This is a genomic window from uncultured Aquimarina sp., from assembly GCF_947496855.1.
GTDB lineage: Bacteria > Bacteroidota > Bacteroidia > Flavobacteriales > Flavobacteriaceae > Aquimarina.
The window spans coordinates 57,672-115,342 of the sequence record NZ_CANMED010000006.1; the positions used below are offsets into that span (position 1 = coordinate 57,672).

Sequence of the window (57,671 nt, forward strand, 5' to 3'; positions counted from 1 at the left end):
CGTTATAAGGATCTTCTATATAATTAGAGTATAGATTAAGAATGTTTTCCATGGTGATATTTTTTATTACCTGAAACTTGACATATGCAGATAAGGATCCACCAAATTCAAATCGAGAGCTCCTGCCTTCATCTACTCCAAAATAGTCACCATCCTCGTAATCAGGAACGCTTGTAAACTGATTATCAACAAAAATCATACGAGAAGTAACGGGAGCAATATTGACATTAAAATCATCACTTTTTTTCCATAAAATACCGGGACCAATTTGTAGAAAGGCAGGAGAAAAGAAATCAGTTTCTTCTGTCCGTATTGTTTCATCAGTATTTGGATCTTTACTAAAGCTATACCCTTTGGCAAACTGAGATCTAAAGTTAACAAATAACGAATAGTTCCAGAAACCCTCACCAATTCGTTGTCCTAATCGAGAATTTAATTCAATCCTGTCATTGGTTTTGCGGGCAAAGTTCTCTCCTTTTAAAAACGTAAGACCATAGTCTGCTAAGACTTTATTATCCCACGTTAGGCTATTTTTTTTGTAATTGAATTCATAATTAAGCGTAGCATTACCCGCAATGTTAGAGGTTCCTCCACCTTGCCAATCATAATTAAAAGCGGATTGATTAAAGAAAAAAGAAAACTTTCCGAAAGATTTCCACCCTATATGTGGCTTTTTAACAGGTTTAGGGGTTAATTTTTTTAAAAGATCTTTTAATACAATGACGTTAAGCTCCTTTGGAGTATCTTTTAGTAAACTATCTAAAGACCTTGCTAAACGAACCTGAATAGAGTCTAGTTGTTTTATTTCTTTCTTTTCTTGACCAATTAATTCAGACATAGAAATGAATAAAAAAATAAACAAAACAATCTTTCGCATAGTATAAATAATGAATTTGTGCACAAATATACTTTATGTGCGCAGCTTTTTCAAATATGGCCAAATTGAGCCGAAATAGTTATTTAATGAAGAGTGCTTGCTATATTAAAAAGAACTTTTATTTTTTAAAAATAGTATATAATAGTCACAAAATTATTCTAAGAAAAGGAGATGAACATAAAACTGATCAAGGCAGAAGAGATAGATATGGTTTTTTTAGTAAAGCTAAGAAAGTTAACCATGGTCGAATATCTAGAAAAAGCAGGACTATATTTAACGGATGATCAGCACTTATCTAGAGTAAAAATACATTTTGATGCAGCATATATAGTAAAACAACTGGACGAAACAGTAGGTTTGTTAAAATATATTGAAAACAAAAACACCATAGAAATACTTCAGTTTCAGATACTACCAAAATATCAAGGAAAGGGAATTGGCAATTATCTTCTTAACTATATGATACAGCTATCAGTCTCTCTTCATAAAAATATACTACTGAAAGTGCTAAAAAAAAACCCAGCGAGACATTTATATGAAAGAAATGGCTTTTGTATTATTGGAGAAGATCAATATGAGTTTCATATGGAGTTTAAGAAATGATTGAAATAGCGAGAGGCGTCTAGATATCTAAACGCCTCTTGTTATAAGAAAATATTTTCTACTTAGAAAGAGTAACTCAATCCAAGGTTCCAAAAAGATTGTAACTCATTATCTGTGTTTTCTAAAGTAGGAGTCACAGTCGGAGGAGGAACAGCTAAAGCAGCTTGCCCTAAAGCATAATTAAATGCTTCTTGTTTGTTTCCTCTAAGACCAAAATCAAACCCTACTCCAATCGCTTTCCAAAAAGTATAAGAAAAAGAATTAGTCCAAGTCCAGTTAGAATAATCACCATCTTCATAGCTTAAGAAAGCAGAAAGATTAGTTTTAAAGTTTATGGCTCCGATTTTACGCGTATAATCTGCAACGATTTTTGCTCCCAAAGAAGACTCGTATTGTGCCGCTCCTTCACTAAATACAAAATTGTAGTTAAGAGGATGTACAACCACTATTAAGTTACTAATAGGAGTCCAGGTAACACCCACACCAAGATCTAAGTATCCTGGGTCGTTGAAATTACTTAATACAGAAGTTCTATATTCTCCTAATGTTGATACAGCAAGTGTTTCGGTAAGCTTGTAACCGAATAACGAAGTTATATTAAATACATCCGTCGATTCTCTGAAGCTATCATCATCTGTTGGATCATCTTTATCATCCAATTTTACCCAAGCAAGGTTAACATTAGCACTATTTCTCCAAAAGTATTTTTCTTGTAATAAATTAGCATATGCATTTACTGTAACACCTATTGTTCCAGCATCGTTATTTGGAATCCCTTGAGAAAACCAGTTATTAAATCCAGAAATGCTTCCTCCAATAGTACCAAAAGCACCTATTTTCCATCCCGGTAATGCATCTAGCTGAGATTGGATAGCATTCGCTCTTCCTTGTATTGCTGCAATAGAATCCTTTTTTGCAGATAAATTTGTTTTCAATTCTTCTTCTGTTTGTGCAAATCCAGTGTGGACACCAGCCAATAAAAGAATAAGTGAGAATACGATTTTTTTCATAATTAATAGTTTTAAGTAGTTAGTTTTTACATCTAAAAAATCCTTTGTTAAGAAAGATTTTGTAAAAACAAGTTCAAGATTTACGTAAAATTTTGCGTTGGCAAATATACTTGAAGTAACGTTTTTCAATGTAAAAGAAAGTAATTGTTAAAACGATTTTCGATAAAAAACAGTTTTACGGGATGAAATGAACTATTTTCTCTTAAATAGAGGGACTGACGAGCAGGCTTCTCCATACATGATGCTTTTGGCAATAGGTTGTAGTTTTTGAATAAGCTCTATATAAGCGCTCTCAGGAACAGGTTTATTAGAACACCCTTTTATAATCAGAAGTTTGTCTTGATATTCCGAAACATCAAGTGCATTTATAATACTGGTATATAGAATGGTTTCTAGGTTTTCCAATGATCCAACAGCTATCTTTTTAGCAAAAGGTATTAATGAGCTTGTTAACAATAGGTATGCCCAACCTGGAATAATAGCGTCTGTCGAGCAACTTAGAGCAACATATTTATTCTGATACTGACTCCAATCATGATCAGAAACGTGTTTTCTAAAATCTTTTTCGCGAAGCATAAAACCCTCAAAAAGCCAGCCTGTTATATCAAACAAAACACGCTCTCCATTAGGATAGTGCTCTTCTAGATCAAAAGTGATTAGATTTTTATTATTAGCGACTCTATTGATAATTTCTTCTGCCATTCGTTGATAGGTATATGTTTTCCTTAAAGCATGCCTAATTCTAACTTCGCTTCTTCACTCATTAGATCTTGTGTCCAAGTTGGCTCAAAAGTAAGCTCTAGTTCTACATCATTTACAGCATCTAGAGATTTTACTTTTTCCTTAACCTCTTCTGGTAGTGATTCTGCAACAGGACAATTAGGAGATGTAAGGGTCATAAGAATTTTCACATCATAGTCCTCATTTACAAAAACGTCATATATTAATCCTAGTTCATATATATCAACCGGAATTTCTGGATCATAAATTGTTTTTAGTACTCGTACAATTTTTTCTCCAAGCTCTGTTGTATCTATAGTTTCGCTCATAGTATATTATTAGTCGATTTCGACAAGCTTAGCCTGACATTGAAAAACGAATTAATTTAGTTGTGTTTGGTATGCAATTGCATACATTTTTAATTGTTTGATCATACTTACCAATCCGTTTGCTCTGGTTGGTGATAAATGCTCTTTTAAACCAATTTCATCAATAAAAGCAGTATCTGCATCCATAATATCTTTTGGGTGTTGACCAGAAAATACTCTGATCAGAATAGCAATAATACCTTTTGTTATGATAGCATCGCTATCTGCAGTAAATTCGATTTTGTCGTCTATCATTTCTGCGTGAACCCAAACTTTACTCTGGCAACCTTTTATGATATTCTCATCGATTTTATATTTCTCTTCAATTAAGGGAAGTGATTTACCAAGATCTATCATGTATTCATAGCGCTGCATCCAATCATCAAACATGCTAAACTCATCAACAATCTCTTCCTGAAGTTCTTGTATAGACATATACTTACAATTTTTTACAAAAATACAACAAGAATAGTTGCCATTCAATACTTTCTGTCAATGATAAGATAGTATTAACTAATGACTTTATTTTTTTAACCTAGCATCATTTTTGCCTTTTTTACAGCTTCTACCAGAATATCAATTTCTTCTTTGGTATTATAAAAAGAAAAAGAAGCGCGAATGGTCCCTGGGATTTTATAAAAATCCATTATTGGCTGAGCGCAATGGTGGCCAGTACGAACAGCAACTCCCAATTTGTCAACAATAGAACCTATGTCATATGGATGGATAGTATCTATATTAAAGGAGATAACTGAGGTTTTGTTTTTAGAAGTTCCATAGATTTTTAATCCTTCTATTTCCAATAGTTTTTTAGTTCCGTAGTCTAATAGTTCATTTTCATAATCAGCAATAGTATCAAAACCAATGTTGTTCATATAATCTAAAGCCACTCCAAAAGCAATTCCTCCACAGATATTAGGTGTTCCAGCTTCAAACTTATGCGGAAGACCAGCATATGTTGTTTTTTCAAAAGTTACTTGATCAATCATTTCTCCACCACCTTGATATGGTGGTAGTTTATTTAACCACTCTTCTTTTCCGTATAATAAACCAACACCAGTAGGCCCACAAAGTTTATGTGCAGAAGCAACGTAAAAGTCTACACCTAATTCCTGAACATCGGGTTTAATATGAGGACAAGATTGCGCACCATCAATTAATACAGCAGCGCCGACATTATGAGCTTTTTGTATAATTTCTTCGATCGGATTAATAGTTCCTAAAGCATTAGAAATATGATTGGTAAAAACCAATTTTGTTTTATCAGAAAGTAATTGATCATAGACATCCATTAACAGCTCTCCTTCTTCATTCATAGGGATCACTTTAAGAATAGCTCCCGTTCTTTCGCAAAGCATTTGCCAAGGAACAATATTAGAATGATGCTCTAAAGCCGAAACGATAATCTCATCACCTTTAGCGAGCAAATTAGTGAAACCTGTAGCTACAATATTGATGCTGTGTGTTGTTCCAGAGGTTAGGATAATTTCGTGTGTGTGTTTTGCATTAAAATGATTTTGAACCTTTTTACGTGCAATTTCATAAGCATCAGTAGCTTCTTGTGATAGTGTATGTACACCACGATGAATATTAGCATTGTAATTGCTGTAATAATCTACAATTGCATCTATCACTACTTGAGGAGTTTGTGATGTGGCTGCATTATCAAAATATACCAAAGGTTTTCCGTTTACTTCTCTTTTCAGAATAGGAAAATCTTCTCGTATTTTCTGTACATCTAGCATATCAATTTCTTTCTGCAAAAATAGGAACTATTTCTAAGTGATATTGTTTATTTTTAAAAGGATTTAACACCTTATACAATGAAGCGATTTAAAAAGATTTTAGGATATGGATTCATAGCGATAGTGGGACTCATAGTTATTAGTGCTTTTTGGAACTATCCTAAACTTACGATACTTTCAGGGTATTCTGCCAAAAACATGGCTTCATCTGTTTTTATCGGGAATCGTAGCGTAGAATTTACGGATATTAATGACAATAATTTTGCTCCGGTAAATCTAGCAGATGATGAGGTAGATATGACCAAAAAGTCTGTAATAGCTTCTGTTTTTGGACTAAAAGAAAGAAAAGCAATTTATAGAGAAGGGCTCGGAAGTGTGCTAATTGATGATGATTTTGATGAAAAAGCTCCTTATTTAAAACCTAATCGTAATAAAGTAAAAACGAATTTACCTTTTCCATATGGAGATTTGTCTCAAAAAGATACAGTGTTTACGACTATTGATTATGATAAAATAAATGGTGTTGTTAATTCTATTTTTGATAAAGAAGGAGAGGATATAAAGAAAACAAGAGCAGTTTTAGTCATCCATAAAGATCAAATAATAGCGGAAAAATATGCAGATGGACTAGACCAAAATTCTATTTTGTTAGGATGGTCTATGACCAAAAGCATATTGGCGACAAACTATGGAATATTGCAGAAACAGGGTAAAATTGATATTAATTCTAAAGCACCGGTGAGTTGGTGGCAAAGTGATGGAAGGAGAAATATCACAATTAGCAACCTATTGCAAATGAACTGCGGTTTGGCTTGGGATGAAGATTATGGTTCTATTTCTGATGCTACTAAGATGCTTTATATAGATGAAGATATGACGAAGCCTCAGATCTATAAAGAAGCAATTCATAAGCCAAATGAATATTGGTATTATTCATCTGGTGTTACTAATTTATTATCCGGTATTTTGAGAGGACATTTTGAGAGTTACCAAGAGTATCTTGATTTTCCGTATCGAGAATTTATTGATAAAATAGGAATGAACTCTATGCTCATAGAAACAGATATGGCGGGTAATTATGTGGGTTCTTCTTATGCCTGGGCAACGGTTCGGGATTGGGCAAAATTTGGTTTGCTATATCTACACAGAGGCAATTGGAATGGAGAACAAATTTTTAATACAGATTGGGTAGATTATGTAACCACTCCAAGCCGAACATCAGAAGGTGATTATGGTGGTCATTTTTGGCTCAATGCAGGAGGTTTTTATCCTGATGCTCCCAGAGATATGTATTCTGCTAATGGATTTCAGGGACAACGTGTATTTATTATCCCTTCTAAGGATCTGGTAATTGTACGTTTTGGATTAATTGGAGATGCTGGTGTGGATTTTAATACATTTCTAAAAGAGATTGTTGGTGCAATAAAATAATAATAGACCTGTCAGGTTTTTTAAAACCTGACAGGTCTAAATGAAATAGGTTAAATTATCTGCCGAAATAATCATAATAGCGTTCCGCATGTTGCTCATAGCGTTTGATCAAATCAATGTTTTTCTTTTCAAGATCAGTTAATTGACTTCTAACATCTGTAGAGATCGGAATATACCAATCTATATGATTATCAAAAAAGTAGCGCATTTTACGGTTTTTAAAAGAATACCCGTGTCTGGCGTAAATTAGATTTCTAAGTACTTCTAACTCTCCTTTATTTAAATTTTCTATACCTTGATTGGTTAATTCTTCAGTGGAGGCATTAAGTTTTCCAATAACTTTTGCACTAATCGCTTCCATTTCTCCACCTTCTTCATCTTGAGAATCATAAAGAGCTAAATTATAATCATAGTCAACATCAAAATTTAAATTTAATTTTGGATCATATTTAAACTCTTTCTTTTTTAGGTTGTAATCTCTTTTAGGAACTGCCAAATTTTTATCATTAGCAATCCAGATTCCTTTAACTCTTGTCTTTTCAGGATAAAAAGTAAACTCGAAACCCCCATCATATCTATCATCTCCAGGTTCTAAAACCTTTGCGAATAAAGCTTTTGAATCAAACAGCCCTTTAAATAATCTAGCATTACCAGCAACCACTGAATGGCCGAATAGAGAGTCTCTTTTTATGTGATCTATAGAGATATTGATTTTATTAGAATATGAGCCGTTTTTTTCTGAAACACTTTGGTAATCAATAGTATTAAAACTTCCAACATAATAACCCAATAAATCTTTATGATCAGAATCTTCGTTAAAAACCTTTTTTTCAAAAGTGATCATTGGATTTTCTTCTTGACTAGTGGTTTTGGAAACTTTTTCAACTACCTCATTATTTTCTAGCGTAGTAATCTTGCTTTCTTTGGTAGTAGTTTCATTTTCAATTACTGTAGTTATTTCTGTCTTTTCTTTCTGTACTTCTTTTTTACAAGAGATAAAGAGAAGAACGAATACTAAGAAGATGGCGTTTTTCATTTTTTAATATATTTTATAATAATAATTTCGGCGATAAGTAGGTTTAATACCCAACCTAGCCATGCTACAACTTGATATACATCCATAGGTCTTGGCTGAAAAACCAGAACAATCAGGTATTTCCATAATCGTAAAGTTATAGCAGATAACGTCAATGCAAAACTTCTGATCATAAAAATTTGATGTTTTTGATAATCACCTTGTTTAATTGATAAAAATGCTTTCAAAGTAAACCAAAACCAACCAATAGCTAATAAACAGAAAGCTAGTTGTGACCAGAATCCACCATTTGCATAATACCCAATAATCAGTCCGGATGGAGCTGCAAATAGGAGTACAGAGGCTATATACACCCAACCAATAACTTTATGAACTTTGGTATACTCTGTTCCTATCTTTTTAGAAAACTGTGTAAAGCCCGCAAATAAAGAGAAAACAGAGAATGTTACATGAACATAAAAGGCAATTTTGTAATGTGTGAAATGAACATATTGTTGTTTGATTCGTAAAAATGCTACATCAAAGTCAATAGGAAAATACTGAAGTGTAATCTGAAACATCAATACACAGAAAAATGTATAAAGAACTAGGATAACTATTTGATATACTATTGTTTTCCGCATAGAAATAAAAAACCTCAACAAAGATATGAAGAGGTTTAGTATATATGTTAGGATTATTCGTTTCTACAAATCAAAACCAATATCTACGCCAAGCTTGTTAGCGATCAATTTATTGATTCGTTGTTTAAGTTGAGGTATTTTTACACTTTCTAATACATTATTGGCAAAAGCATACATCAATAGAGCTCTGGCTTCTTTCTCACCAATTCCTCTGGATTTCATATAAAACAAAGCTTGTTCATCCAACTGACCAATTGTACAACCGTGAGAACATTTTACATCGTCTGCAAAAATCTCTAGTTGAGGTTTAGAATTAATAGTTGCCTTATCACTTAATAAAATATTGTTATTCGACTGAAAAGCATTGGTTTTCTGAGCCTCTTTGTTTACAATGATTTTACCATTAAACACACCTGTAGCTTTTTCATCAAAAATACCTTTGTAGTCCTGATGGCTTTCGCAATTAGGTTCAGTATGGTGAACTAATGTATTGTGATCTACGTGTTGCTTACCTTCTATAATTGTAACTCCATTAAGGATAGAATCAATTCCTTCTCCTTTTTGATAGAAATTTAAATTATTTCTGGTCACATTTCCTCCAAAAGCAAAAGTATGAACTGATGCTACGCTTTGCGCTTGTTGTTCAATATATGTATTGTCAACTAACGAAGCATTTTCATTGTCATTCTGGATTTTATAATAATCTACAAAAGCTCGCTTATCTACAAAAATTTCTGTAACGGAATTAGTTAAAACAGGATTTTCAGTTAAGCTTTGGTGACGCTCAATAATCTGTACGTGAGAATTTTCTTCGACTACGATAAGGTTACGAGGCTGTAAAAGCTGAGTTGATTCTTTTCCTGTAGAGAAATGAATAATTTGTATCGGCTTATCTGCTTGCTTGTTCTTTGATATGTAAATATAGGCTCCTTCATTAGAGAAAGCTGTATTTAGTGATGTAAGACCGTCTTCTGGAGCAATTTTATTAAAATAATTGTCAATAATAGGCTTATACTTTTCATGACTTAGAGCAGAAGACATTAAACAAACGTCAATTTTATCATGAGTAGTTTCTGATAAATGAGAAGAATATTTGCCATCGATAAACACAATTTTATACGTGTCTAGATCATAAAGAAAGTATTTTTTTACATCTTTAAATTCTAGCGCATTTTCTTCTTTTGGAAAAATACTATAATCATGTTTCAGAATAGCATTTAATGAAGTATACTTCCAGGCTTCTTCCTTTTTAGTAGGAAACCCCTTTTCTTCAAAGACTTTTATAGCTTGACTTCTGATATCATGAACAGGAGCATCTACGTCTACTGTATTTTCAAAAGCAAGAAAAGAAGATATTAATTTTTCTTTCAGCTCCATAACTATGCGTTTATCTCTTCTTTAATCCAATCGTATCCTTTTTCTTCTAATTCTAAAGCTAATGCTTTAGTTCCAGACTTCACTATTTTACCATCATATAAAACGTGTACAAAATCAGGTACGATATGATCTAATAAGCGCTGATAATGAGTGATAACAATAACAGCATTGTCCTTACTTTTTAATTTATTTACACCATTAGCTACAATACGTAAAGCATCAATATCTAATCCAGAATCAGTTTCATCCAAAATAGCTAGTTTAGGCTCCATCATCGCCATCTGGAATATTTCATTTCGTTTTTTCTCACCACCAGAAAACCCTTGGTTAAGAGAACGAGATAAAAATTTACGATCAATATCTAGTAATTCAGATTTCTCTCGAATTTTCTTTAGCATATCCTTGGCTGGCATTTCTTCCAGACCTTGTGCTTTTCTAGTCTCATTAATTGCGGTTTTCATGAAATTGGTAACCGTAACACCTGGAATTTCTACCGGATATTGGAACGAAAGAAAAACACCTTTATGAGCACGTTCTTCTGCTGCTAATTCCTCGATGTCTTCACCGTTTAATAGGATGCTGCCTTCAGTTACTTCATATTCTTCTTTTCCTGCTACAATACTGGCTAACGTACTTTTACCGGCACCGTTAGGACCCATTATCGCATGAACTTCTCCTGCTTTTACATGTAAGTTAAGACCTTTTAAGATTTCTTTATCTTCAACGCTAGCGTGCAAATCCTTAATTTCTAACATCTTCTGTTTTTATATCTTTTTAAATAAATTTTTAGTGATTATGACCTTCATGTCCTGTATCACTTGACTCTTGTATTGAATCTGAGGATTTTATCTTTGTTGGCAATTCTTCTGTTGGCTCACTCACACCAACAATTTCTTTTATTTCTACAACTTGTGGCCAACCATCTTCTGTATTGGGCTTTATAATACCTTTAATTACTACGGGTACCATATCATATTCTTCTCTTTGTAATGGTTTTACTTTTTTAGCCAATTCATATGCCATTTCATCAATGATTACTCCATAAATAAAATCCTTACCTTTTAGAACACCCGCGTCATCAATTAATATGTATTCTCCGCGAATCAGGCTTGATTCAATATCAGAATCCGATGATGAATTGGATTTTTCGTTTTTACAAGAAAAAATTAATAGGCTTACAATGATGAGTAGAAATGGTTTTTTCATTTATGTGAATTTGTTAGTTATACACTTTATCCTACAGAACCCTCTAGAGAAATTTCCAAAAGTTTTTGGGCTTCTACTGCAAACTCCATTGGTAGTTTGTTCAATACCTCTTTACTAAAACCATTAACGATCAATGCAATTGCTTTTTCTGTATCAATACCTCTTTGGTTACAGTAAAAGATTTGATCTTCTCCAATTTTACTGGTAGTAGCTTCGTGTTCTATTTGAGCAGTTTTATTCTTTGCTTCAATATAGGGAAACGTATGAGCACCACATTCATTGCCCATAAGTAAAGAATCGCATTGAGAAAAATTACGGGCATTGGTTGCTCTGCTATTAATCTGTACTAATCCTCGGTAGCTATTTTGAGACTTTCCTGCAGAAATTCCTTTAGAGATAATTGTACTTTTCGTATTCTTACCTAAATGGATCATTTTAGTTCCCGTATCAGCCTGCTGATAATTATTAGTTACCGCTATGGAGTAAAATTCACCCACAGAATTATCTCCTTTAAGTATACAAGAAGGATATTTCCAGGTTACTGCTGATCCAGTTTCTACTTGTGTCCAAGAGATTTTAGCATTTTTTTCGCAAATACCACGCTTTGTTACAAAATTAAAAACACCACCTTTTCCTTCAGCATTACCAGGGTACCAGTTTTGTACGGTAGAGTATTTAATTTCTGAATCATCTAGTGCTATAAGTTCTACCACCGCTGCGTGTAATTGATTTTCATCTCTTGAAGGAGCTGTACAACCTTCCAGATAACTTACGTAGCTTCCTTCATCGGCAATAACCAATGTACGCTCGAATTGACCCGTACCAGCTTGATTAATCCTAAAATAGGTTGATAATTCCATCGGACATCTTACACCTTTAGGAATGTAGCAAAAAGAACCATCGCTAAATACAGCAGAGTTTAAAGCTGCGTAAAAATTATCTTTTTGTGGAACAACAGAACCTATATACTTTTTTACAAGTTCAGGATGTTCTTGTATTGCTTCAGAAATAGGACAAAAAATAATACCTTTTTCTCCAAGAGTTTCTTTAAAAGTAGTGGCTACAGAGACTGAATCCATTACAATATCTACAGCAACTCCCGCTAGTTTTTTTTGTTCATCCAGTGATATACCAAGTCTTTTGAAGGTATCCAATAATTCTGGATCTACTTCATCAAGGCTGTCGTACTTAGGCTTTTTATTAGGTGCCGAGTAATAAGAAATATCTTGGAAGTTAGGTTTTTCGTAATTTACATTAGCCCATTCCGGCTCTTCCATTTGTTCCCACACTTTAAATGCCTCTAGTCTCCAGTCGGTCATCCATTGAGGTTCATTTTTTTTCTTTGAAATCGCACGAACAATATCTTCATTTAGACCAACAGGAAAAGTTTCAGATTCTATATCAGTATAAAATCCGTACTCGTATTCTTTTGTTTCTAATTCTTTTTTTAAGTCGTCTTCAGTATATGCCATCTTGCTAAGTCTTAAGGGGTAGCTTAAGATCTTTTTTTAAATTTTTAAAGGGAAAAACTTTCTCCGCAACCGCAGGTTCTATTAGCGTTGGGATTGTTAAAAACGAAACCAGTTCCATTAAGTCCGCCAGAATATTCCAAGGTAGTACCAATTAAGTATAAAAAACTTTTCTTATCGACAATTATTTTTACACCATTGTCTTCAAAAACCTTATCTCCGTCGTCTTGAGTTTTATCAAATTTTAAGTCATACGACAAACCGGAACAACCTCCACTTTTAACACCTACACGAACGTAGTCTAAAGAAGCGTCATAGCCGTCATCGCTCATCAATTCTACGACCTTCTTTTTAGCTGTATCTGATACTTTAATCATACTATTATAAAATAGATTAATTCTAAATTGAATGCAAATATACTACATATGTAGGTTTTATTAACAAGTCCTAACATTTATCTAACATATATTGCAATAGGTATAATCTATAAACAATATACTTGATATGTATGTTTTATATTTATTTGTAAAATTTACGAGGCCATAAATAATAAATAAGGTTTGATTTTCTCACACTTATGTAAGTAACTATTTGGACGCTTTCACAAAACTATAATATTATAATAACATTTTTTTATGATGTTCGGCAACAATTTTAACGTTCCTTAGGTTAAGGAAATCAGTGCAGGGAATTACTTTTTTGGAATCGTAAACTTTTTAGAAATGAATTCAATTAAGTCAATTTTAATCGACGATGAAGAAGATGCTATCCAATCATTGCAATGGAAAATTTGTCGATACTGTCCTTATATTGAAATTGTTGAGACAATTTCGAACCCACTAGAGGCAATAAAAATTATTGAAAACACAAATCTGGATTGTGTTTTTATAGATATAAAGATGCCAAATCTCAATGGCTTTGACATTTTAGAAGCGTTACACCAAAGAAACTTTTCTGTTGTGATTACATCAGCTTTTGAGAACTATGCGCTAAAAGCCATACAGTTTTCTGTGTTTGACTATTTATTAAAACCCATTGACAAGGATGATCTTATCCGGGTTTATAAAAAACTTTGTCAAGATATTAATATAAGTAACTCTTCTGAAGCCGCTATTATAAAACTTTGTGTAAATGGAGTAATTCATTTTTTAAAAAAGGATGAGATTATTATGTTAAAAGCTGAAGGGAATTATACCAAAGTATTTTTAATTAATAACCGCAAGCTATTTTTATCAAAAACATTAAAAGAGGTTACAGAGGTATTACCTGACAGCTGTTTTTTTAGAGTTCATAACTCCTATTGTATCAATCTTAGTCATGTACAAGAATATAGAAAGAATCAAGGAGGTGTTATAATTATGAGTAATGGACAACATGCTAGTATTAGTAGAAATCGAAAAAATGAATTTCTAGTAAAAATGTATTAATTCTTTTTTCTTTGAAATCACAAGACTTCAATATATGGTTACAAGGCGTACTGTTTGTTATTTCTTTATATCCTTTGTTGATATATTTTAGAAGTAAAAACAGAATATTTCTTTTTTATAGCCTGTATGTAATTTGCCTTCTTTTTTATTTTTCGTATTACGGATCGATTGTTTTTTATGAAGCTTTTTTTTCTTCTCGAAAACCTATTATTTTTTATGGAGTGCAGTTTTTGGCATATTCTTTTTACATCTCGTTTATGCGGGAGTTGTTAGAGACTAAAAGATATATACCTACATGGGATTTTGTATTAAATGTTACCAAGTGGGTTTTTATAAGTTTTATTTTCCTAATAGGAATATTAGATGTTTTTGTATCACCAAAAGAACTTTTTGTATTTGTTACTATCGTATTAATCTTAATGACAGTTTTCGCTTTTGTAAGTTATTTTGTGGTATATAAAATAGAAGCTTCACAAGTTAAATTGCTTATTGTAGGGTCGTTTATTTATGTAATTATGGCTAACATAAGTCTTTATTTTTCTTCTGTTAGTAATGACCTATTATATGATTCTATAATTTTTATGGAAATAGGAGCAATTCTAGAAATTTTGATTTTTGCTCTGGCGATTGGCAATAAAATCAAGAAGATTTCTGATGATAAAAAAGAAACTCAATTGAGGTTAATGAGAAGTTCACTAGAGGCTTCTGAACTTAAACTAATTGCGCTTAAAACACAAATGAATCCTCATTTTATCTTTAATGTTCTTAATTCAATAAACAATTATATTCTTAAAAATGATATTGAAAAGGCATCAGATTATTTAACTAAATTTTCTAAACTTATCAGAAGGGTATTAAAAAACTCGACAGAAAGAACAATTTCATTATCACAGGAATTAGAAATTGTTAAAAGCTATATAGAACTGGAAAAGTTAAGGATGAAGAATGATTTTTCCTTTTATTTTGAAAAACCCGCAGACTTATCTAAAATACAGATTCCTCCGCTCTGTTTACAACCATTTATAGAAAATGCTATATGGCACGGCCTTCATCATAAAAAAGGAGAAAAACTATTAAAAATTAAAATTTGCCAACCTGATAAGCATAGTGTGAAAATAATAATTATAGATAATGGTATAGGGATAAAAAAAGCGGCTGAATTACGAAACACTTTGGATAACTGTTCATTTGGGTCTAAGGTCACAAGAGAAAGAATTGTTGCTATGCATCCTAAAAATAGCTTGTTTATAGAGAACTTTGAAAAAGAAAATACATTAGATCCTGGAACCAAAGTAACCATTCATTTACATAAATGACAAGCTATCATTCATTTGTAACCATCTGCTAAGTATTTTAAACCATCTACTAATATTCAGAACTCAGTAGTAATTAACTTCTATAACTTTGATAGTGTGTCTATTTTGAATATGTACGTATATAAACACAAAATTGATTTTGCGCAAGTCAAAAAACCTTAGAACTATATTGTTCACTAACTCTTAAAACCATTTTTATGAAAACCGTAAACAAAATTATCATTAAAACGATGCAAATTGCATTGGTTTTGATGTTCGTATTTTCTTGTACAAAAGATGAAACAACAGAGGTATATCAAGAACCAGATGCACTTTTAGAATCAGAATATGGATTAGAAGCTATTTCAGACAAAGAAATTCCTCAAGAAGTGCTAGATCAATTAGAAGCAACAAAAGAGAATTTAGCAAAGTACATGGGAAGTGTATTACAAATTGTTGATTATAAAATCATAGGAAAAGTTCCTAACACGAAAAGTTTAAACAAGACTTTTGAAGCAATATCAAAATCGTCTTCGACTGTAGCTTATGGGAATATTATGGATCCCGAAACAGTAGTTGTTGGAGATTTAAACAAGTTGCTTCCCAGTAAAACTCAGGAAGGAAGCGATCTTTTAAAAGATTACGCATCAGATCAGATTAAAGTGGGAGATAAAGCAATCGAATTGACCTGGAGTTATAAAGGAGAAACTTTCAAAACAACAACATTTTATAATGATCAAGGTATTACCTGGGATAACCTTATGATAGGGCTTATTATGATGAATCCAGTATCTGAAACCGAACTTAAGAATAATGCTAATGAAAAAGCTGGAGTAAGATGGAATTCATATAAAAGAAGCTGGTATGGAAATTGGCTTTGGGGTTCTAGAAGAGGAACTATTTATTATGAAATTACAGTGTATCATACTAATGGCACAGTCAGTAATACTGATATTACTGATTATGGGCATATGAATATTGGATCTGCTAAATCAGAAAGTAGAGTATTAAAAGAAACAGGAAGTTACGGAAGAGGTCAGTATGCTTTAGGACTTTGTACACCAATTGCTTCACTAAAATTTAATGATGATAAGTTCGAAGTTTCTGTGAGTGGAGTAGGAAGTAATATTATTTCTAACGGGACTAAGTCTCTTTATCCAAATTAATTAGGATAAAGCATGAGAATAAAGTTATAAAAAGTAATCTGTGAATGAAGGTTCAACCTTTATTCACAGATTATTTTAGAATTCAGAAAAACGATTATCATTTACAAAATTATCATCCGTTAATGTCTTCAAAAAGGAGATAATCTGATTTTTTTCTTCTTCAGTCATAGGAATTCCCATAACTGTTCCATCAATATTTTTAAAAATAGGATCTATTGTTTCTGAGTCCACCATACCATCACTATAATGATCTAATACATCTTTTAAAGTTTTTAACCTACCATCGTGCATATAAGGAAAGGTTAGCTCAATATTTCTAAGTGTAGGTACCTTAAATTTATGTAGATCAGCAGCAAGACCAGTAACACGGTTTCTGCCTATATCATTATATTCTGGATCTACTGATAATCCGTTATTACGATATGACTGATCTGTTAATAGCGTTCCAGTATGACAAGAAGCACATTTAGAGGTGAATAATTCAAAACCAGCAGCTTCATCAGCAGTAAAAACAGACCCTTCGTTTCTTTCGATTTTATCATATTTAGAGTTTGACGAAATCATCATAATCATGAATTGTGATAAAGCTTTGAGTAAATTTTCCGAGTTGATTTTTTGATCTTCAAAAGCTTCAGCAAACAACTTCACATATTCGGGGCGTTCTTCGAGTTTTTTAATAATACTTGAAAAAGACTCATTCATTTCTACTTCTGCTGTAATAGGTATAATGGGTTGCAGGTCTAAATGTATGGCAGCACCATCCCATGTAAACTCTTTCATAAACGCTAGATTATGCAATGATTGTGCATTACGTGTGCCAAGCGCTCCATTTACACCATGACTTACGATATGCGTATGATGCGTAAAAGCAAAATCCTGAATATGGCAGAATCCACAGGAAATAACACCATCGGAAGACAAGCGACCATCATAAAATAGTTTTTTACCTAATTCGAACCCTTTTTCTGTGGGAGGATTAAGTGTTACATTATAAGTTGGTTCTGGAAAATTGGACGGAATTGTAAATTCCAGAGCTGGATTGTTATTAATAGGAACATAGTCTTCCTTATCGGAACCACATGCGACTCCAAAAAGAATTAATACTATGTAACCTATGTTTTTTATCATTTAATTAGAAGTACTTATAGTAAACATTGTGCTTATATTTTCTGCTAATATAGGAGCATTTACTGGATCTACTTGAACATCACTTTTTTGTTGAAGAGAATGAGTATTTGTGCTGTCAAAAATTTTAGCGACATCTGTATCAATTGTTAAGTTTGAAGTAAGCTCATTTTCAATGGTAATAGCATTGGATAAATCTAATGTAATTTCTTTATAATTATCTAAAACTTCTCCGTGGCTTCCTATGTGTAACAAAAAATCACTAGCAGTTCCTCCTTGAGGAGTAAAAGAACCTTCAAATTTAACAAATTTGTAACCCGCGGACCAAGACCACAACATTCCTTGTTCTTCTGCTGTTGGAATAAAATTGGCAACTCCGTTTAGCGGGTAGTTTGACTGATCAACTCCAATTCCAAATTTGATTTTAGTATACATACCAGTATCAATATTACTAAGTGAAATTTGCTTGCTAGATGACACTTCTTCATTTATTAAGAAATAGCTGTCTGCAACTGGATATATAAATTCATCTCCGTTTTCTTTTATTAAAACAATATTACTAATGATATATTTTAGTTCAGAAACTGTGTAATTTTCATTACTCTGGTTATCGTAAGATTCAGTATTTAGTATTAAAAGATCAGAACCCACCTTATTAGTAAAATCTATGTCTAATGCACCAAACTGAGGAGTGTTGTTCTCTTCTACTATATTTGGATCATCATCTTTACAAGATATTATAGTAATTAAAGCCAGTACTATTAGTGTGAGTTTTTTCATTTTGTGTGGTTTTTGTTATTTATATTTTACAATTAAGAGGTCTTTAGATCCTTTGTTATTTGGGATGTCAAAATCATTACTTTCTGAGTTTCCTACTACTACTATTTTTTTATCTGAAGTTTGGATACAACTAAAACCAATATCATTTGCGCTGCCTCCTGTTGTCTGGTTCCATAGTATATCGCCATTGGTATTTATCATTATATTCCAGAGGTCAGCCTGACCTTTATTATCTGAAACATCTAGATCATTACTTCTAGTGTTTCCTGTGAGTATAAAATTGCCGTTATCCATTCTATGAATTCCTCTGCCAGTGTCAAATTCTGTTCCACCAATTGATTTTTGCCAGATAAGATTACCAGCGGTATCAACTTGTATAATCCACAAGTCTGCAACCCCTTTTGCATTAGTTATGTAACCGTCATTACTTCTGGTATCTCCTACAATAATATACTTTCCATCACCAGTAGCTTCTATCGTATAGCTAGTATCAATTTGTGAACCTCCAAAAGATTTTTGCCATACCATAGTTCCTTCAGAATTAATTTTTACAATCCAAAAATCGTAACTACCATTGTTGTTGGTGATATCTAGATCTATACTCTCAGATGAACCAATCATGATATAGCCTTGATCTTCTGTTTGTATGACATCAGAACCCCTGTCATTGCCAGTTCCTCCAAAATAATGATTCCATTCCTGATTTCCATCAGCATCCAGTTTAATTCCCCAGTAAGAACTACCTCCGTGCAATGTGGTAATATTTTTATTAGCCTTGTTGCTTTTATCATCAATGTCTGCAGCCTCAATAAAACCAGTAATAAAATATCCGTCATCTGCGGTTTGTATGATAGAAAAAGCTTGATCAATGCCACCAAAACCAAAACTCTTTTCCCAAGAAATTTCTCCTGTCATATTTGTTTTTATCATCCATAGATCCTGAAGTCCTGCATTAGCACTTACATCTTCATCATTACTTCTACTATACCCGACGATTGCAAACCCACCGTCTGTAGCTTGTATTAGTTTTGCTGCACTATCCTCATTCGTACCACCATAAGTTTTACTCCATAATACATCGCCATTTTGGTTTAATTTAAGCAACCAATAATCGCTGTCTGTCGCTGTTTTATCAATGATATCACCATCTAGACTTTGTGTAAATCCAGCAATTGCATACCCTCCATCTAGTGTTTCTACTACAGATACCGCACTGTCTTCATTGCTTCCGCCAAAAGTTTTGCTCCATTCTATCTCACCCTGAAATTCACTATTTGGGGTAACTACGGGTTCATCGTTATTGGTGTTATTTTCACTACAACTGATCAAATTGATAAGTATAATACAGATTGATGAAGTTTTAAAGAAATTCATTATTTTTTCATAGTTTAAAGTATGCCTTACAAAATTGCTGTTGTAAGTGGTAGAATAAATATTTATTCTATTTAAAAAAACATAATTTTCTTTAGTAACGAATGCAACGTCTTATTTATTATTTATATTTCACAATTATAATATCCTTATTTCCTTGGTTATCTGGTATATCTATGTCATCACTATCTGAACTGCCAGCAATAACAATATTTTTATCCATAGTTTCCATACAACCTACAGCAAATTCTGATTGACTTCCACCTAAAGTGGATTTCCATATGACATCTCCATTACTATCAATTAAAACATTCCAGATATCGCTTTGACCTTGATTTGCATCAACATCCCCGTTGTTACTTCTAGAATTACCGGTGATAATAAAACCACCTTCTTGTGTAGTATGAATCCCTCTGGCTGTATCAAATTCTGCTCCTCCTAATGATTTTTCCCAGATTAAATTTCCGTTGTTATCAATTTGAATCATCCATAGATCTCCATTTCCTTTTGGATTAGAAATATCACCATCAGTACTTCTAGAATCTCCTACAATAATATATTTCCCATCACCAGATGTCGCAATTGCGTATCCAACATCAGTTTCGGAACCTCCGTATGATTTTTCCCAAACTTTAGTTCCTTCAGTACTAATTTTAACGACCCAAAAGTCATAACTACCTTTGCTAGCGGTAACATCAAAATCGTCGCTTTCTGAGGATCCTATCATTAAAAAACCACCATCTTCCGTCTGTACAGTATCATAGCTCCTATCATTATTTGTTCCTCCAAAATAACGTCTCCATTCCTTGTTTCCGGAAACATCTAGTTTAATTCCCCAGAATTCTCCGACCCCATGTTTTTCATTATTTTTTCTATTATCATTTCCTTCACCATTACTAGCTGTAACATCTAGGAAACCAGTTAAGAAATAACCATTGTCAGTAGTTTGTACAATAGAGAATGCTCGGTCAATACCGGGAAACCCAAAAGATTTTTCCCATTCTAAATTTCCGGAAGCATCAATTTTTACCATCCAATAGTCTTGTAGTCCTGCATTTTCACTTACATCACCATCAGTACTTCTACTATAACCGACTAAAGCATAGCCACCATCATTTGTTTTAATAATTCTTTGTCCACGATCATCTCCGGTACCGCCATAGGTTTTACTCCAGAGAATAGTCCCTTCTGTAGAAAGGTTTAAAACCCAAAAATCATTATCAGTAGCATCTTTATCAATTATATCGCCATCAATACTCTGTGTATATCCAAAAACAACATAACTCCCATCGTTAGCCTCTATAATGGATAAAGCGTCGTCTTCTTGACTTCCACCAAAAGTTTTAACCCATTCTACAGTTCCCTGAAAACCGTCTTCAGGATTGATAGGAGGCGTAGAGGTTGTGTTATCATCACTGCTACAAGCTACAATACTAATAACAATAAAAATTAATAAAAACTTATAAAAGAACTTCAATTTGCACATTTGTTAGTATTAAATTATCTTTTTATTAAACGTTTGGTAATCTGGTTATTATCGTTAAAAACTTTTAAAAGATAAATTCCAGGATTCAAGCTTGAGACGTCTATTGTTTTTGTAACGTTTCCTTTACTTATCAATTGTCCGGTAATAGATATAATTTCATATGATGCTGTTTGGTCCATATTTAAGAATACTTCTAGAACCTGTCCAAATACTGGGTTTGGGTATATTTTCAACGCCATAATATCTTCATCTTCACTACCAAAAAGAGGAATGATATTAGAGGTTACTACCTGTTCATTATTAGATCTTCCACAAGAGCCTTCATAGATTTTTACAGAAGAGAAATCTGAGCTATTACCAGAACCACTATCATTATCATTAATAAATACCAATCTGTCCATTGTTCCTGTATAGAAACTTCCTACTGGAATTATATAGGTTGTAAAATCACTACCAGAATAGTTATCATAATTAGTAACACCGTAGTTTTGTGTACCATGTACTTTGAAATATCTAGTGGAGGTCAAGGTATTATCATCTTCAAAACCAACAGCATGAATTTCTCCTTGAGAGGAGCTTCTGAATTCAAATTCAATTACGGTATTGGGGGTTACAGTATAGTCGTAAGGAATATATTTCCAAGTATTGTTAGTAAGGGACAAAGTTGTTCCAGTATTATTTACAACAAAATCGCCAGCTGAGTCCTGATTGGAGAACGGAGTGATCTGAAAATCTCTAAAGTCGATACTATCACATGTTGGAGGAGGAGTATTACTATCTGTAATATTCACATCGTCTATAGCGATATCACTTTGCCATCCTTGAGAACCACTTCCTGTTATGGCACTAAATCGTAATTGAACACTTGCTTCTCCAGAATATGAGGATAAATCTATTGTTGCAGCATTCCAGTTGCTTCCTTGATCTCCGTTTCTGTTAAAAATAGATGACCAATTTCCTTGGTTATCTATTCTCGCTTCCACTATTAAATTGTTAATAGCACTTCCTAACATGTGATACTGGAATGTAAGACTTGGTGATGTAAGATTAGTGAAATTTAAACAAGGAGAGTTTAAAACTGCACTTTTGTTTGGATACCCTGTTCCATTACCAGAAGCTTCTATATAGATATAGGTGTTACCATCTGATGCAGCGGCTGGGCCCGTTCCTGTAGAAGGAGTGCCTCCGGAATTCCTAGTCCAATTTAGATCATCATCAGCGGCGTTTTCCCAAAAACCAAAACTAGATTCAAAACTTTCATTGAACGGAAAAGAAGTTACTACTGAAGAGCAGTCACCACCACCACCTCCAGGCTCACTTTTTCTTACTAAGAAAAAACCTCCTTCTATATCGCTTATTACGATATTTCCACTATCGAAATATGGATATATGTTCCAAGCTCCATTAAAAGAAGCACTATTACTAGATGGGTAGGTATCAAAATATCCAATTTCATTGATATTAGTATTACCAATATCTGCAATATCAATAACCCTGAAACCAGCTCTATAATTTGCCAAATAAAACTTATCTCCTTTTACATATCCATTATGATCAATAGCCGGAGTAGGTCCATTATATATCATATGTTGCTGCGGGTTATCTAAATCTTCAAAATCAAATATGATAGTTCGCGTATTAAATCCTACTCCTTGTTCATCTGTTTCATCTCCTAAAAGAAAATATCTCATATCATCAGTAAACCACCCTTGATGTGTATACCCAATATTTGTATATTGTATTGTAGAAATTGTTACGGGGTTGGATTTATTGGTAATGTCGGCAATCACTACTTCGATCTCGTTACTTCCGATAAGAATTTCTCTTCCGTTGTAATCTGGATCAGGACCATTATAAGTAACTACTTGAGCATCATGGGTGTAAGCTCTTTGGCCTCCTGATAAAAAACCACCGGCATTGGTTGGATTTTTGGGATCTTGAATATTTACAAACAAAGGACCACCGTTATATGGTCCGGAACCTCTTTGCGCTCCTACAATATAAGCAAATCCAGTATCTTCATTAATTACAATATTGTGTGCGTTCCCAAATTGAGTATATCGAGTATCTGCTGTAAAATTAGCTGGAGGATTAGAAACATTACGTAATCTGGTTAAATCAAAGACTTGCATACCATGATTAGAAGCTTCACTTACTATAAAAGCATGATCGCTATATACTTTTACATCTCTCCAAGAACTATTGCTAGTTGCAGTTGGTAATTTACCAAGATAGATAGGGTTTGTTGGATTAGAGATATCTATAAATGCGGTACCATTATTTAAACCAATAATTGCATATTCTTTAGATGTTTGAGGATCTGTCCATCCCCAACTGTCATTTCCAGCGCCTGCGTTCATTTGAGAAAGTGAAATTCTAGACATAAGATCGTAATCTTTACATGGATAAGATCCAGCAAATCCATTCGTACAAGGTGTTTGACTTCGGCAAATAGTAGCGCATACCAAAAAGCATAAAACTAAGGCTAGTTTTTTCATGAGTTTGTGTAATTTAGTAGTTAGTATAAACTAGTTCCTGAAAACTAGTGAATTACACAAAATTAATCTAAAAAATCCCAAAATCGTTCCTAGCTTTCCGCAGTATTTCGCTGGTTTAACCGTCTTATTTTCAATATTTAATAGTTTTCTAATTTATTTTTATTGAATAATTAATTTTTTAGTTGAATCGTTTATTCTGACTAAATAAATCCCTGGGCTATAATTAAGTGTAAAACTGATACTTGTTGAGCTATCAAATTTTGTAATTTCCCGCATCTTTTTACCCAAAACATTAAAGATTTCTATTTTTCCTATTTCAGATGTATTTATACCCTCAATAGTAATTCCGGATTTTGTTGGGTTTGGATACATAGCAAAATCAGATTTGTTTGTGAAATCTGTTACACTTAAGGTATTACTTTGTCTAACGAGCAAAAAACCTGAATTAATATCACTGATTACAATATTTCCACTATCAAAATATGGATATACATTCCAGGCGCCACCACCACCAGCACTATTACTTGAAGGAAAGCTGTCGAAATATCCTATTTCAGAAATATTTTTATTTGCAATATCTGAAATGTCAATAACACGTAACCCAGCTCTATAATTAGCCATATAGAACTTATCTCCTTTTACGTATCCATTATGGTCTATTGCAGCCGTAGGACCAGTATAATTCATATGAAATATTGGATTGTCAAGATCATTAAAATCAAAAATAATTGTTCGAGTATTAAATCCAACCGCACTTTCATCACCTTCATCACCTAGTAAAAAATACCGTTGATCTTCAGTAAACCAACCTTGATGTGTATACGCCACATCAGAATAACTAATAGTAGCTATTGTCACTGGGTTTGCTTTATCTGTAATATCGGCAATCACTATTTCAATTTCATTACTTCCTATTAAAATTTCACGACCCGTATAATCAGTGTCGGGGCCATTATAGATTATAGCTTGTGCGTCATGACTATAAGCCTCTCCTCCTGTAGAGAGAAAACCACCTGCATCAATCGGGTTTTTAGGATCGCGAATATCAATGAATAACGGTCCTCCCTGATATGTTCCAGATCTACTTGTACCGACAGCATATGCAAATCCAGAATCCTCATTAATAACGATATTATGGGCACTACCAAAACCAGTATATCGTGTATCTGCTGTAAATGTTTCTGGAGCAGTTGTTACATTTCGTAATCGGGTTAAATCAAACACCTGCATTCCATGATTAGATGCTTCACTTACTATAAATGCATGGTTTTGATATACTTTTACGTCTCTCCAAGAACTACTAGATGTAGCTGTTGGTACTTTTCCTAAGTATATAGGATTAATAGAATTAGAAACATCAATAAAAGCAGTTCCATTATTCAAAGCAATAATAGCATATTCCGTTCCATTAGTAGGGTCGGTCCAACCCCAACTGTCATTAGCGGATCCAGCGTTCATAGTTGCTAAAGAAATCTGAGACAAAAGATCGTAGTCATTACAAGGAAATGAACTCGCCATTCCATTATCACACAATGTTTGGGATTGCAAAATAAATGACGAAAAAATTAAACTAAGTAGGATTATTTTTTTCATTGGTTGAGTTTTTTAAGAGTTTAGTTAATGTTGATTTATGTAATAATTGTATAGTTTATCAAGGAGTGGTTTCTTTCACTAATATAAATCCTGAATTTATATCACTGATTACAATATTTCCGCTTTCAAAATAAGGATAAACATTCCAAGCACCACTAAAACTTGTACTATTACTTGAAGGAAAGGTGTCAAAAAAACCGATCTCGTTCATAGAATTGGAACTTATATCCGAAATATCAATAATTCTCAGGCCAGCTGTATAATTGGCTAAATAAAATTTATCTCCCTTTACATAACCATTATGATCAATAGATGGTGAAGTACCAGTATAATTCATATGAAATTTTGGATTGTCAAGATCTTCTAAATCAAACACAATTGTTCTTGTATTGAAGCCTACTCTTTGTTCATCTAATTCATCACCTAATAAGAAAAACCGTTGATCTTCAGTAAACCAGCCTTGATGAGTGTATCCAATATTAGTATAATTAATAGTAGAGATGGTTTTAGGATCATTTTTGTCAGTGATATCGGCAATTACAATTTCTATTTGATTACTCCCTATTAAAATTTCTTTTCCAGTATAGTCGGTGTCTGGTCCATTATAAGTTACCACTTGTGCATCATGACTATAAGAATCTCCACCGTCAGAAACGAAACCTCCGGAAGCTATTGGATTCGTTGGATCCTGAATATTTACAAAATGCGGACCTCCACCAAAAGTAGATGTCCCTACTGCGTATGCAAAACCATTATTTTCGTTAATTACAATATTGTGCGCATTACCAAAACCTGTATATCGCGTATCTGCAGAGAATACTTCAGGCGCATTACTAACATTTCTTAATCGAGTTAAGTCAAAAACCTGCATTCCGTGATCAGGTGCTTCACTTACTATAAAAGCATAATTTTGATATACTTTGGCATCACGCCAAGAGCTATTTTGAGTAGCAGTAGGAAGTTTTCCTAAATATACAGGAGTTTCAGGATTGGAAATATCAATAAAAGCTGTGCCATTATCAAGGCACATAATAACATATTCTTTCCCGTTACTTGGATCTGTCCATCCCCAGCTGTCATTTCCGGCTGAAGCATTCATTGTTCCTAAGGATATCGAAGAGACAAAATCAACACCACAACTTGGATAAATCCCACCAGATATTCGGTTTGTGCAGTTTGTATTCTGATCCTCTTCGGTTCCAGTAGTTTGATCATCATCATTACTGCAGTTTATAACTGATATTAATGTAAAAAAACAAATTACTATACTAAGATACTTTTTCATTTACTAGAATTAAATATTAATCCGGGACTTGTATATATAACCGCTTATTAACAAAATACCCTACAAAATCATACAATACGAGCTACTCAAAATTGTATTTGATATTTATTTAAGAAGAATATAAGCCTTAGGTTTTTGAAAAATTTTGACCAAAAAGATAGCGAAAATTTATAACTATTGATATTTAAGAAGTTAAACAACAAAAGTTAAATAAAATAAAACAAAGTTTTTTAGAAAGATAATGTAGTATTATTGATTTTTAGTTGTTTTAAACGTAGCAACATATGTAAATTCTGATTTAGAGCTGATTTTAGAAACTCCATATGTATCGATAAGTTTATCTATACAAGTTCTACAGCTAAAAATTATGAATCGGAATGTATCTAGAACAAACAAATCAATCCCAGATTTTTAGAGATTTTTTATATAATGAAATCACCTTGTTCCCTACCTTTGCAATTATGATTGAAGATAAAAATACATCAAGGACATCATTGTCAGAATTAGGAGAATTTGGTTTGATAGATCATTTAACCAAAAATTTTGAAATTAAACAGGAATCTACCATTTTGGGGATTGGAGATGACGCCGCAGTGTTGGATTTTAAAAACAAAAAATGTGTGTTAACCACAGATTTGTTGATTGAAGGAGTACATTTTGATTTATCTTATGTTCCGCTAAAGCATTTAGGTTATAAAGCAGTAATGGTAAATCTTTCTGATGTGTATGCGATGAATGCGACTGCGACACAAATTACAGTATCTATTGCGGTATCTAACAGATTTCCTCTAGAAGCATTAGAAGAATTATATGCCGGGATTCAAGCAGCAGCAAAAATATATAATATAGATGTAGTAGGAGGTGATACAACCTCTTCTACCACAGGATTAATGATAAGCATTACAGCTGTGGGTCATGCAGATGAAGAAAATTTAGTATATCGTGATGGTGCTGGAGAAAATGATTTATTGGTTGTAACAGGTGATTTAGGAGCAGCATATCTAGGCCTTCAGATACTGGAAAGGGAAAAACAAGTGTATAAAGCAAACCCTAATTCTCAACCGGATCTAGATCAGTATTCGTATTTAATAGAACGACAATTAAAACCTGAGGCTCGAAAAGATATATCAGAACTTCTTAGAGCTTTAGAGGTAAAACCAACAAGTATGATCGATATAAGTGATGGTTTATCGTCTGAGGTGATACATTTATGTAAAAAATCTAAAGTAGGAGTAAATCTATATGAAGAAAAGATTCCGTTGGATCCTGCAGTTATTTCTACTTGTGAGGAGTTTAAATTAAATAGCACAACCGTAGCCCTTAGCGGTGGAGAGGATTATGAATTATTATTTACTATTAAACAAGAAGATTTTCCTAAGATTAAAGCAAACCCTAATCTTACTGTAATTGGTCATATGACAGATGAGAAAAGCGGAATAGGATTAGTAACTAGAGCTAATGAAAAAATTCAATTGACAGCACAGGGATGGAATCCTATTAAAGAATAATTTAAGAAGCGGCCTGCAGATTTACATTACCTTTATTTCTTGCAATTTTCTTTGCATGAACAGAGGCTAGTGCATCATTAATTTCCTTAAGTTTTGGAGTCATTGCTTCTAATCGACCTCTACTATTAGTAGTTGCTTGTTCGCGACAATGAGAACAAGTATATTCTTTTATATGATGTGTAACTTGCTTGGAAGTTACGTAATCATGTCCAAATAAAGCGCAATAAATTTTTGCAATGGAGAATGACGAATTGGGTATTGATTTCTTCATCTTTGTGGGGGTTAAAAGTTCATTATCAATACAATAATAACCTTTTTTTAGTTATTAACAACATTTTGTAAGAAAAAAAAATGAAAACACTCCAAATTTTGATCAAAAAGTGTATTTTATAGTGTTTTTGGCTTGTAAAAATGTATTTCATCGGATAATTAACGTGTAAGTCTGGTCTTTTTGTAAAGAAGAAACATTGGCTGTAAACAGGGGAATATATATCAAAAATGTTGAAGAAATTGATGAAGATTTTTTAAAAGTTCTTCTCGGTTTTCGATATAGGACATGTGCCCCCCACTAAGTGAAACTAAATCCGTTTTACATTGTTTTGATTCTTTGATACTTTGCTGGTATGATAATACAGGGTCTTTTTGTCCTACAAAAATTATCTTTGATTTTTTAAACTTTAATAAAGTTGTAGTATGATCTTTTCTAATTTTCATTCCTTCTAAGGCAGAAATGATTCCTTGTAACGGTATTTTTGAAGCTTCATTTTTTATGAGTTCAACCTGATTTCCGAATTTGTCTCTGTTTTCCTCAGCAAAAAGATTGGCAATCGCCATACCGGTATAAGCTTTTGGGTTTTTCTTTACAATATTAATTGCTCTGCCTCTATTTGTCTTTCTTTCTTCGCTATCAGGAAAAGAAGTAGAGTTAAGTAATACAAGTCCCGAAACTAGTTTGGGAAATAAATCTATATAGGCCAGTGAAACATACCCACCCATTGAATGCCCTATGAATATAGGATTATTAATTTTGATACTATTCAAAACGGCTCTAATAGCTTCTGCCATATCTTCCATTCTATGAATGTAACCTAGACAATCCGTTTTTCCGTGGCCTAAAAGGTCAATTGTAATGCAGTTATGGGTATCAGAAAAATGAGGGATTATATCATTCCACATCGTTGAGTTTTCTAAAAAACCGTGTAAAAAAACTAGTGGAGTACCTTTTCCGAAGGTGTTATAATTAATTTCAATCCCTTTATATGCTAATGTCATTTTGAAATTTTATATTTCAACTTTTTTATCAAATTATCAATATTCGTTTAAGCGATATAAACCTAACCAAATGCGATTTAATAAAGAAACTTTTATCACAGGATTTGCATTGTTCTCTATGTTTTTTGGAGCAGGAAATTTAATTCTACCTCCTAACCTTGGCTTCAAAGCTGGTGATATGTGGTATTTGGTTGTTATTGGCTTTGTTATTTCTGCAGTAATACTTCCATTACTTGGTATTTTTGCTCACGCAAGATTGCAAGGGACTATGTTAGATTTTGGAAAGAAAGTATCACCTACTTTTAGCCTTATTTATTGTTTTATAGTGTATGCGATTTCTATTACATTACCATCCCCAAGAACGGCATCTGTGACTCACGAGATGGCTATAGAGCCTTTTTTTGGAACAAGTTCTTTATTAACGAGTAGTATCTATTTTGGTTTTGTATTGTTTTTTGTATTAAACAGATCAAAAATTTTAAATATCCTCGGAAAGTTCCTGACACCTATTATTTTTGTTGTAATCCTTAGTATAATTTTCATTGGAATTTTTTCTACTCATCCTCCAATGAATAGTTCAGTTTTTCAAACACCTGTTATAGATGGTCTCTTAGAAGGGTATCAAACATTTGATGCTATTGGAGCCGTTGTAGTTGGCGGAGTGATTATTATTTCACTTCGGATGAAAGGAAGAAAAAGTTTTCAAGAAAATAGAACACTAATTCGTAATTCGGGAATTATTGCAGGTATTGGTCTTTTTATAGTATATGCAGGACTAATATATAACGGAGCTTTATTTAATGGAACTTTCGAAAAGGAGATTAGTAGGACAGAATTATTGTCTGGCCTAAGTTTAAAAACCCTAGGAAACATCGGAAGTACTTTTTTAAGTGTTCTGGTATCTCTTGCATGCTTTACAACAGCAGTGGGAATAGTGACTGGAACTTCGGATTTTATTAAAGGAATATTTAAAGAATCTCAACAGGCATATATTATAACGGCTGTTATTGGGTGTATTCTTGGTGTTGTAATGGGGCAATTGGATGTACATGATATAATCGTGGTTGCGGTTCCTGCACTCATGTTTATTTATCCGATTACTATTGTTTTGATCTTGTTAAATGTATTACCAGATAAATTTACTTCTTCAGCAGTATTCAGAACTGTTGTTATCATAACTATTGTATTTAGCTTGCCAGATTTTTTAGCTTCTATCGGATTAAAAAATCAGGTACAACCTATTCTGGAGTTCATTCCACTTGGTAATTATAGTTTAGCTTGGTTATTGCCCGCTTTAATTTGCCTTATTATTAGTAACATTTTTATTAAAGAAAAATCTTCAAAATAAGTGTGTAGCATTTTTAAAAGTAAATAGCATACGATATTATCCTTTTTATTAAATTTGCACTTTAACATTTTCTTAAGAAGGTTAGAAAAGGGAGGATTTTATCAATATAGGGAAAACTAAAACAATGAAAAAGCTAACAGTCATTGCAGTAATGGCAATGGTTATATCTTCATGTACGAAGGATGATTATATTCCAATCATGTCTAATTTGGATGCAAAGTTATTAAACACATTGAATGAAATATCCAGTGGAGAAGGAGCAACTTTCTTTATACTACCAGAAAGTGATGACTATGCAAATATTCCACAAGACCCGTTAAATCCAATTACTGCAGAAAAAGTTACTTTAGGTAAATTATTACTACATGAAACGAGTACCGGAGGAAACCCAAAAATGACAGAGATGAAGGCATCCTATTCTTGTGCTTCGTGTCATCAAGCAGCAGCTGGTTTTGCTGCTGGAATAAGACAAGGCATTGGAGAATGTGGGATAGGTTTTGGGATAAGAGGAGAGGAAAGAGTGGCAGATACTACAGTTCCTAGAGATTCTATAGATGTACAACCAATCAAATCTCCAACATTATTAAATGTAGCTTATCAAGATGTTATGCTTTGGAATGGACAGTTCGGAGGAACGGGTACAAATGCAGGAACAGAAGCTAGTTGGACGGAGATCCAAGAAAATTTTTTAGGATTTCAAGGTGTAGAAGTTCAGGCAATAAAAGGACAAAAAGTACATAGGTTACAAATAGATGATGAGTTTGTGAATACTTTTGGATATAAAGAACTTTTTGATGCTGCATTTCCTGATGTAGTAGGGAGTGAAAGGTATACAAAGCGTAACGCAGCTTTGGCGATTGCGGCTTATGAAAGAATTTTATTGGCAAATAAATCACCTTGGCAAGATTGGTTAAAAGGTAATAATGATGCATTAACTGATATAGAGAAAAAAGGAGCGATTGCATTTTTTGGAAAAGGAAAATGTTATGAATGTCATACAGGTCCAGCATTAAATGATAAAGGTTTTTATTCTTTTGGTATGGGTGATTTTGACAATGTAAATGATGCATTGCTTTTATATGATGTAAATATTGATAACGTTAAAAGAGGAAGAGGTGGCTTTACTAATAATTCGGCGGATAATTTTAAGTTTAAAACTCCAACGCTATATAATTTGGTAGATAATGGTTTCTACGGTCATGGAGGAACTTTTACTTCGGTAAAAGCGGTAATATCTTATAAAAATCAGGGAACTCCTCAAAATGCTGAGGTTCCTGCAGAAAATCTAGCATTCCAATTTGGAACTATCAATCTTACGGAAGAAGAAATAGATAATATGACTTCTTTTATTGAGAATAGCTTAAGGGATCCGGAACTAAACAGATATGTTCCAGAATCAATTATTTCTGGAAACTGTTTCCCAAATAACGATTATACATCTAGGGTAGATCTGGGATGTGATTAATTTAGGGTAGCAATCCACCAGGTATTACCAAAAGGATCTTTAAAACCGGCTGCGCGAGCTCCGTAATCTTCTTCCATAGGTTGCATAAGGGATTTAGCGCCCGCATCTATAGCATTATAATAGGTTTGATCGGTATCTTTTACATAAACATACATAGATGTATTTTGTGCTGGATATGTCGTAGAAGCTTCTGTTATCATTAGAGTAGTATCTCCGATCATAACTTCAGAATGCTCAATTTTATATGCAGGATCTACCTTACGAATCATCTCTTGCGCATTAAATATTTTTCGAATAAAATCGATAAATTCTTCTGCATTTTCAACAACCATATAAGGCATTGCCTGTTGATGACCAGCTGTAATTTTCATTCGTTGCATTCTTATTCTTTAAGGTTTTGATATGCAACGATAAAACCATTATAAATATTCTCTAAAATTTCAAAAAACGATCATAAAAATTCAGTTTATGATTGATTCATCAATTCCTCTATCTCTTCTGCTTTAATAGGAATGTTTGCCATTAAATTAAAAGGTTCTCCTTTTTCTTGTATCACAACATCATCTTCTAATCTAATTCCAAAACCTTCTTCAGGAATGTAAATTCCTGGTTCTACAGTAAATACCATATTAGCCTGCATAGGCTCCGTTAAAATTCCGTAATCGTGCGTATCTAAACCAATATGGTGAGAGGTCCCGTGCATAAAATACTTTTTGTAAGCAGGCCAATCCGGATCTTCTTTTTGCACATCTGCTTTATCAATAAGTCCGAGCCCCAATAATTCTGAAGTCATAATTTTACCCACTTCCATATGATAATCAGCCCAGATTGTTCCAGGAACTAACATGCTAGTAGCTTCATTTTTTACTCGTAAAACTGCATCATAAACTGCTCTTTGACGATCCGTAAATTTACCAGACACTGGAATTGTACGACTTAAATCACTTGAGTAATTAGCATATTCAGCAGCTATATCCATTAGGATTAATTCTCCATCTTTACACTGTTGGTTATTTTCTATGTAATGTAAAACATTGGCATTGTTACCACTTGCGATAATAGGAGTGTATGCAAAACCTTTAGATCTATGATTTATAAATTCGTGTAGTAATTCTGCTTCAATATTATATTCCCACACTCCTGGTTTTACGAAACCAAGTAATCTTCTAAATCCTTTTTCAGTGATGTTACAAGCGGTTTGCATTAGATCAATTTCTATAGAATCTTTTACAGAACGCAAACGCTGTAGAATGGGATTACTTTTGGCAACAGAATGAGCAGGATATTTAGCTTTCCACCATTTTGTAAAACGATCTTCTCTAGTTTCAGTTTCTACATTTGCTCTATAGTGTTCGTTAGTATTCACATATACTGTATCACACTGTGTCATAATCTCGAAGAATACTTTCTCTAAATCTTGCAACCAATACACTGTTTTTATTCCAGAAGTTTCAAAGGCTTTTTCTTTGGTTAACTTTTCACCTTCCCAGATAGCAATTAATTCACTCGTTTCTTTTAGGAATAAGATTTCACGATGCTTTTCATTGGGAGCATCTGGAAAAAGCACCAAAATACTTTCTTCCTGATCAACACCACTTAGATAAAAAATATCTCTATGCTGCTCAAAAGGGATGGTACTATCGGCACTAATAGGATAAATATCATTACTATTAAAAACTGCAATACTATTAGGCTTCATCTTAGCTATAAAGTTCTTTCTGTTCTTTATAAAGAGATTTTTATCTATTTGATGATATTTCATGTGTTCTATCGTATTATTAGATGTGTATTATAGAATTCCAAAAATACTAAAGCCAAAAGGATGTATTGTTAAACAATATCTAAAAATTTTGACACTATTTTAGCATTCTATACTTTCAGCGAACTAAATTTCCATCGTAATGAAAACTTATAGCTTTACTTTTTTACTATTACTCAGTAGTATTTCAATTTTTTCTCAAGATTTAGCAACTTCTGCTGATGAAATTCAGAAAGGATTATTACAAAAAAGACAACTCGAAAAATCATCTCTAGTAAAGAATGTTCCTTTTGAAAATATTGGCCCATCAGTCATGAGTGGCCGTGTAGTAGATGTAGATGTGAATCCTGAAAACACTACAGAGTTTTATGTAGGTTATGCCTCTGGAGGGTTATGGTATACTACAAATAATGGAACAACTTTCGAACCTGTTCTAGATAGCGCAGAAACTATCAATGTAGGTGATATCGCTGTAGATTGGAAAAATGGAACTATTTGGGTTGGTACTGGAGAAAATAATTCATCCAGGTCTTCTTATGCAGGAATTGGTATTCTGAAATCAAGTGACAAGGGAAAAACCTGGAAAAATGTTGGATTGATTGATTCTCAGCATATCGGAAGAATCATACTAAATCCGTCTAATTCTGATGAGGTGGTTATTGGTGTAACGGGTCATCTATATTCTAATAATGAAGAGAGAGGAATATATAAAACTACAGACGGAGGGACTACCTGGAAAAAAACATTGTTTATTAATAGTGAAACAGGAATTATTGATGTTGCTTACGCACCAGATAATTTCAATATTATGTATGCTGCAGCTTGGGATAAGGATCGTAAGGCTTGGAATTTTGAAGGTAATGGATCAGGTTCAGGAATTTATAAAAGTACAGATGCTGGTAGTACCTGGAACAAAATCTCATTAGAAGGAAGTGGTTTCCCAACAGGAAATGGCGTTGGTAGAATTGGGTTAGCGGTTTATGATTCTAATATAGTGTATGCTGTTCATGATAGCCAATTTAGAAGAGATGAAAGTAAAAAGACAGAAAAAAGTTCTGGGCTCTCTAAGGATGATTTTAAGACTATGTCTGTAGATGCTTTTTTAAATTTAGAAGACAAAAAGCTGAATCGTTACTTAAAAACAAATGGATTTCAAGAAAAATATCGTGCAGAAAATGTAAAGCAAATGGTTCGTAGTGGTTCTGTGAAGCCAATTGATTTAGCGAAGTATTTAGAAAATGCAAATGCGGCACTTTTTGATACCCCAGTTATTGGAGCAGAAGTATACAGAAGTGATGATGGAGGTAAAAGTTGGAAAAAAACACATAAAGAATACCTAGACGATATCTTTTATAGTTATGGATATTATTTTGCACAAATACAGGTTAATCCTGCTAATAAAGATCATATTTATATCTCAGGAGTACCGATTTTAAAATCAAAAGATGGAGGAAAAACGTATAAGAGTATTAGTGCAGAAAATGTGCACGCTGATCATCATTCACTTTGGATAAATCCTAATAACCCAAACCATCTTATTAACGGAAACGATGGTGGTGTTAATATTACGTATGATGATGGAGAACACTGGATCAAAGCAAATCAACCAAGTGTGGGACAGTTTTATGCAATTAATATTGATCACGAGAAACCATATAACGTGTATGGAGGATTGCAGGATAACGGAGTTTGGGTTGGTTCTGTAAATGCACAAGAAAATGCTTCTTGGCATCAAAGTGGTCATTATCCTTGGAAAAGTATTATGGGAGGTGATGGTATGCAGGTACAGATTGATAATCGAGATAGTAATATTGTGTATACTGGATTTCAGTTTGGAAATTATTTTAGATTAGATCGATCAACTGATGAACAAATCTATATTCAGCCAAAACATGAATTAGGAGAATCACCGTACCGATTTAATTGGCAAACACCTATTTTATTATCACCACACAATCAGGATATTCTGTATTTAGGTGGAAATAAATTGATGAGATCGATGAATCAAGGAGATGAGTGGACAGCAATTTCTGATGATCTTACCAATGGAGGTAAAAAAGGAAATGTAGCTTATGGGACATTATCTTCAATTTCTGAATCTGTATTTCAGTTTGGGCTGATATATACAGGTAGTGATGATGGTTTGGTTTATGTTACTAAAAACGCAGGAGGAAACTGGAATAAAATTTCTGATAGTTTTCCAAAAGATTTATGGGTGTCTAGAGTTGTTGCCTCTAAACACAAAAAAGAGCGAGTTTATGTAAGCTTAAATGGATATCGATGGGATGACTTTACTGCGTATGTATATATGAGTGATGATTATGGTCAAACTTGGAAAAATATAGGAAGAGAATTACCTACATCTGCAGTTAACGTAATAAAAGAAGATCCTAAAAATGAAAACGTGTTGTATGTCGGTTCGGATAATGGTGCTTATGTTTCTTTGGATAAAGGAAACACTTGGCAGGTTTTTTCTAAAGGAATACCCAATGTAGCTGTTCATGATATAGTTATACAACCAGAAGCTAATGATCTTTTACTAGGAACTCATGGAAGAAGTATTTATAAGACTAATATCGAACCATTACAAAATCTTAATTCGGAAATCTTGAATTCTGAATTGTATTTATATCCAATGAGCACGGTAAAAGCGTCACCACGTTGGGGAAGTTCCTGGAGCAAGTGGTTAGAAGCTTATGAGCCTTCTACTACAGTTAAATATTATGCAAAAAATTCCAAAACAATTACAGTTAAAATCACTACAGAAAGTGAAAAAATACTTCAGGAATTTTCTTCTGATTCTGATAAAGGGCTTAACTATGTAGCCTATGATCTTACCATTTCTGAAAAAGGAAGAAAAGCATTGTTAAAAGAATTTCCTGATGAAGATATTACACAAAAGAAAAATGGGAAATATTATCTTCCTGTCGGAAAATACGAAGTCATTATCTCGAATGGAAAACAAACAGAAAAAGCTCTTTTTGAAGTAAAATAAAACATAAACTTAGATTTATTACGTTTAGGATTTATTACACAATTATATAAAGACAATCAATCTTTTTGCGTTACTTTATATTAAAGTTTATTAACCAACGTAATGAAAGTAAACCTGTATAATACGGTAATCTTTTTGGGATGCCTAACACTCGTTGTTATAGCATTACGGAAGCTCTTTGCGTATTGGAAAAAGAATATAACATATAGGTTTTTTTATGGATTCTTAATTACGACAAGCCTTGTAATTATACAGGTACTACTAATGGATTTTGGGATTCATAAGGAGTATCCTTGGATACTTGTTTTCTTTATACCATTTCAATACTTGTCACCAGTATATTTTACCGCATTTATCTGTTATTATCTAAAAAAAGAAGAAATATATAAAAGGAATCGAAATTATTTGTTTCTTCCTTTTATTTGTTTTTTTGTTTTATATACGATACTTAAGATTAATGTTTTTTTAGATTATGAATGGGTTTCAAAAGAAATTTTCACCATAATACATACAGAAATAGATGAAAATTCAGCATTAACATTTAATATTATTCTTAGTATTTGGAACCTTTTGATTATTCATAACTATGAAAAAACCCTTGGTCGATTATCTTTTACTCAAGTAAAGAAAAAAACACAATGGATTAAAACCATTGTTGCCGTATTTATTACCTTCAATATAATTTGGTTATTGACAATTGTTCTGTTTTTTATAAGAGAAGACATAAGCGGTCACTTTCCATACTATCCATATTGGATTTTATATCTGGTGTTTTATTTTACATTTTTATACTTAGGGTCTAGACATCTTAATGAAGTTTCAGAAAAGAGAGAATCTGAGGAAGAAGCTGTTCAGAAAGCTATACAGAATTTCAGAATGTCAGGATTGAATCATATGTTTTCTGAAGAAGAGTTGGAGTTGATCCATTATGACAAACCATCTCAGATTACAGGAATATTGAGCTATTTTTCAACCTCTTTATTTGATAAAAGCAAGCTTGGGGATGTTTTGTGGGATATTGTAGAGAATTGTATAGCCTATTTACAATTAGAAGATTGTATTATATATATTGTAGATAATTCAAAAAATGTTCTTGTTCAGAAAGCTGCATTTGGTAATAAAAACCAGGGAGCACGCAATATATTAAGCCCTATAGAAATTGCTATGGGAGAAGGAATTGTAGGACAAGTTGCTCAATCCGGAGAATACGAATGTGTATATAACGTTACTTATGATGAGCGCTACGTAGTCGATGATATTAGTCGAAAATCTGAATTAGCAGTTCCAATTATAATCAATGATAATGTAATAGGAGTTTTAGATTCTGAAAATTCTCAAGAAGGTTTTTTTAATGAACATCATATCCTGTTATTCCAACTTATTGCCAAACTCACAGCTAAAAAACTTGCGCAGATTAATATAAAGAATACTACTAATATCACCAATGACAATTTGTATTTTAAAGAACTTCATTTTTTAATGAAAGAGGCTAAGATTTATAGAGACTCGAATTTAGGACTTGATAGTATTTCTAAAATGTTGAAGATAAGTAGTAATTATTTATCACAGATGGTAAATAAATTAAGTGGATCTAATTTTTCGGATTATGTAAATAGTTTTCGTATCGATGATGCTAAGTCTAAACTAAAGGATCCAAAATTTATAAATTACACAATATTAGATATAGCTTTAGAATCAGGTTTTAATTCTAAATCTACGTTTTATAGTGCTTTTAAAAAACATACAGGTATGTCACCCAAAGAATATAAGGAATCAGAATTGGAGATTAAATAATGCAGAATACGATATTGTAAAAAAAGTTGTTCTTTTACAGTAAGGGATCAATAATGTATTCCTTATTAAATTGCATAAGATTTATAATAACCAATGAAGTGCATTCATAAGTTAATAGTATTTGGCGCATGCTTTCTATTATCTTGTTTCGATATCTCTGGACAAGTAGGGGCTACCTATAATGTCAAATCATATAATGTTTTTAATGGGTTATCTAATAATTGGGTTTCTGATATATTTCAGGATGAAGATGGTTTTATGTGGTTTGCTACGCAATACGGTCTAAATCGTTTCGATGGACAATCTTATAAAAAATATACATATACATCAAAAAATCCCAAAAGCCTAACAGGTAATTGGGTAAGATCAATTCTTCAGCTAAGTGACGGTAAACTATATATAGGTACTCTAGGAGGAGGAATCGATATCTTAGATCCACATAGTGGGCTATTCGAAAACCTTGAGAAATTGGACGACGAAAAAGATATATTGATGGTCAATAATTTGACCAAATACGGGAAAGAAAATCTTTGGATATCTTCTACAAGTGGTGCTTATAAGTATAGCCCTAAAAATCAAACATTAAAACGAGTTTATAATGAAAGATCATCAAATATTTCAGTTCTTAATGACGGAAGGTCACTAATAGCTAGTAAAGAAGGGTTATTTGAGGTAAAGGATACTATTACCAAAAAATTAAACCTGTTTAAAGGAAGAAGCATTTCAAATATTCTCAGATTATCTAATAATAAGACATTAGTATATATTGCCAATGAGTTATATAGTATAGAGAAAAGAAATGATCAATGGGTAAAAGAGAAGTTAGATTTTGATAGCTCATACATAAGTAACCCATCCGATAAGTCATTTCTTTTTCAGGATAATCGAGATTGGATTTGGTTAGCTGCCGGGAAAAAAATATGGAAATTTTCTCCAGATTTTAAAACACAAATAGTATTAGATGCACAGGACTTATTGGGATATGATTTTTCAAAACGTGTAAGGTTACTTTGTATTTTTCAGGATAGAGATAATGACTTTTGGATAGGAACCAATGCAGGTGCTTTTCAACTTATAGAGAACAAATCTTTTAGACATCCAATTCTGGGGGCAGTTGGAAACGCTAGAGAAATTGTAGAGTGTCAGGGTAAAATGTGGGTTACCTTACCTGATGGATTGTATAATTGGGATAAAAGTAACAGAGCGCCATTAAAAAAAGTTTCTGATTATAGAATGACATCATTAGCTTGTGCGTCTAACGGTGTTGTTTACGGACTGTTTAAAAATGAATCTGTTGGAATTTTAAAAATAAACGCTGAAAATGAGAGCATAGTTGAGCAATTTTTTGAACCTAAGAACATGCCAAGTAACCCTTGGAGGATCATTGAAGATGCAAATAAGCGCTTATGGATTACACAATGGGATCATATGATGGTTTATGACACAACCGATGGAAGCTATTTTAGGTTTAAAGTAACCAATAACAATGTAGCTATCGTCGATATGTTTTTGGATAAGGACGATACCATGTGGTTGGCTACTATAAGTGGAGGGTTACTTAAGTTTTCTAATGCTAGTCAGATAACAAAATCTTCTGACCATAATTTTAAACGTTTTTTACATGATGAAAATGATCCTAATAGTATTAGTTCTAATTTGGTTATGTCTTTACACCAAACAAATGATGGAAAATTATGGATAGGAACTGATGGTGGCTTAAATCGTATGGATATCGAAGAAGAAAAGTTTACTCGATATATGAGAGATGAACAGATGCCAGATGATAAAATACTAAATATCACTAATGATAAGAATGGGATATTATGGTTCGGTACCATAAGTCACGGTATTACTTCATTTGATCCTGCAAATAATGAATTCAACACGTATACGGTCGAGGACGGATTGTACGATAATTCTATGTTATTGAGTTCTATTTATCGAGCAGAAGATGGATATATCTGGATGGGGAGTGAAAGAGGTGTGAATTATTTTTATCCAGAAGAAGTAAGTGTTACCCCAAACTATAAACCTAATTTAATTTGGTCCTCTTATGTAAAGCATCGCAAAGACACGAGTATTACAAGACATTTTCCTAATAAATTAAATGATGTAATTAAGGTAAGTCCTGAAGATCAGAATGTCAGTTTTCAGTTCCTAGCTTTAACTTTTAAAGAACCCGAAAATGTGAGATATCAGTTTTGGTTACAAGGGTTTCATAATGATTGGCTGCCCATACAGGAAAAAGGATTAATTACATTGTCATATTTACCCAAAGGGAAATACAAATTACACGTTAGAGCATCTAGTTCAGAAAATAAATGGGAAGTACTGCATGAACCAATATCAGTTATAGTATTACCTCCATGGTATAAAACCAATGTAGCGTATTTGGCATATAGCTTATTTCTAATGTTTTTAATTTATTCTTTTTATAAAATCCAATTAAGAAGAAAAATAGCAGAAACCGAAAAAGAACATGTTTTTAGTTTAGCAGAAGTTAAAACACGATGGTTTAATCAGATCGCTCATGAGTTTAGAACTCCACTTACTGTTATTTTAGGAGCTGTAGATCAGATGAAAAATAGATCTGTTAAGGAAGATGATATGAGCAAAGAGGATAAGCATTTACATCAGATCCAAAATCAGGCCAACCATTTATCAAATCAGGTACATCAAATTTTAGAAATTGCACAAATGCAAGAAGATCAATTGGAAGTCAATGAACAGATTAGTGATTTTGTGTCTTTTCAGAAGTATCTCCTTTATTCTTTCAAGTCACTTGCTAAACAAAAAGAAATCACACTTGCTTTTTCCAGTTCTCTAGAAGAATTACCAATATATTATGATGAGGACAAATGGAGAAAAATTACGACTAATTTAGTTTCAAATGCTATAAAGTACAATACAGTTGGAGGAAAAGTTTCTTTACAAATGCAATATGTAGCGCATAAAGAAAATTCTATTGTAAAGGTTATCGTAGAGGATTCTGGTATTGGAATTTCTTCTACTTTCCAGAAAATTCTATATGATCCTTTTACCAGGTCACAAACCGAAAATCAAAATGGCGTAGGACTAGGCTTAACATTGACTAAAGAACTGGTAGAGTTAATGGATGGAAGTATTGAAGTAAAAAGTAAAGAAGGAGTAGGAACTACTTTTACTATTAGTGCGCCAGTAAAAAGTATAATAGAAACTAAAGAGTTAGAAAATAGTATTGTTTCAGAAGAATCTTCTTTATCAATAGTTTTAGTAGCTGAAGATCATAAAGAAGTACAAGAATATATTCAATTTTGTTTAGCGTCAAGTTATAAGGTAGTATTGGCCAATAATGGACAAGAAGCGTGGGATTTATGTCAGAAATACGTACCGGACCTTGTAATTTCTGATGTTATGATGCCCAAATGGGACGGAATAAAATTAGGTACAATGATTAGAAGTCATATTGCTACAGATCATATTCCTCTTATTTTCTTAACTGCTAAGGCAAATCAACATAGTCAGATCGAAGGCTTAAAAATTGGAGCTGATGCATATTTAGCAAAACCCTTTGATAGAGAGGAACTGTTGATTCGAGTAAACCACCTAATTCAGACTAGAACAAAACTTAGAGAAAAATACAATCAAGAAGATGTCGGTACTATCTCTGAAAATCAAGTTATAGATGGCTTTATACAGTCGGTTATTGATATTGTAAAAGATCATATGGATGATGATGAGTTTAGCGTACCTCTATTAGCAGAAAAACTACATATGAGTAGAGTTCATTTATTTAGAAAAATTAAGAACCTTACGGGTATGCCACCTACTAAATTTATTCGTAAAATTAGATTACAACATGCACGTGATTTGTTAAATAACAAAGAATATTCTATTGCCGAGATTGCCTATCAAACAGGATTTAAAGACCCCGCTTATTTCACCCGAGTGTATGTAGAAGAATTTGGAAAACCTCCTTCTGAATCTAGAAAATAACCAATACAACCCCTTTATTGACCCTGTATGATCCATTCATGTAACTGTAGTACAAGGAATGGTAACGACAGTACAATGCAACATTTGATTCTTGTTTTACCTTGCTTATGTAATTGAAAGCAATCCAAATATGATTTGAATTTTATAGCTTCTCTTTTGATGCTTAATTCGAATAGTTTTGGTGAGGACAAAAAAAATCAAAATGGACATTCAGAAAAACCCGGGCAATAAAAATGCCATAGAAATTATTCGTAAACTTTTTACACTTTGCATAGTATTAGCAACTATAACGTATGCATTATATTTATCAGATAATGATGTCCGTATGGCTAAAAGTCTTTGGTACATTTTATTGGTTTTAGTGCTTTCTGTTTTTTTTGTGTTCATAGAAAAATTAGAACCTACGTTATTAGGTAATTATTTTTATACCTCATTTGATTCGGAGGTTGTTCCGAAAGCAACTTTGAAAAGTTCTTTAAATTTAAAGAAGAATAAAAGAGAAACAAATACTAAAAAAGAAGAACCATCTACACATAAAAAAACTGAGATATCAATTCCTTATCTGGATGAAGTTCTTATGGAGTTTGATGATGATTATTTACAAAATACACCTATTCAGACAATCACTATATTAAGTTACTTTGCAACCTCGCTTTTTGAAAAAAATAATGTAGATGATGTACTTTGGGATATTGTGGAAAACTGTATTTCGCACCTTCATTTAGAAGACTGTGTCATTTATGTGCTAGATAAAGAAAAGGAATATTTGATTCAAAAAGCTGCTTTTGGAAATAAAAATAATGGAGAGAAAAAGATTGTAAGTCCAATAAAAATTAAAATAGGGAATGGTATTGTTGGAAATGTAGCGAAAACCAAAAGGTATCAACGTATCAATAACGTAAGTAAAAATGCTTCCTATATTATTGATGATGCTTCTAGAATGTCCGAACTATCAGTGCCAATATGTATTGAAGGCAGTATTATTGGTGTCTTAGATTCTGAACATTCAGAAAAGAATTTCTTTACTAACGATCACTTGTTCTTGTTTCATTTAATAGCAAAACTAACAGAACAAAAACTAAAGCAAATATGCAGAAATACTTCAGCCTGTCATATAACAAATGATAATGCATATTATAAAGAACTTGAATTCTTAATGAAAGAAGCAAAGCTGTATAGAAACCCAAACTTAGGATTAGATAGTGTGGCAAGTAAACTTAAAATTAGTAGTAATTATTTATCTCAGTTGGTTAATAAATTAACTGGAAAAAACTTCGCGGATTATATAAATACATTTAGGGTAGAGGACGCCAAATCAAAACTCAAAAGCACTAGTTTTGCTAATTATACTATTGTTAGTATTGCTTTAGAATCAGGTTTCAATTCTAAGTCTACATTTTACGCTGCTTTTAAAAAAGTAGCGGGAATTTCTCCAAGTGTATATAGAAAAATGGGTTAAATATGTCCGGATTCTTTGAAATTCAAGCTTTCTGGATACTTTTTACTTCAATCTTATTTAAATTTATTTCAGGAGTATCTCAATAATCATATATGATTATTATAAGGGTGTTTCAAACATCTTTATAAAGGCTGATTTACTTTGGATAATAAATATGAATATGATGAGAAAAAATAATTTTTTACACCTATTTGTGATAATTACTCTAGTAATCATTAGTTGCAATAACGATGATGAAACAATTACCTTGCTTCAAAATGAAAACCCTGGATCTTTTTCTGTAGAAGTTACTGATATTACAGATAGTAGTGCATTATTAACTTGGGATTCTGCTATCGATCCTGATGGAGATGTGGTTACATACACGGTGTTTCTTGAAGAAACTGAAGTTCAGTCTGAAATACAAGAGACAGTATTCTTATTAGAAGGTTTTATTGAGCAGACAAGTTATTCAGGTAAGGTGGTTGCATCCGATGGGGAAAATGGTACGTCAGAGAGTAGTTTTACCTTTACTTTAGATAATTCTTCTAATGAGGTTAACATTGCTTGGCAAAAATCCTTAGGAGGTACAGGAAATGATGAAGCATATAGTATCTGGCAAACGAATGATCAAGGTTATATTGTAGCGGGTTCTTCAGAATCTGATGATGGTAATGTTTCAGGAAATAATGGGAATAAAGATTGTTGGATTGTAAAACTAGATAGTCAAGGTGATATAGAGTGGGAAACAAATATAGGTGGTTCCAATAATGAAACAGTTCATGACATAGCACAAACCGCAGATGGTGGATTTATTGTAGGAGCTTTTTCTTCTTCCAGTGATGGAGATGTATCAGGGAATAATGGTATGCGTGATTTTTGGATTGTAAAATTGAATGGATCAGGATCAATTGAATGGGAAAATAATATAGGTGGTTCTAGTGATGATATTCTCGAATCTATTATTCAATCATCTGATGGAGGGTATGTAGCAGTAGGGTTTTCTAGTTCGGATGAATTTGATGTAAGCGGTCAATCAGATGCCTGGATTGTAAAACTTAATGCATCTGGAGTTTTTCAATGGGAAACAAATTTAGGAGGTTCCCAAAGAGATATTGCTTTTTCTGTGGATCAAACTACAGATCAAGGGTTTATTATAGCTGGCTATACAGAAACTGGCGATAATAAAAGAGATATGTGGATTGCTAAATTAGATGCTATAGGGAATTTTAGTTGGGAGAACTCATTTGTAGGCACTGAGAATGAAGAAGCAGAATCCATAGAACAAACTTCAGACGGAGGTTACATAATTTCTGGATATTCTGGATCTAATGATGGAGATATTGGAGAGAATAAAGGAGGTAATGATGCGGTAATCATTAAAACTGATATGGCTGGTAATATGCAATGGAAAAAGATCTTTGGTGGCACTAGATCAGAAGGGATAAGTGATATACACCAAACCAATGATGGAGGATATATTGCTATTGGAAGTTCTAGTTCTAATGATGTTGACGTAACAGATAATAATGGAGCTACAGATTTTTGGATTTTGAGATTACAATCTAATGGAGATATTGTATGGCAAAAAAACTTAGGTGATGAAGGAGATGATTATGCTTTTTCTATTCAGGAAACATCAGATGGTGGTTTTATAACTGCCGGAACTTGGTATACTAATATCATGGGAAGCGGAGAAGGAACTACAGGAGATTTTGACTATTGGGTGATTAAGTTAGAATAATTATAGGAGTGTTGTAATGATTAGGTTTTTGTCCAATTGCTTTTCATTACTTGTGGGTCCTCATTATCTAACCTAACCGCAGAGATGAGGATCCTTTTTTTAAATTTATGATATGAAACGATTTGCATTATTTTTAGTATGTACCTTTTCTACTTGCTTTTCAGGATTCTCTTGTTTTTGGGATTATGACACTATAGAAATGGAAAGAATACAATTCCCTGATGTAATTGAATTAATATCTGGAAAGTTTTTGAGACACTCACCAGAGTTTTATCAATGGAGAATACAAGATAGAACCCTTAAACTGATGAAATCTCCTGATAGTTTAGAACTATACGATGATCTTGCGGTTGCATATTCAAAAATTGGGAATGACTCAAAAGCAATTCAGATTATTCTGAAAAAAGATAGTATTGCTCCAAAAAATTATAAAACATACGCCAATTTAGGAACTTTCTATATCCATAACAACCAGTTCGCTAAAGGTATAGAGTATATTGATAAGGCAATTGCTATAAATCCAGATGCTCATTTCGGAAGAGAGATATATCAAAGGCATCTAGTAGAATACGTGTTAAGTAGGATGAAGAATGGAAAAATCGTGCTGCCTTTGTCTATAGATTTCAGCCCTAGTTTTGAGCGTTTCCCTCGGCATAAATTAAATAATTTTTACACTTTTTTAGCTAGTAAGTATAGTAACAAAACAGGAACTCCTTTAGAAAATAATCTATTACCTAAAGAAGAGCTTGATAAGGCTATTAAAGGCATTATAGGAATGATGAAATTTGGTAATTATGATTCGCCGGTTTTGTTAGAAGCATTAGGAGATTTATTGATAGCTAACGCTTGGAAAAAAGGAGCAAGGCAATTAGCTGCAAGAGCCTATTTTAAGGCTTCTTATCATAGCAAACAACCAAAAACAAAAAGTATCTATGAACAAAAAGTTGCGTTTGCACTGTATCATCAATACACAAAAAAGGGAGGAGATAGGTTTACTGCACGGGAGTTAGAAGAACTTTTGAAACAAGAAATAGCAGAAGGAAACGATTTTTATCAAAGAATTCGTAAGGATGAAATAGAATGGATACAACTTGGTCAAAACCCAGAAGAAGAGTTCTCCAAAAAATATTATCAAGAGCCATCACTTGGAACACGAATTCAGGAAGCAAATACTTCAATAGACATAGTTGAAAATAAGTATCAAAAATATAAACCAGATGAAGTGACTGATCTAAAATTATTGTCTAAGGATACTATTTTTTTGAAGGACACCCTCGAAAGTAAAAACGATACAATAATAGCAAAAGAACAGGAGACAATAGATAAAAATCAAGCTAACATGCCTACGATAATTTTCTTCATCCTTCCTGTTGTTATTATCATTTTAGTGTACGCTATTAAAGTTTGGGGAACAAAGTTTAGGTAAAACCCTTTTTCGAACTAAATATTACATAAAATGAGGTATATAGTATTAACCACTTTATTAATTGGCATTTCCGCATCCCGCGCGCAACACTGTGTTTGGGACCTTACATCAATTGTAATAGTAGATGTTCGCGAAGCTGAAACAAGAGAAACAATCAATGGATTAGATATTCAAGTAACAGATTTTAAAGGAAATTCATATGTAAGAGAATCCTATGGAGAAAACGAAACGAATACATTGATATTTACTCAAAACCCGGACAAGATCATACAGAAACGTCCTAATTTTATAGAATTCCCATTATGTAATGATTGTTATGTGCTGTTTGTTTTTGGATACTCTGCAGAAATGAGAGAGAAGTTTATAACGATAAAAGATACTAATGTTAAGAGAAAACAACATTTTGAAACTAGAGTTGTAAAAATTAAACCAGAAAACATTCAAAACCTTTGTAGAGGAGGAAACATTTGGAATAGTAGAGACCTTGTTGAAAAAGTAAAAATTAGAGTACGATTAAAAAAGAAAACCCTCCCATAATATAATTTCTTTAGCAATGCTTAATAGTATCCGAATTCTTTGAAATTCAAACTTCTCGGATATTCTCTATAGAACTCTTGTCTACTTTTATTTGAATAACAATAAAATTATATTAGACATGAAAAAACAAATTAAAAAATTAGCCTTATTGGTTTTTATGGGATTAATAGCATCTTGTACACAACCAGAACTCGAAATTAGTGAAGAAAACGTATCAGAATCAAAAATTGAAATTATTCAGGATGGTAAAATGTGGGGATTTCCAGGGGATGGTGAATGGCAAAATCCAACAATATTGGGTGTTTTTGGCCCCTCTAATGTTGATGCACTTAAAAATGCTACCTATAACTATGTAGCGAACCCAAATGCATTAAAACAGATACCACCAAATCGAAGAGGGTTCAGGATAAGAATTTCAAGAGAAAACACCTATTCTTCTAGTGGTTGGGAGACTGCTTTAAACTGGCAAGAACTACCTTCTAGTGTGGTTACTTTAAAATTTCCTTCTTATGGTAGCTTATCGACTACAAAATGGAAAATAGAAATGTCAATGTACGATAAATCTAGTATTACTACTTTTGGTTATGAGAAAGAGGTTACGGTGAATAATTAATAACGTCTACTAAATTACTGAAAACCACCTAGTATTTGCCTGTAAAGTTATTTGCAGGCATTTTCTATTGTTTGATTCCCACAGTTGTCCGAATTCTTTGAAATTCAAACTTCTCGGACACTTGATTTAATTACTCAACTTACTTTTGGCTATAATATTAAAAAATTACTGCTATGAAAAATAGATTCAGAGTACGACATATTTTTAACCTTTTCATAATCCTTTTAGTTATTTGTAGTTGCGAACCAAATGAAGATGATGCTAAAAAAGAAATTTCTCAAATGTCTTCAGAAAAAATGTTACCAGCTGATGGATTTAATTTTTCAAATATGGTAGTGAATCAAGAAGCCCCATATGGAGGAAGAGCAGCTCATACTTCGGCAGTATTTGAGAATAAAATGTGGATGATTGCTGGTATACAAAATCAATTTACATATAATGATGTTTGGTGCAGTAAGGATGGTAAAAATTGGGAAGAAGTAAATCCTGATGCAGGGTTTAAGGCAAGATATGGCCATGCTATGACAGTAGCTGAAAATAGCATGTGGATTGTTGGAGGTACTCAAGGAAACCAATATTTCAATGATGTTTGGCGTAGTAAAAATGGAAAAGAATGGGTGCAAACTGCAGGAAACGCTCCTTTTTCTGCTCGTAGGTGGCATACACTAACAAGTATAGAAAATAGAATGTTTTTGATTGGAGGACTGAGTAATAATTTTGATATAAAAGGAGATATATGGGTAAGTAGTGATGGTATACAATGGAATCTGGTGACTAATCTAGCTCCATTTGGTAAACGTTATGGTCATGCGTCTGTATTATATGATGATAAAATTTGGGTTATAGGAGGATATGACAATAATGGGAACTACTTAAATGATGTTTGGTATTCAAAAAATGGTTTTCAGTGGAGCTTAGCAACACCAAGTGCAGATTTTCCGATAAGAAGGAATCACGCTTTGGTAGCAAACAAAAAAGGAATGTGGCTTACTGGAGGAATTGATGCTGGTAATGTTTATTATGATGATGTTTGGTTTAGTCAAGATGGGATTGCTTGGGAACCTGTGAATATTAAGAAAAATTTTCCAGCAAGAGGATATCATACTTCTTTATATTTTGATGATAGGCTCTGGGTTATTAATGGTTTTAGTCTTGAAAATGATGCGGTTTATTTTCAGGATATATGGGGATATCAATAGTACCGTAATATTCCGAAATCTAATAAGTTTGGATATGAAGTTAACTAAGCTTTTAGTGGTTTGTCTATTAGTCATGAGTTGTAGTGATGATGATTTTTCGATAGATCAAACCCAACCATCTTTTACTATTACACCAATAGCAATGGATCAAGTTAGTTCGTTTATCGCGTTTGGAGAGTCACTAACACCAACTCAACAAAACCCCGCAATTGAATACTTTACGAGTCAATCGAATATACAGGTGCGATCTGTTTCAGACGGTGTCGTAGAAGATATTAGATTGAATATAAACATTGACGATTTTGAGGTATGGATAAAACCTAATAATAACTCTCGATGGTTGATTATCTATGATCACGTATTAGACATAAATATTTCTATAGGCGATCAAGTAAATGCTGGTCAAACCATAGGCATTATTGGTATTGGAAACAGAACGGAACTTCAGGTTAATGATGATCAGAACGTAGCGCATTGTCCATTACAATTTGGAACGCAGAGTTTTGTACAACAACACATTAACTTTTCTGAAGATTGGTGTATTGCAGAAACGGTTATTCCTTAAATAACATTAAATAATAATTAATAACTAAAAAAAATGCTATGAATTTTAGAAAAAAAATACTTTTTATCTTGTTATTGTGTCACAGCTTTTTAAGTGCACAGCAGGAACATTCTATATCGGTTATAGGAGAAACTAACAAAACGAATGAAATTGAAAATTATATTGTAAATGTAGAATTTAGAGAGGTTATAGGTGATAATTATAGAAATATAAAAGGTAAAACTACAAGTGAGTTAGAAAAAGAATTTGCCGCTGCTTTAAGTAAAGTCAATATCAATTTTAGCCGTTTTGAAGAGGATCTAATGTATCGTGTTACTTCTTATGCATATACTACATCTTCTTTCTATTTTTATAAAACAAGCTCCTTCGATGAAGTAAAAAAAATTATAAGTCAAAAAGTAGAAGGTGTTACCAATACAAGGGTAGATATTATAGCTAAAGAAATGACAAATGAACAAATTGCAAAATTAAGTAAAGAAGCGATAGATGATGCTAGAAATACAGCAAACCAAATAGTTACTAATATTGGTCGAAAGATTGGAAAAATTATTCAAATCGATAACCCAAATAACAAGTACAAATATTATAATAGTGTGGCGGTAAAAGAGCCAACAAAATACTATGTCAAGGTTACTTTTTCGCTAGAATGATTATGAAGAAAATAGTTCAAATAAGGTCAAAAGTAAAAAAGAATAAGACTTTATTAGTTTGCTTATTATGTTTCTGTGGTATAGCTTGTAATAGTCAATCAGTAAATTCAGAAAAGATTTCAGGTATACAAACCAAAGCAAAAGATACCCTTAAGGTTAGTTATACCTATTGGTGGCCACAAAATGGTCCTTTTATTGGCAACTGTGGTGAAAAATATAGTTTAGTTTTTCTAGGAACTATTAATGAGATTTATGAAAAAATAGAACAGCAACAGTATACATCTCAGATAGGAGTTATAAGAATAGATGAAGTACTGATCAAAGAGGAACTTAAGGACACTAGGTATGAAGAAGAGGTGTACTTTACTTCAGATTGTTTTGCTCAAGTTGATGTTAAGAAAGGGGATAAAGTTATTGTGTTTTGTTATGAATATGAAGGTAGTAATACTATTCCTGGAGGAAAATCTATACTAAAAATAGATGGGCAATCTGATTCTAGGGTTCAATCTATTAAAAAGTATATTCAATCTGATCAAAACCCTTTATCCATTGAAGATGATCTTCAAATCTGGAATCAAATACAACTGGGATCCGAACTAGAACAAATTATTTCTTGTAAAAAACTAATATCTAAAAGTAAATTCTAATGATAGAAGATGAGTTTTTGGAAGATGCTTTTACTCGATTTTAATTTGGATAATGATCAGATATTAGATGAGATTAACGAAAGCGGAAAGGAATGGATCAGAGAACGAATAGGTGCAGATGTTAGACAACTTATTTTAGACTTTTACGAAAAAAAAGATTCATAAAAAGAAGGCTAATCATTGTTTAAACATGTAGTAATAATGCAATTAATTTAAGCAAGTTTTTCATGCCTCATATCAATAAAATAATAAGGTCAGTAAGCATACTATTCATATATTTTATGAGTGTCCCTTTTCTTTTAGGACAGCAAGATCATAATCTTTATATAGAGAAAAATATTAATATTAATCTTGCTTGTGGAATGGCCTATGGAATACAAGGTGTAGCAATACCTCCATATACCTTTAAGGTATCTGCAGGTATAGAATATACCATTGGTAAAGGATCAATATATGCTTTACCTGGAATTTCTGCAGGAATTGCTCCAGTCATTTTTTTTCATTTTGAAACGGGAATAAGGTATCGATTTATGACTATTGATTATAGTATAAATTCTTATAAGACTAAAGAAGGTGAGGTTGTACGAAGGTTCAGTAACGGAAATATTAATTTGGGGCTTCGAATTAAGCTAAATAAAAAGAAGCAGGATAATTTGTTCTTATGGATAAAAGCAGGGAAAAGTATTTCTGAAAAAGGATATGATGAAGAATTTCTACCAATATGGAATGGGTATAATGCAGAAGTAAGAATTGTATATAAGCCATATAAATTATTTAAAAAGTAACAAATGAACACAAAACTTTTGATTTGTATTATGGTTATGATTTGTCAGCATCTTTGCTTTTCACAAAAAGAAAAAGGATTTGCAAATCGAGAAGAAATAAAAGAGGAATGTCAACAAATAATTAATGATTTTTCACAAAAAAACATTGCTGCTGGCCTTATTAAAATAGGTATGATGTGGGTTTTCACACGAGATGAGTATAAATATATAAATCAGAGAACAATGGACCACTTTGATACATTTGAAGTCGAATATGGAGCTTTAATTGGAAATAAGTTGGTGAAGGAAGATGTAATCGAAGATTTGATTTATATGGTAACTTATGTCATAAAATATGAAAGGAGTGGTGTAATAATAAAGTTTACATTTTATAATGGAAAAAATGACAAATGGTATCTGAATGACTTTAAGTGGGATAAGGACTTACTAAGGTTGTTTAAAGAAAGTAGGAAAGAATTTACAGAATATTGAGGAATTTTATAGATTAAATGAAAAGCATTATACACTATCCATTATGAGTCAGAATTTTTACTCCTCTTAATTTTTGTAATCTAAAAACTATAGCTAATGGAGCAATAGATGTGTTAGCTATCTTTAGTTGGAGATCGCTAAGGGTCAAATAGACAGTCTGTAACATAATTATAGAAAACCAGGCATTCTAGGCGCTACAAAAGTTCAATACTATTTATAAATACTTCCAAATTCGAAAATTTATTATTTCCTTTTGATTTAAACCATTCACCAAGTGACCCTTTTTAGAAGTATAAAGAAACTTACTATCACCTGTTGTTTTAGTCATCTAAATACGTCCGAATTCTTTGAAATTCAAACTTTTCGGATATTTAAAATACACTCCCTCTTTAAGTTTGCTTCATTAACATAAAAAACTTTTATAAAATGAAAGCAATGAAAAATTTAATTGGATATGTAGTGATCTTATTACTATCAGTAAGTATCATCTCATGTGAAGGAGAAGACGGAGCTGTTGGGCCACAAGGTGAACAAGGAATTGAAGGTAATCAAGGACCACAGGGTGACCAGGGAGATCAAGGGGATCAGGGGGATCCAGGAACAGCGAATGTTGTATATTCTGATTGGATTCCGACTGATTTTCCAGGAGGAATAGATACTGATAAAAGTATGCTATTATTAAGTAGTGGAATTGCATTTGATCAAGATACTGATGTTGTTTTGGTATATGGTCGTAATCCAGCCAATGCTTTGTTTTTCAATGTCTATAAACTTCCTTACCTTAATATAGATGATGAAGAGTTTTATAGTATAGTACTGGGTCAAGGGAGTGGGTTCGAAACTTTGCGGGTTGAGGCCAGAACAACTGATGGACTTTTAAAAGCGTTTGGTTTTTTTGATGAATTTAGATATGTGATAATCCCTGGAGGAGTAGCTGAAGGGAAATCAGCAGCAGATTATAAAAACATGTCTTATAAAGAAGTTGCAACCCTTTTTAATATCCAATAATCGCCCTAGAATAGTAATCTAAAATTCCCCGAGCTTTTATCTCGGGGTTTTCCAAATTTTCGAAAGGCTTGAATTTATAGTATCTGTTGAAAAGAGTATTTTATGAGTAAACAAGTACGGAGGAGTAGAACTTCATTTTTTATTACTGAAGAAAGGAAATATAAATATTCAAGTAATTGGCGAGTGATGGTTTTGAGTCTATTAATGTTCGGGGGCAGTTCATTACTTTTTTATTCAAAGGCAGTCAATAATGATGCAAATGTTTTTTATCGAATGTTATTCTTATCGTCAATTATAATAGGAATAATGATTTTGTTTGGAATTTATTTTAGAATAAAAAAGACAAATTATCTAATAATAGATGACTTTAAAATCATAATACCGCTTTTAGGTTTTAGAAGAGAATTTACGACAATACCTTTTGTTAGCATATTTGAAATAAACGAGACTCAAGTGAATAATGGTCATGTACTAACCCTTTATTTTGAGAATGGAAAAAGAAATATTGTTAGTAATTTATTATCCAACAAGAATGAATATTTAGAAATAAAAAAATTGATTTTGACAAAAATAAATGAAAGACCAACATCTCATAAAAATGTATTAAAAAGCATTTTACATTAATTTGTAAAAAGAAAACAATATTACTATCATTTTGCTGTAAATCATTAAAATAGAAAGAGTATGATAATTTATGGAAGTAAAGCAGTTTATATAAAATCAGAACAATCTAAAAAGTCCATTTGCATAAGTTGTGGAACTCAAGGTTCTTTAACGTTAAGTGTATTCAGAAGACATGCTCATATTTTCTGGATTCCGTTATTTCCAATTGGTAAAAAAGGAATGTCTCAGTGTCAGCATTGTAAAAATGTCCTTAAAACTAAAGAGATGCCAGAACCTATTAGAAAGGAGTATGATATCTTAAAAAACAAGGCTAAAGGACCTATATGGCAATTTACAGGATTGGGTATACTTGTAGTTTTGATTGCCTGGGGGAGTTATGTTAATGGGCAGGATAAAAAGCTGGAGACGGAGTATATAGTATCACCTATGGATGGTGATATCTATGAATACAAAATTGAAACAAACAGCTATTCTACTTTAAAAGTAACTAGTGTTTCTAAGGACAGTGTATTTGTGTCTCCTAATGAGTATGAAATCAGTAAAAAGAGTAGAATTTATAAAATTAATAAATCTGAAAACTATTCTGAATTCTCCTATGGAATTTCAAAGGCCAGACTAAAAGAGATGTATGAATCTGGGGAAATTTTTGACATAAATAGATAAGGGTTTACACAAAGGTTTGGCGACTTCTAAATCCAAAGTTTAATTGTTTCTATTGACTTGCGGGGTACACTATACCTTTTTGTTTAGAAATATATCAAATCAATCGACACAAATAATTTTGCTCATCTAAATATGTCCGAATATATTGAATATCAAAAATATCGGACATGTAAAAAGCAACCTATATCTAAGTTTGCCTTATAACTTTTAAAATTATAAAAATGAAAGCAATGAAAAACTTAGGAAAAGGTATAATGTTAATAATGATTTCATTACTGATCTTTTCATGTTCTGATGGAGAAGATGGAGCAGTTGGACCTGCAGGACTGAATGGGGTTGATGGTACTGACGGTACTGATGGAGAGACAGGAACAGCCAATGTGATTTATTCTGATTGGATTGATTCTGAGTTTGAAGAAGATATAACTGATGGATTTGATTCATTTAGTATTTCTGCTCCAGAATTAACTCAGGAATTGATTGAATCAGGAACGTTATTAGTGTATGGAAGAATTGATAATGGTACAGTGTATCAACTTCCTCTGGTGCTTTATGGATTTATAAATGAAAGCTATTTTGTTAGAATTATTGAACCAGGTGCTTTTAGTCTTGGCGTAGAAGGTGTGGCGTCTAATAATATAGGAGCTCCTTTTTTCAATGATGTTTTTAGATATATTATAATTCCTGGTGGTTTAGCTGCAGGGAAATCAACTGTTGATTATCAAAACATGTCTTACGAGGAAATTGTAGAACATTTTAATATTAAATGATAATCTCTATGAGTTAATAGCGCTTGATTTACAGTATATAAAGATCCCTCCCCCCTTTTTTTTATAAATGTTACCTCATCCCTATTAAAAGGAACGGTAAACTTTGATTTCGAGGTTTACTGTTCTATCTATAATTCACTAAAACTACAGAACAGATGAAAACAGTAAAGTATATAGGAGTATTACTATTTTTAGTAATCATACATGCCTGTAATAGTGATGATGATTCTAATGATATAAGCATCGAGTATGAACAAAATTTTATTGAGATTAGTTTTTTGGAAGAAGGAGAAACGACTCCTCCAACAATAAATATGATAGAACAAAAAGGAATGTTCTCTGCTACCACATTACCATCATCTGAGGGGGTTGATCTTGTAGGAAATTCCATTTTTATTGATCCAGAAACTGGAGTACTTAATTGGAATGAATTTTTACCCCTAGGTGAAAGTGAAATATTTGTTACGGCATCCAATGAATTTGGAACAGGCACGGTAACGATAACAATTAATAATGTGTTTACTGGGCGATCAAGTTTTCTTACTGGAGGCTTCAATAATGATACTTCAAATGAACCCTTTTTGTCGAATATTGATGATGATGTCCTTTTGAAATTACGAGATGACGGCGTGGTGACACTACTTTCAGATTTTGATTCGACTGTAGTTGGTGAAGGGAACTGGAAAATAGAGGGTGATAGAATAAAGGTTGCATATACACATATCGATTATCCTGGAGAAAATTTAGTAATGATAGGTTATTTATCTGCAAGAATAAACGGAGATCCTCCAATTGTGTTTTCTGGACTATGGGGAAAAGGTTTAGATCAGGATGATAACATCGAAGAGTTAATGGGAGCATTTAGTTTTAAGGATGATTTTTAAAAATTAAAGACTTTTTTATTCTATAATACATATTTGTGTAAGTCACACCTTACCCTTTTTTAAAAGAGCAGTAGGCTTATAAGTTTTAAAGCTTACTGCTCTATAATAATAACGTTTTAATTGAAGAACAGATGAAGACAATAAAATATATAGGAGCATTATTATTATTTTTAATTATAAATGCTTGTAATAACGATGATGATACCAACGGTTTAAGAATCGTATATGAAGAAAATTTTATTGAAACTTTTTTTTTAGAAGCTGGAGAAACGTTACCACCAGCAGTGAATTGGTCAGGAGAGAGAGGAATATTCTCTGCTACAACATTGCCGAATACAGCACCAGATGATTTATTTAATAGAAGTAATTTATCTATTGATGAACAAACCGGTGTACTCTCTTGGGATAGATCGATTCCTTTAGGTGAGACAGAGATTTTTATAACCGCATCCAATTCGATAGAAAGTACAACCGTAATAGTTACTATTAAAAACACCTTTATTGAAGGTTTGTTTTATGGCGGATTTAATAACGATGTAAACGATAATTCAAATGCGTCTTTTGACTCTGGTTCTATAAACTTTACTAAAGAAGGCACAGCTGGGTTATTGGGAATTAATGATGGTGATATATTTTCTATGGAAGGGACTTGGACTATAGACGAATCAATTATGACAGTTAATTTTGATACTGATAATCGTGTGTTAAAAGGGTATATGAATGGAAGAAGTGGCGAACCAGCAGCTACGTTTACTGGACAATGGGGAGAAGGATTGGATCAAAATAATACTATTGAAAATCTTAGGGGATTGTTTAGGTTTACACAATGAGAATAGATATAAGCAAGCTCTTACAAGAGTTTTGTTTTTTATCTCTTGAAAAAAGAAATACTAAATGAACTTATAAAGTAATAAAACAAACTATTCTAAATTAAACTAACTTAGTGTCATAAACGTATTGATTATGACACTAACCATGAGTATTCCTGCATTGCTTTTTCCTGCAATATCTTTAACAATGTTGGCATATAATGCTAGATA

54 protein-coding genes (2 of these 54 cut by a window edge) are annotated in these 57,671 nt (G+C 32.6%); 30 read left to right on the forward strand and 24 right to left on the reverse strand.

The genetic code is table 11. The annotated features are described in order from the left end of the window. A protein-coding gene (locus Q0921_RS17650; RefSeq protein ID WP_299259221.1) for a DUF3078 domain-containing protein crosses the window boundary here: on the reverse strand, positions 1-877 show its 5' portion. It extends 149 nt beyond the left edge of the window; the window shows 877 of its 1,026 coding nt (coding positions 1-877); the start codon lies at positions 875-877; the stop codon falls past the left edge of the window. A gap of 171 nt (positions 878-1,048) precedes the next feature. Here Q0921_RS17650 and Q0921_RS17655 point away from each other — a divergent pair, with 171 nt between their 5' ends. Next, entirely contained in the window at positions 1,049-1,480 is a 432-nt protein-coding gene (locus Q0921_RS17655; protein ID WP_299259222.1) for an N-acetyltransferase, read from the forward strand. 62 nt (positions 1,481-1,542) lie between these two features. On the opposite strand, the gene Q0921_RS17660 is transcribed toward Q0921_RS17655, so the two are convergent. The 5 genes from Q0921_RS17660 to Q0921_RS17680 form a co-directional block, all read right to left on the reverse strand. Then, a complete protein-coding gene (locus tag Q0921_RS17660) occupies positions 1,543-2,490 on the reverse strand; it encodes a DUF3078 domain-containing protein (protein WP_299259224.1) in 948 nt (315 codons plus the stop codon). A gap of 192 nt (positions 2,491-2,682) precedes the next feature. Then, a complete protein-coding gene (locus tag Q0921_RS17665; RefSeq protein WP_299259226.1) occupies positions 2,683-3,192 on the reverse strand; it encodes a DUF2480 family protein in 510 nt (169 codons plus the stop codon). A 23-nt stretch (positions 3,193-3,215) separates the two neighbouring features. After that, positions 3,216-3,539 (reverse strand): DUF59 domain-containing protein, encoded by a 324-nt coding sequence (locus tag Q0921_RS17670; RefSeq protein WP_299259228.1) that lies wholly within the window; start codon positions 3,537-3,539, stop codon positions 3,216-3,218. 51 nt (positions 3,540-3,590) lie between these two features. Beyond that, a complete protein-coding gene (locus Q0921_RS17675) occupies positions 3,591-4,013 on the reverse strand; it encodes a SufE family protein (protein WP_299259230.1) in 423 nt (140 codons plus the stop codon). A 95-nt stretch (positions 4,014-4,108) separates the two neighbouring features. Continuing rightward, positions 4,109-5,323 (reverse strand): aminotransferase class V-fold PLP-dependent enzyme, encoded by a 1,215-nt coding sequence (locus Q0921_RS17680; RefSeq protein WP_299259870.1) that lies wholly within the window; start codon positions 5,321-5,323, stop codon positions 4,109-4,111. A gap of 78 nt (positions 5,324-5,401) precedes the next feature. Between Q0921_RS17680 and Q0921_RS17685 the strand changes: the two genes are divergently transcribed. Then, complete coding sequence (locus Q0921_RS17685) at positions 5,402-6,754, forward strand: serine hydrolase (RefSeq protein WP_299259232.1); 1,353 nt, start codon at positions 5,402-5,404, stop codon at positions 6,752-6,754. Between the two features lie 55 nt (positions 6,755-6,809). Here the strand turns inward: Q0921_RS17685 and Q0921_RS17690 are convergent, their stop codons facing one another. The 7 genes from Q0921_RS17690 to Q0921_RS17720 form a co-directional block, all read right to left on the reverse strand. Beyond that, positions 6,810-7,790 carry a YARHG domain-containing protein gene (locus tag Q0921_RS17690; protein WP_299259234.1) on the reverse strand — a complete coding sequence of 327 codons (981 nt, stop codon included), beginning with the start codon at positions 7,788-7,790 and terminating at the stop codon, positions 6,810-6,812. Continuing rightward, positions 7,787-8,350 carry a DUF2306 domain-containing protein gene (locus Q0921_RS17695; protein ID WP_299259236.1) on the reverse strand — a complete coding sequence of 188 codons (564 nt, stop codon included), beginning with the start codon at positions 8,348-8,350 and terminating at the stop codon, positions 7,787-7,789. Before Q0921_RS17695 ends, Q0921_RS17690 begins: the two co-directional genes overlap by 4 nt. A gap of 126 nt (positions 8,351-8,476) precedes the next feature. Continuing rightward, positions 8,477-9,790, reverse strand: a complete 1,314-nt coding sequence (gene sufD, locus Q0921_RS17700; RefSeq protein ID WP_299259238.1) for a Fe-S cluster assembly protein SufD — start codon at positions 9,788-9,790, stop codon at positions 8,477-8,479. A gap of 2 nt (positions 9,791-9,792) precedes the next feature. Further along, complete coding sequence (gene sufC, locus Q0921_RS17705) at positions 9,793-10,545, reverse strand: Fe-S cluster assembly ATPase SufC (RefSeq protein WP_299259240.1); 753 nt, start codon at positions 10,543-10,545, stop codon at positions 9,793-9,795. A 31-nt stretch (positions 10,546-10,576) separates the two neighbouring features. Further along, positions 10,577-10,996, reverse strand: coding sequence for a hypothetical protein (locus Q0921_RS17710; protein WP_299259242.1), 420 nt, complete (start codon positions 10,994-10,996; stop codon positions 10,577-10,579). Positions 10,997-11,022: 26 nt separating this feature from the next. After that, positions 11,023-12,468: a Fe-S cluster assembly protein SufB gene (gene sufB / locus Q0921_RS17715; RefSeq protein ID WP_299259244.1), complete on the reverse strand. Its 1,446-nt coding sequence runs from the start codon at positions 12,466-12,468 to the stop codon at positions 11,023-11,025. Between the two features lie 44 nt (positions 12,469-12,512). Then, positions 12,513-12,842, reverse strand: coding sequence for an iron-sulfur cluster assembly accessory protein (locus Q0921_RS17720; protein ID WP_299259246.1), 330 nt, complete (start codon positions 12,840-12,842; stop codon positions 12,513-12,515). A gap of 345 nt (positions 12,843-13,187) precedes the next feature. Between Q0921_RS17720 and Q0921_RS17725 the strand changes: the two genes are divergently transcribed. The 3 genes from Q0921_RS17725 to Q0921_RS17735 all read left to right on the forward strand — a co-directional run bounded on the left by Q0921_RS17725 (position 13,188) and on the right by Q0921_RS17735 (position 16,353). Then, positions 13,188-13,892, forward strand: coding sequence for a LytTR family DNA-binding domain-containing protein (locus tag Q0921_RS17725; protein WP_299259248.1), 705 nt, complete (start codon positions 13,188-13,190; stop codon positions 13,890-13,892). An 11-nt stretch (positions 13,893-13,903) separates the two neighbouring features. Continuing rightward, positions 13,904-15,208 carry a sensor histidine kinase gene (locus Q0921_RS17730; RefSeq protein WP_299259251.1) on the forward strand — a complete coding sequence of 435 codons (1,305 nt, stop codon included), beginning with the start codon at positions 13,904-13,906 and terminating at the stop codon, positions 15,206-15,208. A gap of 197 nt (positions 15,209-15,405) precedes the next feature. After that, on the forward strand, positions 15,406-16,353 hold the full coding sequence (locus Q0921_RS17735) for a hypothetical protein (protein WP_299259253.1): 948 nt from the start codon (positions 15,406-15,408) through the stop codon (positions 16,351-16,353). A gap of 75 nt (positions 16,354-16,428) precedes the next feature. On the opposite strand, the gene Q0921_RS17740 is transcribed toward Q0921_RS17735, so the two are convergent. The 7 genes from Q0921_RS17740 to Q0921_RS17780 form a co-directional block, all read right to left on the reverse strand. Beyond that, positions 16,429-17,481: a cytochrome c peroxidase gene (locus tag Q0921_RS17740; protein ID WP_299259255.1), complete on the reverse strand. Its 1,053-nt coding sequence runs from the start codon at positions 17,479-17,481 to the stop codon at positions 16,429-16,431. After that, positions 17,482-18,258 (reverse strand): MbnP family protein, encoded by a 777-nt coding sequence (locus Q0921_RS17745; RefSeq protein ID WP_299259257.1) that lies wholly within the window; start codon positions 18,256-18,258, stop codon positions 17,482-17,484. It lies immediately after the preceding gene. A gap of 15 nt (positions 18,259-18,273) precedes the next feature. Beyond that, positions 18,274-19,632: a hypothetical protein gene (locus tag Q0921_RS17750; RefSeq protein ID WP_299259259.1), complete on the reverse strand. Its 1,359-nt coding sequence runs from the start codon at positions 19,630-19,632 to the stop codon at positions 18,274-18,276. A gap of 118 nt (positions 19,633-19,750) precedes the next feature. Continuing rightward, entirely contained in the window at positions 19,751-21,106 is a 1,356-nt protein-coding gene (locus tag Q0921_RS17755) for a hypothetical protein (protein ID WP_299259261.1), read from the reverse strand. A gap of 23 nt (positions 21,107-21,129) precedes the next feature. Beyond that, on the reverse strand, positions 21,130-23,613 hold the full coding sequence (locus Q0921_RS25085) for a choice-of-anchor B family protein (RefSeq protein WP_367183348.1): 2,484 nt from the start codon (positions 23,611-23,613) through the stop codon (positions 21,130-21,132). A gap of 159 nt (positions 23,614-23,772) precedes the next feature. After that, entirely contained in the window at positions 23,773-25,206 is a 1,434-nt protein-coding gene (locus tag Q0921_RS17775; RefSeq protein ID WP_299259263.1) for a choice-of-anchor B family protein, read from the reverse strand. 58 nt (positions 25,207-25,264) lie between these two features. Further along, positions 25,265-26,491: a choice-of-anchor B family protein gene (locus Q0921_RS17780; protein ID WP_299259265.1), complete on the reverse strand. Its 1,227-nt coding sequence runs from the start codon at positions 26,489-26,491 to the stop codon at positions 25,265-25,267. Positions 26,492-26,952: 461 nt separating this feature from the next. On the opposite strand from Q0921_RS17780, the gene thiL reads away from it, so the two are divergent. Next, the gene (gene thiL, locus Q0921_RS17785) at positions 26,953-27,999 is read left to right on the forward strand and encodes a thiamine-phosphate kinase (protein WP_299259874.1); all 1,047 of its coding nucleotides are present in this window, start codon (positions 26,953-26,955) and stop codon (positions 27,997-27,999) included. Between the two features lies 1 nt (position 28,000). Here the strand turns inward: thiL and Q0921_RS17790 are convergent, their stop codons facing one another. Both Q0921_RS17790 and Q0921_RS17795 read right to left on the reverse strand, forming a co-directional pair. Continuing rightward, positions 28,001-28,270 (reverse strand): hypothetical protein, encoded by a 270-nt coding sequence (locus Q0921_RS17790; protein ID WP_299259267.1) that lies wholly within the window; start codon positions 28,268-28,270, stop codon positions 28,001-28,003. A gap of 221 nt (positions 28,271-28,491) precedes the next feature. Continuing rightward, positions 28,492-29,271, reverse strand: a complete 780-nt coding sequence (locus Q0921_RS17795) for an alpha/beta hydrolase (RefSeq protein ID WP_299259269.1) — start codon at positions 29,269-29,271, stop codon at positions 28,492-28,494. A gap of 70 nt (positions 29,272-29,341) precedes the next feature. Between Q0921_RS17795 and brnQ the strand changes: the two genes are divergently transcribed. Then, positions 29,342-30,619 (forward strand): branched-chain amino acid transport system II carrier protein, encoded by a 1,278-nt coding sequence (gene brnQ / locus Q0921_RS17800; RefSeq protein WP_299259271.1) that lies wholly within the window; start codon positions 29,342-29,344, stop codon positions 30,617-30,619. 124 nt (positions 30,620-30,743) lie between these two features. After that, on the forward strand, positions 30,744-32,084 hold the full coding sequence (locus Q0921_RS17805) for a cytochrome c peroxidase (protein WP_299259273.1): 1,341 nt from the start codon (positions 30,744-30,746) through the stop codon (positions 32,082-32,084). On the opposite strand, the gene Q0921_RS17810 is transcribed toward Q0921_RS17805, so the two are convergent. Together Q0921_RS17810 and Q0921_RS17815 are read right to left on the reverse strand one after the other, a co-directional pair. Next, entirely contained in the window at positions 32,081-32,464 is a 384-nt protein-coding gene (locus tag Q0921_RS17810) for a VOC family protein (protein ID WP_299259275.1), read from the reverse strand. The genes Q0921_RS17805 and Q0921_RS17810 overlap by 4 nt on opposite strands. 86 nt (positions 32,465-32,550) lie before the next feature. Continuing rightward, positions 32,551-33,846: an aminopeptidase P family protein gene (locus Q0921_RS17815; RefSeq protein WP_299259277.1), complete on the reverse strand. Its 1,296-nt coding sequence runs from the start codon at positions 33,844-33,846 to the stop codon at positions 32,551-32,553. Between the two features lie 139 nt (positions 33,847-33,985). Here Q0921_RS17815 and Q0921_RS17820 point away from each other — a divergent pair, with 139 nt between their 5' ends. From Q0921_RS17820 to Q0921_RS17925, 22 genes are all read left to right on the forward strand, one after another. Continuing rightward, positions 33,986-36,838: a glycosyl hydrolase gene (locus Q0921_RS17820; RefSeq protein WP_299259279.1), complete on the forward strand. Its 2,853-nt coding sequence runs from the start codon at positions 33,986-33,988 to the stop codon at positions 36,836-36,838. Between the two features lie 102 nt (positions 36,839-36,940). Further along, the gene (locus Q0921_RS17825) at positions 36,941-38,632 is read left to right on the forward strand and encodes a helix-turn-helix domain-containing protein (protein ID WP_299259281.1); all 1,692 of its coding nucleotides are present in this window, start codon (positions 36,941-36,943) and stop codon (positions 38,630-38,632) included. Positions 38,633-38,725: 93 nt separating this feature from the next. After that, positions 38,726-42,607 (forward strand): hybrid sensor histidine kinase/response regulator transcription factor, encoded by a 3,882-nt coding sequence (locus Q0921_RS17830; RefSeq protein WP_299259283.1) that lies wholly within the window; start codon positions 38,726-38,728, stop codon positions 42,605-42,607. A gap of 202 nt (positions 42,608-42,809) precedes the next feature. After that, a complete protein-coding gene (locus Q0921_RS17835) occupies positions 42,810-44,066 on the forward strand; it encodes a helix-turn-helix domain-containing protein (RefSeq protein WP_299259285.1) in 1,257 nt (418 codons plus the stop codon). Between the two features lie 163 nt (positions 44,067-44,229). Next, positions 44,230-45,789 (forward strand): fibronectin type III domain-containing protein, encoded by a 1,560-nt coding sequence (locus tag Q0921_RS17840; protein WP_299259287.1) that lies wholly within the window; start codon positions 44,230-44,232, stop codon positions 45,787-45,789. Between the two features lie 112 nt (positions 45,790-45,901). Next, positions 45,902-47,215 (forward strand): tetratricopeptide repeat protein, encoded by a 1,314-nt coding sequence (locus Q0921_RS17845; protein WP_299259289.1) that lies wholly within the window; start codon positions 45,902-45,904, stop codon positions 47,213-47,215. Between the two features lie 30 nt (positions 47,216-47,245). Continuing rightward, the gene (locus Q0921_RS17850) at positions 47,246-47,752 is read left to right on the forward strand and encodes a hypothetical protein (protein WP_299259291.1); all 507 of its coding nucleotides are present in this window, start codon (positions 47,246-47,248) and stop codon (positions 47,750-47,752) included. A gap of 118 nt (positions 47,753-47,870) precedes the next feature. After that, on the forward strand, positions 47,871-48,365 hold the full coding sequence (locus Q0921_RS17855) for a hypothetical protein (RefSeq protein ID WP_299259293.1): 495 nt from the start codon (positions 47,871-47,873) through the stop codon (positions 48,363-48,365). Between the two features lie 173 nt (positions 48,366-48,538). Continuing rightward, entirely contained in the window at positions 48,539-49,564 is a 1,026-nt protein-coding gene (locus tag Q0921_RS17860; protein ID WP_299259295.1) for a kelch repeat-containing protein, read from the forward strand. Positions 49,565-49,598: 34 nt separating this feature from the next. Next, positions 49,599-50,129, forward strand: coding sequence for a peptidoglycan DD-metalloendopeptidase family protein (locus Q0921_RS17865; protein WP_299259297.1), 531 nt, complete (start codon positions 49,599-49,601; stop codon positions 50,127-50,129). 38 nt (positions 50,130-50,167) lie between these two features. Continuing rightward, complete coding sequence (locus Q0921_RS17870) at positions 50,168-50,779, forward strand: SIMPL domain-containing protein (RefSeq protein ID WP_299259299.1); 612 nt, start codon at positions 50,168-50,170, stop codon at positions 50,777-50,779. A 2-nt stretch (positions 50,780-50,781) separates the two neighbouring features. Further along, positions 50,782-51,426, forward strand: coding sequence for a hypothetical protein (locus tag Q0921_RS17875; RefSeq protein WP_299259301.1), 645 nt, complete (start codon positions 50,782-50,784; stop codon positions 51,424-51,426). Positions 51,427-51,435: 9 nt separating this feature from the next. Continuing rightward, the gene (locus tag Q0921_RS17880) at positions 51,436-51,591 is read left to right on the forward strand and encodes a hypothetical protein (RefSeq protein WP_299259303.1); all 156 of its coding nucleotides are present in this window, start codon (positions 51,436-51,438) and stop codon (positions 51,589-51,591) included. A gap of 116 nt (positions 51,592-51,707) precedes the next feature. Beyond that, positions 51,708-52,211, forward strand: coding sequence for a hypothetical protein (locus Q0921_RS17885; protein ID WP_299259305.1), 504 nt, complete (start codon positions 51,708-51,710; stop codon positions 52,209-52,211). Positions 52,212-52,214: 3 nt separating this feature from the next. After that, positions 52,215-52,682 carry a hypothetical protein gene (locus Q0921_RS17890; RefSeq protein WP_299259307.1) on the forward strand — a complete coding sequence of 156 codons (468 nt, stop codon included), beginning with the start codon at positions 52,215-52,217 and terminating at the stop codon, positions 52,680-52,682. A gap of 435 nt (positions 52,683-53,117) precedes the next feature. Continuing rightward, entirely contained in the window at positions 53,118-53,690 is a 573-nt protein-coding gene (locus Q0921_RS17895) for a hypothetical protein (RefSeq protein ID WP_299259309.1), read from the forward strand. 102 nt (positions 53,691-53,792) lie between these two features. Then, positions 53,793-54,314 (forward strand): hypothetical protein, encoded by a 522-nt coding sequence (locus Q0921_RS17900; RefSeq protein ID WP_299259311.1) that lies wholly within the window; start codon positions 53,793-53,795, stop codon positions 54,312-54,314. A gap of 60 nt (positions 54,315-54,374) precedes the next feature. Further along, positions 54,375-54,977: a zinc-ribbon domain-containing protein gene (locus Q0921_RS17905; protein ID WP_299259313.1), complete on the forward strand. Its 603-nt coding sequence runs from the start codon at positions 54,375-54,377 to the stop codon at positions 54,975-54,977. Positions 54,978-55,207: 230 nt separating this feature from the next. Further along, positions 55,208-55,747, forward strand: a complete 540-nt coding sequence (locus Q0921_RS17910) for a collagen-like protein (RefSeq protein ID WP_299259315.1) — start codon at positions 55,208-55,210, stop codon at positions 55,745-55,747. 155 nt (positions 55,748-55,902) lie between these two features. Then, positions 55,903-56,631 carry a hypothetical protein gene (locus Q0921_RS17915; RefSeq protein ID WP_299259316.1) on the forward strand — a complete coding sequence of 243 codons (729 nt, stop codon included), beginning with the start codon at positions 55,903-55,905 and terminating at the stop codon, positions 56,629-56,631. Positions 56,632-56,762: 131 nt separating this feature from the next. After that, positions 56,763-57,461: a hypothetical protein gene (locus Q0921_RS17920; RefSeq protein WP_299259317.1), complete on the forward strand. Its 699-nt coding sequence runs from the start codon at positions 56,763-56,765 to the stop codon at positions 57,459-57,461. A 133-nt stretch (positions 57,462-57,594) separates the two neighbouring features. Continuing rightward, on the forward strand, positions 57,595-57,671 hold the 5' portion of the coding sequence (locus tag Q0921_RS17925; RefSeq protein ID WP_299259319.1) for a DUF2721 domain-containing protein. 319 nt of this gene lie beyond the right edge of the window; the window shows 77 of its 396 coding nt (coding positions 1-77); the start codon lies at positions 57,595-57,597; the stop codon falls past the right edge of the window.

Bases quoted from the DNA above. Each gene is read 5' to 3' on its own strand.
- Q0921_RS17860 (WP_299259295.1), top strand. From the start codon at position 48,539: ATGAAAAATAGATTCAGAGTACGACATATTTTTAACCTTTTCATAATC.
- Q0921_RS17830 (WP_299259283.1), top strand. From the start codon at position 38,726: ATGAAGTGCATTCATAAGTTAATAGTATTTGGCGCATGCTTTCTATTA.
- Q0921_RS17840 (WP_299259287.1), top strand. From the start codon at position 44,230: ATGAGAAAAAATAATTTTTTACACCTATTTGTGATAATTACTCTAGTA.
- Q0921_RS17810 (WP_299259275.1), bottom strand. From the start codon at position 32,464: ATGCAACGAATGAAAATTACAGCTGGTCATCAACAGGCAATGCCTTAT.
- Q0921_RS17910 (WP_299259315.1), top strand. From the start codon at position 55,208: ATGAAAAACTTAGGAAAAGGTATAATGTTAATAATGATTTCATTACTG.
- Q0921_RS17825 (WP_299259281.1), top strand. From the start codon at position 36,941: ATGAAAGTAAACCTGTATAATACGGTAATCTTTTTGGGATGCCTAACA.
- Q0921_RS17790 (WP_299259267.1), bottom strand. From the start codon at position 28,270: ATGAAGAAATCAATACCCAATTCGTCATTCTCCATTGCAAAAATTTAT.
- Q0921_RS25085 (WP_367183348.1), bottom strand. From the start codon at position 23,613: ATGAAAAAACTAGCCTTAGTTTTATGCTTTTTGGTATGCGCTACTATT.
- Q0921_RS17880 (WP_299259303.1), top strand. From the start codon at position 51,436: ATGAGTTTTTGGAAGATGCTTTTACTCGATTTTAATTTGGATAATGAT.
- Q0921_RS17780 (WP_299259265.1), bottom strand. From the start codon at position 26,491: ATGAAAAAGTATCTTAGTATAGTAATTTGTTTTTTTACATTAATATCA.
- Q0921_RS17795 (WP_299259269.1), bottom strand. From the start codon at position 29,271: ATGACATTAGCATATAAAGGGATTGAAATTAATTATAACACCTTCGGA.
- Q0921_RS17740 (WP_299259255.1), bottom strand. From the start codon at position 17,481: ATGATAAAAAACATAGGTTACATAGTATTAATTCTTTTTGGAGTCGCA.
- Q0921_RS17690 (WP_299259234.1), bottom strand. From the start codon at position 7,790: ATGAAAAACGCCATCTTCTTAGTATTCGTTCTTCTCTTTATCTCTTGT.
- Q0921_RS17875 (WP_299259301.1), top strand. From the start codon at position 50,782: ATGAAGAAAATAGTTCAAATAAGGTCAAAAGTAAAAAAGAATAAGACT.
- Q0921_RS17660 (WP_299259224.1), bottom strand. From the start codon at position 2,490: ATGAAAAAAATCGTATTCTCACTTATTCTTTTATTGGCTGGTGTCCAC.
- Q0921_RS17850 (WP_299259291.1), top strand. From the start codon at position 47,246: ATGAGGTATATAGTATTAACCACTTTATTAATTGGCATTTCCGCATCC.
- Q0921_RS17865 (WP_299259297.1), top strand. From the start codon at position 49,599: ATGAAGTTAACTAAGCTTTTAGTGGTTTGTCTATTAGTCATGAGTTGT.
- Q0921_RS17905 (WP_299259313.1), top strand. From the start codon at position 54,375: ATGATAATTTATGGAAGTAAAGCAGTTTATATAAAATCAGAACAATCT.
- Q0921_RS17915 (WP_299259316.1), top strand. From the start codon at position 55,903: ATGAAAACAGTAAAGTATATAGGAGTATTACTATTTTTAGTAATCATA.
- Q0921_RS17665 (WP_299259226.1), bottom strand. From the start codon at position 3,192: ATGGCAGAAGAAATTATCAATAGAGTCGCTAATAATAAAAATCTAATC.
- Q0921_RS17750 (WP_299259259.1), bottom strand. From the start codon at position 19,632: ATGAATTTCTTTAAAACTTCATCAATCTGTATTATACTTATCAATTTG.
- Q0921_RS17675 (WP_299259230.1), bottom strand. From the start codon at position 4,013: ATGTCTATACAAGAACTTCAGGAAGAGATTGTTGATGAGTTTAGCATG.
- Q0921_RS17900 (WP_299259311.1), top strand. From the start codon at position 53,793: ATGAGTAAACAAGTACGGAGGAGTAGAACTTCATTTTTTATTACTGAA.
- Q0921_RS17655 (WP_299259222.1), top strand. From the start codon at position 1,049: ATGAACATAAAACTGATCAAGGCAGAAGAGATAGATATGGTTTTTTTA.
- Q0921_RS17775 (WP_299259263.1), bottom strand. From the start codon at position 25,206: ATGAAAAAAATAATCCTACTTAGTTTAATTTTTTCGTCATTTATTTTG.
- Q0921_RS17885 (WP_299259305.1), top strand. From the start codon at position 51,708: ATGAGTGTCCCTTTTCTTTTAGGACAGCAAGATCATAATCTTTATATA.
- Q0921_RS17720 (WP_299259246.1), bottom strand. From the start codon at position 12,842: ATGATTAAAGTATCAGATACAGCTAAAAAGAAGGTCGTAGAATTGATG.
- Q0921_RS17870 (WP_299259299.1), top strand. From the start codon at position 50,168: ATGAATTTTAGAAAAAAAATACTTTTTATCTTGTTATTGTGTCACAGC.
- Q0921_RS17835 (WP_299259285.1), top strand. From the start codon at position 42,810: ATGGACATTCAGAAAAACCCGGGCAATAAAAATGCCATAGAAATTATT.
- thiL (WP_299259874.1), top strand. From the start codon at position 26,953: ATGATTGAAGATAAAAATACATCAAGGACATCATTGTCAGAATTAGGA.
- Q0921_RS17805 (WP_299259273.1), top strand. From the start codon at position 30,744: ATGAAAAAGCTAACAGTCATTGCAGTAATGGCAATGGTTATATCTTCA.
- Q0921_RS17855 (WP_299259293.1), top strand. From the start codon at position 47,871: ATGAAAAAACAAATTAAAAAATTAGCCTTATTGGTTTTTATGGGATTA.
- brnQ (WP_299259271.1), top strand. From the start codon at position 29,342: ATGCGATTTAATAAAGAAACTTTTATCACAGGATTTGCATTGTTCTCT.
- sufB (WP_299259244.1), bottom strand. From the start codon at position 12,468: ATGGCATATACTGAAGACGACTTAAAAAAAGAATTAGAAACAAAAGAA.
- Q0921_RS17670 (WP_299259228.1), bottom strand. From the start codon at position 3,539: ATGAGCGAAACTATAGATACAACAGAGCTTGGAGAAAAAATTGTACGA.
- Q0921_RS17890 (WP_299259307.1), top strand. From the start codon at position 52,215: ATGAACACAAAACTTTTGATTTGTATTATGGTTATGATTTGTCAGCAT.
- sufD (WP_299259238.1), bottom strand. From the start codon at position 9,790: ATGGAGCTGAAAGAAAAATTAATATCTTCTTTTCTTGCTTTTGAAAAT.
- Q0921_RS17815 (WP_299259277.1), bottom strand. From the start codon at position 33,846: ATGAAATATCATCAAATAGATAAAAATCTCTTTATAAAGAACAGAAAG.
- Q0921_RS17710 (WP_299259242.1), bottom strand. From the start codon at position 10,996: ATGAAAAAACCATTTCTACTCATCATTGTAAGCCTATTAATTTTTTCT.
- sufC (WP_299259240.1), bottom strand. From the start codon at position 10,545: ATGTTAGAAATTAAGGATTTGCACGCTAGCGTTGAAGATAAAGAAATC.
- Q0921_RS17845 (WP_299259289.1), top strand. From the start codon at position 45,902: ATGAAACGATTTGCATTATTTTTAGTATGTACCTTTTCTACTTGCTTT.
- Q0921_RS17680 (WP_299259870.1), bottom strand. From the start codon at position 5,323: ATGCTAGATGTACAGAAAATACGAGAAGATTTTCCTATTCTGAAAAGA.
- Q0921_RS17685 (WP_299259232.1), top strand. From the start codon at position 5,402: ATGAAGCGATTTAAAAAGATTTTAGGATATGGATTCATAGCGATAGTG.
- Q0921_RS17735 (WP_299259253.1), top strand. From the start codon at position 15,406: ATGAAAACCGTAAACAAAATTATCATTAAAACGATGCAAATTGCATTG.
- Q0921_RS17895 (WP_299259309.1), top strand. From the start codon at position 53,118: ATGAAAAATTTAATTGGATATGTAGTGATCTTATTACTATCAGTAAGT.
- Q0921_RS17920 (WP_299259317.1), top strand. From the start codon at position 56,763: ATGAAGACAATAAAATATATAGGAGCATTATTATTATTTTTAATTATA.
- Q0921_RS17695 (WP_299259236.1), bottom strand. From the start codon at position 8,350: ATGTTTCAGATTACACTTCAGTATTTTCCTATTGACTTTGATGTAGCA.
- Q0921_RS17725 (WP_299259248.1), top strand. From the start codon at position 13,188: ATGAATTCAATTAAGTCAATTTTAATCGACGATGAAGAAGATGCTATC.
- Q0921_RS17820 (WP_299259279.1), top strand. From the start codon at position 33,986: ATGAAAACTTATAGCTTTACTTTTTTACTATTACTCAGTAGTATTTCA.
- Q0921_RS17745 (WP_299259257.1), bottom strand. From the start codon at position 18,258: ATGAAAAAACTCACACTAATAGTACTGGCTTTAATTACTATAATATCT.